The organism is Aeromonas sp. s1(2024), from assembly GCF_040908005.1.
Classification (GTDB): domain Bacteria; phylum Pseudomonadota; class Gammaproteobacteria; order Enterobacterales; family Aeromonadaceae; genus Aeromonas; species Aeromonas caviae.
In genome coordinates this window covers 1-57,671 of the sequence record NZ_JBFOCW010000005.1, presented here as the reverse complement: position 1 = coordinate 57,671, position 57,671 = coordinate 1, and the positions used below count along the sequence as shown (strand labels likewise).

Annotated in this window: 52 protein-coding genes and 1 tRNA gene (1 of these 53 running past the window's edge); 31 read left to right on the top strand and 22 right to left on the bottom strand. The window is 62.0% G+C overall.

Translation table 11 applies throughout. The annotated features are described in order from the left end of the window. A protein-coding gene (locus AB5Y70_RS01470) for an MFS transporter (protein ID WP_029314700.1) crosses the window boundary here: on the top strand, positions 1-226 show its 3' portion. 1,094 nt of this gene lie to the left of the window's left edge; the window shows 226 of its 1,320 coding nt (coding positions 1,095-1,320); its start codon lies beyond the left edge, outside the window; its stop codon occupies positions 224-226. Positions 227-294: 68 nt separating this feature from the next. Here AB5Y70_RS01470 and ahpF read toward each other — a convergent pair whose 3' ends face one another. The 3 genes from ahpF to AB5Y70_RS01455 all read right to left on the bottom strand — a co-directional run bounded on the left by ahpF (position 295) and on the right by AB5Y70_RS01455 (position 3,666). Beyond that, positions 295-1,881 (bottom strand): alkyl hydroperoxide reductase subunit F, encoded by a 1,587-nt coding sequence (ahpF, locus tag AB5Y70_RS01465; protein WP_010675075.1) that lies wholly within the window; start codon positions 1,879-1,881, stop codon positions 295-297. Between the two features lie 142 nt (positions 1,882-2,023). Continuing rightward, on the bottom strand, positions 2,024-2,590 hold the full coding sequence (ahpC, locus tag AB5Y70_RS01460; RefSeq protein ID WP_010675074.1) for an alkyl hydroperoxide reductase subunit C: 567 nt from the start codon (positions 2,588-2,590) through the stop codon (positions 2,024-2,026). Between the two features lie 629 nt (positions 2,591-3,219). Then, positions 3,220-3,666 (bottom strand): CBS domain-containing protein, encoded by a 447-nt coding sequence (locus AB5Y70_RS01455; protein ID WP_010675073.1) that lies wholly within the window; start codon positions 3,664-3,666, stop codon positions 3,220-3,222. 211 nt (positions 3,667-3,877) lie between these two features. On the opposite strand from AB5Y70_RS01455, the gene queA reads away from it, so the two are divergent. From queA to nlpI, 7 genes are all read left to right on the top strand, one after another. Continuing rightward, positions 3,878-4,945, top strand: a complete 1,068-nt coding sequence (gene queA, locus AB5Y70_RS01450) for a tRNA preQ1(34) S-adenosylmethionine ribosyltransferase-isomerase QueA (protein ID WP_010675072.1) — start codon at positions 3,878-3,880, stop codon at positions 4,943-4,945. A 118-nt stretch (positions 4,946-5,063) separates the two neighbouring features. After that, a complete protein-coding gene (gene tgt / locus AB5Y70_RS01445; RefSeq protein ID WP_010675071.1) occupies positions 5,064-6,200 on the top strand; it encodes a tRNA guanosine(34) transglycosylase Tgt in 1,137 nt (378 codons plus the stop codon). A gap of 50 nt (positions 6,201-6,250) precedes the next feature. After that, on the top strand, positions 6,251-6,586 hold the full coding sequence (yajC, locus tag AB5Y70_RS01440; protein ID WP_010675070.1) for a preprotein translocase subunit YajC: 336 nt from the start codon (positions 6,251-6,253) through the stop codon (positions 6,584-6,586). A gap of 18 nt (positions 6,587-6,604) precedes the next feature. Further along, positions 6,605-8,458, top strand: coding sequence for a protein translocase subunit SecD (secD, locus tag AB5Y70_RS01435; protein WP_029314697.1), 1,854 nt, complete (start codon positions 6,605-6,607; stop codon positions 8,456-8,458). Positions 8,459-8,467: 9 nt separating this feature from the next. Next, positions 8,468-9,415 carry a protein translocase subunit SecF gene (gene secF / locus AB5Y70_RS01430; protein WP_010675068.1) on the top strand — a complete coding sequence of 316 codons (948 nt, stop codon included), beginning with the start codon at positions 8,468-8,470 and terminating at the stop codon, positions 9,413-9,415. 100 nt (positions 9,416-9,515) lie between these two features. After that, the gene (locus AB5Y70_RS01425; RefSeq protein WP_010675067.1) at positions 9,516-9,884 is read left to right on the top strand and encodes a rhodanese-like domain-containing protein; all 369 of its coding nucleotides are present in this window, start codon (positions 9,516-9,518) and stop codon (positions 9,882-9,884) included. A gap of 90 nt (positions 9,885-9,974) precedes the next feature. After that, entirely contained in the window at positions 9,975-10,907 is a 933-nt protein-coding gene (nlpI, locus tag AB5Y70_RS01420; RefSeq protein ID WP_280520777.1) for a lipoprotein NlpI, read from the top strand. 75 nt (positions 10,908-10,982) lie between these two features. Here the strand turns inward: nlpI and AB5Y70_RS01415 are convergent, their stop codons facing one another. Next, complete coding sequence (locus AB5Y70_RS01415; RefSeq protein ID WP_010675065.1) at positions 10,983-11,855, bottom strand: U32 family peptidase; 873 nt, start codon at positions 11,853-11,855, stop codon at positions 10,983-10,985. 12 nt (positions 11,856-11,867) lie between these two features. After that, positions 11,868-12,863 carry a peptidase U32 family protein gene (locus AB5Y70_RS01410; RefSeq protein WP_010675064.1) on the bottom strand — a complete coding sequence of 332 codons (996 nt, stop codon included), beginning with the start codon at positions 12,861-12,863 and terminating at the stop codon, positions 11,868-11,870. Between the two features lie 188 nt (positions 12,864-13,051). Here AB5Y70_RS01410 and AB5Y70_RS01405 point away from each other — a divergent pair, with 188 nt between their 5' ends. The 22 genes from AB5Y70_RS01405 to AB5Y70_RS01300 all read left to right on the top strand — a co-directional run bounded on the left by AB5Y70_RS01405 (position 13,052) and on the right by AB5Y70_RS01300 (position 33,831). Further along, a complete protein-coding gene (locus AB5Y70_RS01405; protein WP_029314693.1) occupies positions 13,052-13,564 on the top strand; it encodes an SCP2 domain-containing protein in 513 nt (170 codons plus the stop codon). A gap of 190 nt (positions 13,565-13,754) precedes the next feature. Then, positions 13,755-14,489 carry a tRNA (cytosine(32)/uridine(32)-2'-O)-methyltransferase TrmJ gene (gene trmJ, locus AB5Y70_RS01400; RefSeq protein ID WP_010675062.1) on the top strand — a complete coding sequence of 245 codons (735 nt, stop codon included), beginning with the start codon at positions 13,755-13,757 and terminating at the stop codon, positions 14,487-14,489. A gap of 93 nt (positions 14,490-14,582) precedes the next feature. Beyond that, complete coding sequence (iscR, locus tag AB5Y70_RS01395) at positions 14,583-15,086, top strand: Fe-S cluster assembly transcriptional regulator IscR (protein WP_025327241.1); 504 nt, start codon at positions 14,583-14,585, stop codon at positions 15,084-15,086. 52 nt (positions 15,087-15,138) lie between these two features. Next, the gene (locus AB5Y70_RS01390; RefSeq protein ID WP_010675060.1) at positions 15,139-16,353 is read left to right on the top strand and encodes an IscS subfamily cysteine desulfurase; all 1,215 of its coding nucleotides are present in this window, start codon (positions 15,139-15,141) and stop codon (positions 16,351-16,353) included. Positions 16,354-16,407: 54 nt separating this feature from the next. Then, positions 16,408-16,791, top strand: coding sequence for a Fe-S cluster assembly scaffold IscU (iscU, locus tag AB5Y70_RS01385; protein ID WP_010675059.1), 384 nt, complete (start codon positions 16,408-16,410; stop codon positions 16,789-16,791). A gap of 15 nt (positions 16,792-16,806) precedes the next feature. Beyond that, entirely contained in the window at positions 16,807-17,130 is a 324-nt protein-coding gene (gene iscA, locus AB5Y70_RS01380) for an iron-sulfur cluster assembly protein IscA (protein ID WP_010675058.1), read from the top strand. A gap of 190 nt (positions 17,131-17,320) precedes the next feature. Next, entirely contained in the window at positions 17,321-17,839 is a 519-nt protein-coding gene (gene hscB / locus AB5Y70_RS01375) for a co-chaperone HscB (protein ID WP_010675057.1), read from the top strand. A 28-nt stretch (positions 17,840-17,867) separates the two neighbouring features. Further along, positions 17,868-19,715: a Fe-S protein assembly chaperone HscA gene (gene hscA / locus AB5Y70_RS01370; protein WP_010675056.1), complete on the top strand. Its 1,848-nt coding sequence runs from the start codon at positions 17,868-17,870 to the stop codon at positions 19,713-19,715. Position 19,716: 1 nt separating this feature from the next. After that, positions 19,717-20,055 carry an ISC system 2Fe-2S type ferredoxin gene (gene fdx / locus AB5Y70_RS01365; RefSeq protein ID WP_005299781.1) on the top strand — a complete coding sequence of 113 codons (339 nt, stop codon included), beginning with the start codon at positions 19,717-19,719 and terminating at the stop codon, positions 20,053-20,055. 157 nt (positions 20,056-20,212) lie between these two features. After that, positions 20,213-21,514: an aminopeptidase PepB gene (pepB, locus tag AB5Y70_RS01360; protein WP_010675055.1), complete on the top strand. Its 1,302-nt coding sequence runs from the start codon at positions 20,213-20,215 to the stop codon at positions 21,512-21,514. Further along, positions 21,511-22,794, top strand: coding sequence for an aminopeptidase PepB (gene pepB / locus AB5Y70_RS01355; protein WP_010675054.1), 1,284 nt, complete (start codon positions 21,511-21,513; stop codon positions 22,792-22,794). The genes pepB (AB5Y70_RS01360) and pepB (AB5Y70_RS01355) overlap by 4 nt, the downstream gene beginning before the upstream one ends. Positions 22,795-23,071: 277 nt before the next feature. After that, a complete protein-coding gene (gene ndk / locus AB5Y70_RS01350; RefSeq protein WP_010675053.1) occupies positions 23,072-23,500 on the top strand; it encodes a nucleoside-diphosphate kinase in 429 nt (142 codons plus the stop codon). Between the two features lie 167 nt (positions 23,501-23,667). Beyond that, positions 23,668-24,771, top strand: coding sequence for a bifunctional tRNA (adenosine(37)-C2)-methyltransferase TrmG/ribosomal RNA large subunit methyltransferase RlmN (locus AB5Y70_RS01345; protein ID WP_010675052.1), 1,104 nt, complete (start codon positions 23,668-23,670; stop codon positions 24,769-24,771). An 11-nt stretch (positions 24,772-24,782) separates the two neighbouring features. Further along, entirely contained in the window at positions 24,783-25,574 is a 792-nt protein-coding gene (gene tapF, locus AB5Y70_RS01340; protein WP_080560523.1) for a PilW family type IVa pilus biogenesis/stability lipoprotein TapF, read from the top strand. Then, the gene (locus AB5Y70_RS01335; protein ID WP_010675050.1) at positions 25,564-26,484 is read left to right on the top strand and encodes a RodZ domain-containing protein; all 921 of its coding nucleotides are present in this window, start codon (positions 25,564-25,566) and stop codon (positions 26,482-26,484) included. Before tapF ends, AB5Y70_RS01335 begins: the two co-directional genes overlap by 11 nt. A 10-nt stretch (positions 26,485-26,494) precedes the next feature. Further along, positions 26,495-27,625, top strand: coding sequence for a flavodoxin-dependent (E)-4-hydroxy-3-methylbut-2-enyl-diphosphate synthase (gene ispG / locus AB5Y70_RS01330; protein ID WP_010675049.1), 1,131 nt, complete (start codon positions 26,495-26,497; stop codon positions 27,623-27,625). A 138-nt stretch (positions 27,626-27,763) separates the two neighbouring features. After that, positions 27,764-29,041, top strand: a complete 1,278-nt coding sequence (hisS, locus tag AB5Y70_RS01325; RefSeq protein ID WP_010675048.1) for a histidine--tRNA ligase — start codon at positions 27,764-27,766, stop codon at positions 29,039-29,041. Positions 29,042-29,044: 3 nt separating this feature from the next. Then, complete coding sequence (locus AB5Y70_RS01320) at positions 29,045-29,695, top strand: tetratricopeptide repeat protein (RefSeq protein WP_010675047.1); 651 nt, start codon at positions 29,045-29,047, stop codon at positions 29,693-29,695. Next, the gene (bamB, locus tag AB5Y70_RS01315; protein ID WP_039038719.1) at positions 29,688-30,872 is read left to right on the top strand and encodes an outer membrane protein assembly factor BamB; all 1,185 of its coding nucleotides are present in this window, start codon (positions 29,688-29,690) and stop codon (positions 30,870-30,872) included. Before AB5Y70_RS01320 ends, bamB begins: the two co-directional genes overlap by 8 nt. Positions 30,873-30,946: 74 nt before the next feature. Beyond that, on the top strand, positions 30,947-32,443 hold the full coding sequence (gene der / locus AB5Y70_RS01310) for a ribosome biogenesis GTPase Der (protein WP_010675045.1): 1,497 nt from the start codon (positions 30,947-30,949) through the stop codon (positions 32,441-32,443). A 123-nt stretch (positions 32,444-32,566) separates the two neighbouring features. Further along, on the top strand, positions 32,567-32,797 hold the full coding sequence (locus AB5Y70_RS01305; protein ID WP_069651392.1) for a zinc ribbon domain-containing protein: 231 nt from the start codon (positions 32,567-32,569) through the stop codon (positions 32,795-32,797). 71 nt (positions 32,798-32,868) lie between these two features. Then, the gene (locus AB5Y70_RS01300) at positions 32,869-33,831 is read left to right on the top strand and encodes an IS1595 family transposase (protein ID WP_010675043.1); all 963 of its coding nucleotides are present in this window, start codon (positions 32,869-32,871) and stop codon (positions 33,829-33,831) included. Between the two features lie 328 nt (positions 33,832-34,159). Here AB5Y70_RS01300 and mltF read toward each other — a convergent pair whose 3' ends face one another. Continuing rightward, a complete protein-coding gene (gene mltF, locus AB5Y70_RS01295; RefSeq protein WP_029314683.1) occupies positions 34,160-35,653 on the bottom strand; it encodes a membrane-bound lytic murein transglycosylase MltF in 1,494 nt (497 codons plus the stop codon). A gap of 149 nt (positions 35,654-35,802) precedes the next feature. Between mltF and purL the strand changes: the two genes are divergently transcribed. Further along, complete coding sequence (purL, locus tag AB5Y70_RS01290) at positions 35,803-39,696, top strand: phosphoribosylformylglycinamidine synthase (RefSeq protein WP_010675040.1); 3,894 nt, start codon at positions 35,803-35,805, stop codon at positions 39,694-39,696. A gap of 269 nt (positions 39,697-39,965) precedes the next feature. Here the strand turns inward: purL and nuoN are convergent, their stop codons facing one another. The 16 genes from nuoN to AB5Y70_RS01210 all read right to left on the bottom strand — a co-directional run bounded on the left by nuoN (position 39,966) and on the right by AB5Y70_RS01210 (position 57,670). Then, positions 39,966-41,429 (bottom strand): NADH-quinone oxidoreductase subunit NuoN, encoded by a 1,464-nt coding sequence (gene nuoN / locus AB5Y70_RS01285; RefSeq protein ID WP_368175908.1) that lies wholly within the window; start codon positions 41,427-41,429, stop codon positions 39,966-39,968. Between the two features lie 43 nt (positions 41,430-41,472). Next, positions 41,473-42,990, bottom strand: coding sequence for an NADH-quinone oxidoreductase subunit M (gene nuoM / locus AB5Y70_RS01280; protein WP_368175907.1), 1,518 nt, complete (start codon positions 42,988-42,990; stop codon positions 41,473-41,475). 73 nt (positions 42,991-43,063) lie between these two features. After that, entirely contained in the window at positions 43,064-44,911 is a 1,848-nt protein-coding gene (gene nuoL, locus AB5Y70_RS01275) for an NADH-quinone oxidoreductase subunit L (RefSeq protein WP_368175906.1), read from the bottom strand. Beyond that, complete coding sequence (gene nuoK / locus AB5Y70_RS01270; protein WP_368175905.1) at positions 44,908-45,216, bottom strand: NADH-quinone oxidoreductase subunit NuoK; 309 nt, start codon at positions 45,214-45,216, stop codon at positions 44,908-44,910. Before nuoK ends, nuoL begins: the two co-directional genes overlap by 4 nt. A gap of 79 nt (positions 45,217-45,295) precedes the next feature. Further along, positions 45,296-45,835: an NADH-quinone oxidoreductase subunit J gene (nuoJ, locus tag AB5Y70_RS01265; protein ID WP_043154784.1), complete on the bottom strand. Its 540-nt coding sequence runs from the start codon at positions 45,833-45,835 to the stop codon at positions 45,296-45,298. 9 nt (positions 45,836-45,844) lie between these two features. Further along, entirely contained in the window at positions 45,845-46,387 is a 543-nt protein-coding gene (gene nuoI, locus AB5Y70_RS01260; RefSeq protein ID WP_042076570.1) for an NADH-quinone oxidoreductase subunit NuoI, read from the bottom strand. A gap of 10 nt (positions 46,388-46,397) precedes the next feature. Next, positions 46,398-47,363, bottom strand: coding sequence for an NADH-quinone oxidoreductase subunit NuoH (gene nuoH / locus AB5Y70_RS01255; RefSeq protein ID WP_368175904.1), 966 nt, complete (start codon positions 47,361-47,363; stop codon positions 46,398-46,400). Further along, positions 47,360-50,089, bottom strand: a complete 2,730-nt coding sequence (gene nuoG, locus AB5Y70_RS01250; RefSeq protein WP_368175903.1) for an NADH-quinone oxidoreductase subunit NuoG — start codon at positions 50,087-50,089, stop codon at positions 47,360-47,362. The genes nuoH and nuoG overlap by 4 nt, the downstream gene beginning before the upstream one ends. A gap of 57 nt (positions 50,090-50,146) precedes the next feature. Then, positions 50,147-51,532, bottom strand: coding sequence for an NADH-quinone oxidoreductase subunit NuoF (gene nuoF / locus AB5Y70_RS01245; protein ID WP_368175902.1), 1,386 nt, complete (start codon positions 51,530-51,532; stop codon positions 50,147-50,149). Continuing rightward, positions 51,529-52,068 (bottom strand): NADH-quinone oxidoreductase subunit NuoE, encoded by a 540-nt coding sequence (gene nuoE, locus AB5Y70_RS01240; protein WP_010675030.1) that lies wholly within the window; start codon positions 52,066-52,068, stop codon positions 51,529-51,531. Before nuoE ends, nuoF begins: the two co-directional genes overlap by 4 nt. Before the next feature lie 72 nt (positions 52,069-52,140). Further along, a complete protein-coding gene (gene nuoC / locus AB5Y70_RS01235) occupies positions 52,141-53,910 on the bottom strand; it encodes an NADH-quinone oxidoreductase subunit C/D (RefSeq protein WP_197713285.1) in 1,770 nt (589 codons plus the stop codon). 38 nt (positions 53,911-53,948) lie between these two features. Then, complete coding sequence (locus AB5Y70_RS01230) at positions 53,949-54,623, bottom strand: NADH-quinone oxidoreductase subunit B family protein (RefSeq protein WP_010675028.1); 675 nt, start codon at positions 54,621-54,623, stop codon at positions 53,949-53,951. Positions 54,624-54,652: 29 nt separating this feature from the next. Further along, positions 54,653-55,057, bottom strand: a complete 405-nt coding sequence (locus AB5Y70_RS01225; protein ID WP_039038710.1) for an NADH-quinone oxidoreductase subunit A — start codon at positions 55,055-55,057, stop codon at positions 54,653-54,655. Between the two features lie 256 nt (positions 55,058-55,313). Further along, positions 55,314-56,189, bottom strand: coding sequence for a flagellar motor protein MotB (locus tag AB5Y70_RS01220; RefSeq protein ID WP_214005609.1), 876 nt, complete (start codon positions 56,187-56,189; stop codon positions 55,314-55,316). Next, complete coding sequence (locus tag AB5Y70_RS01215; protein WP_029314677.1) at positions 56,167-56,925, bottom strand: flagellar motor protein; 759 nt, start codon at positions 56,923-56,925, stop codon at positions 56,167-56,169. Before AB5Y70_RS01215 ends, AB5Y70_RS01220 begins: the two co-directional genes overlap by 23 nt. Before the next feature lie 657 nt (positions 56,926-57,582). Continuing rightward, positions 57,583-57,670: transfer RNA gene (locus AB5Y70_RS01210), tRNA-Ser, on the bottom strand. Between the last annotated feature and the right edge of the window lies 1 nt (position 57,671).

Below are 57,671 nucleotides of genomic sequence, written 5' to 3'. Positions count from 1 at the left end.
GCTGTCGGCCTATCTCGGCTGGCGCAGGCGTAAGCGAGCCCCCATTCCGCTGACGGAGCATCAGGTTTTCATACCTGTGCCCCCCAACACCCCCATGACGGCGGAGCTGGAGCCAAGAACGGATCTGGAAGGGGAGGCAGTGCCGGCGAGCTATGCCGTGCCTGATGCAGAAGAGAGAGCGGTGAGTGAAGAGGGGCAGGAGAGGGACGCGCCGCAGGGGCGCTGAAGGCTGGCGACCCAACGACAGGGATAAAAAAACCGACTCCAGGGAGTCGGTTTTTTGTTGGGCGGTTATCAGGCGGTCACGGCATCGGCCTGGGTAGCTTGTGCTTCCGGCGCCGGGTTGCGAATGAGGTAATCAAACGCACCCAGGGCGGCGGTGGCACCTGCCCCCATGGAGATGATGATCTGCTTGAACGGTACCGTGGTGGCATCCCCTGCGGCATAGACGCCGGGCAGGGAGGTGGCACCCTTGGTGTCGATCTCGATTTCGCCAAAGCGGGTCAGGGCCACTTCGCTCCCCTTGAGGAACTCGGTGTTCGGCACCAGACCGATCTGGACGAAGATGCCGGCCACCGCCAGATGCTTGATCTCGCCGGTAGTGCGATCTTCGTAGTCCATGCCCACCACCTTGCTGCCGTCGCCGATCACTTCGGTGGTGCGGGCGCTCATGATGATGTCGATATTGCCCATGGAACGGGCCTTCTTCTGCAGCACATCGTCGGCACGCAGAGTATCGGCGAACTCCACCACGGTGACGTGCTCGACGATGCCGGCCAGATCGATGGCAGCCTCGATGCCGGAGTTGCCGCCACCGATCACCGCCACGCGCTTGCCCTTGAAGAAGGGGCCGTCACAGTGGGGGCAGTAGGCCACACCCTTGGTACGGTACTCGAGTTCACCCGGCACGTTCAGGTCGCGCCAGCGGGCACCGGTCGCCAGGATCACGGCGCGGCTCTTCAAGGTGGCACCGGAGGCGAGGTCCACGTTGACGTAACCATCCTTGCTGATGGCGGCGGCGCGCTGCTCGGTGATCACTTCCACGCCGTACTGCTTCACGTGCTGCTCCAGGCTGGCGGCCAGCTTGGGGCCCTCGGTGTAGGGCACGGAGATGAAGTTCTCGATGCCGACGGTGTCCATCACCTGGCCACCGAAACGTTCGGCGACAATGGCGGTGCGAATGCCTTTGCGGGCGGCATAGATGGCCGCGGCGGCGCCGGCTGGGCCACCGCCCACCACCAGCACGTCATAAGGCGCTTTTTCGCTCAGCTCTTGCGCCTTGCGCTCGGCAGCGCCGGTGTCGAGTTTGGCAACGATCTCTTCCAGCGAGATGCGGCCCTGGCTGAACGGCTGACCGTTCAGGTAGACGTTCGGGACCGCCATGATTTGACGCTCGTTCACCTCATCCTGGAACAGGGCACCGTCGATCATGGTGTGGGTGATGCCGGGGTTCAGGGTGGACATCAGGTTCAGGGCCTGTACCACGTCCGGACAGTTGTGGCAGGAGAGTGAAATATAGGTCTCGAAGTGGAACTCGCCCTTGAGGTTCTTCACCTGCTCCAGCACGGCCGGATCGGCCTTGGAGGGGTGACCGCCGCTTTGCAGCAGGGCGAGCACCAGGGAGGTGAATTCATGACCCATGGGAATGCCGGCAAAGTGCACGCGCGGGGCCTGGCCCTGGGGCGCGATGCTCATGGAAGGCTTGCGGGTATTGGTGCCATCGGTCAGGGAAATTTTGGGGGACATCTCGGCAATCTCGCTGGCCAATGCCAGGAGTTCGGCGGATTTGTCGCTGTCATTGCCGGACACGCTGATCTCGATGGGATTGACGATGTACTGCAAGTAACCGTTGAGTTGTTGTTTGAGGTTGGTATCTAACATGGTCGAATTCCTTCTTGCTGAATGCGGGTCGGCACGATGACCGGATACAGAAAACAGAGGTCCACACAGCAGACCGGCGCATTTTCTGAGGGCCGTAAACAAGACCGGCCCTTGAACGGGCCGGTCTTCAGAGCGGGGAGGCTTAGATTTTGCCTACCAGATCCAGGGACGGGGCCAGGGTGGCGTCGCCTTCTTTCCACTTGGCCGGGCACACTTCACCCGGGTGGGAAGCAACGTACTGGGCAGCCTTGACCTTGCGCAGCAGTTCCAGTGCGTCACGGCCGATGCCGCCAGCGTTGATTTCAACGATCTGGATGACCCCTTGCGGGTCGATGACGAAGGTACCGCGGTCAGCCAGGCCAGCTTCTTCGATCATCACGCCGAAGTTGCGGGTGATGGTGCCGGTGGGGTCGCCGATCATCGGGTACTGGATCTTCTGGATGGTGTCAGAAGTGTCGTGCCAGGCCTTGTGGGTGAAGTGGGTGTCGGTGGAGACGGCGTAGATCTCGACGCCCAGCTTCTGGAATTCGGCGTAGTTGTCGGCCAGGTCGCCCAGCTCGGTCGGGCAGACGAAGGTGAAATCAGCCGGGTAGAAGAACACCACGGACCACTTGCCTTTCAGGTCAGCGTCAGACACCTGAACGAATTTGCCATTGTGGTAGGCGGTGGCGTTGAACGGCTTGATTTCAGTGTTGATGTAGGTAGACATGTATTTGCTCCTTGGTGATGTACATATGCCTGTCTGGTGTTGAAGAGTCGTGCCAGACGAGGCGCTTAACTTTCGATGGAGTCATCATAGTGACTTTTTCTAATCGGTCAAAGCCACAATTTTGAATCACATAAATCTATTTATTAGATAGACCATCACAACTGTACCTAACATGAATATCTCAGGCCTTCGGAGATAACTCATTGTCGAAGTTCAATTTCTGTCCTGCATGTCACATTTTCAAGGGCTGGGCCGGATTTGTTTTCATTGCGTGAGCAGAGAAGGGGGCAGACGAGGCGGCGCAGTAGAAAAAAGAGGGATAAAAAAATCCCGGCGCAGTCGCACAGACAGGGCCGGGTCATCAAACAAGGAATGGCGATAAATATGCTTTACAGCAAAGACTAACTACGGGGTGTGCAAACTTGCAGACATATGAAGAGAAGATGGCGGGTGCACAATCCTCATCTCCTCTTCGGCAACCATTGCATAGTGGGCATCATAGTGTGATGAATGTCACAACGCAAGTTTTGTGGTGTAATTTTACAGTCAAATTGAAAGTGTTTCACTTAAATAGCCGTTAAATTAGGCTTAAAACGCTTTTATTGTAATTTTATTACAGAATTTTAAGATCAAAAGTCGGTTGGGGGCTCCTGCTCCTCCATCAGCTCCAGCAGATTGATGGCCACGGCGATGAAGTCCGACTCGGTGACGATGCCAACCAGCTTGCGCCCCTTGAGTACCGGCAGACAGCCATATTTGTGGCGCTGCAGATACAGGGCCGCCTCCTTGATGCCGGCGTGGGGATCCACGCTCGCCACCTGACGAGTCATGATCTCGTCGAGCTGGACGCTGTCGGTGAACTCCGCCTCCCGCTCGGGGTTGATCAGCAGCAGCTTGGATTCACGGGTGGCCAGGATGTCCGAGAGGGTGACCAGACCAAGCAGATGCTGGTGTTCATCGACGATGGGAACGTGACGGATCCGCTCCTGCTGCATCAGCTCCATCGCCTGCTTGACGCTGTTTTCCGGACCCAGGGTAAAGGGGTGTTCAGTCATGATCTCGGAGAGGGTCATCATGGTGGGCCTCCTTGTGTGTCTGCTTCCACCCTAGCCCAGCCCCCGTCGCCAGAACATGATCGGGGTCAATACAAAACCTTAAAGGTTTTTTAACGGGCCCAGCCTCACAAAATGGCCCGCTATCCCTTGTCTTCCTTGGGTTTTTAGTCTTTTGGGTTGCCTTGGAAGAGGGGGATAACTAGACTAGCCGCCGATTCCCCCGAGGTGAAAGATGCAAGTATCCGATTTTCATTTTGATCTGCCAGACGAGCTGATTGCCCGCTATCCCATGGCGGAGCGTACCGCTAGCCGCCTGCTGCAGCTCGATGGTCAAACCGGCGCCCTGCGCCACGGTCATTTTGTCGATGTGCTTGACCAGCTCAACCCCGGCGATCTGCTGGTGTTCAACAATACCCGTGTCATTCCGGCCCGCATGTTTGGCCAGAAGGCCAGCGGCGGCAAGCTGGAGGTGTTGGTGGAGCGCATTCTGGACGAGCACAGCGTGCTGGCGCACGTCCGCTCGTCCAAGTCCCCCAAGCCAGGTACCCGCCTCCTTCTGGATGGCGGTGCCGACGGCGTGCCCGTCGAGGCCGAGATGCGTGCCCGTCACGACGCTCTGTTCGAGATCCACTTCCTGGACCCGCGCCCTGTGCTGACCATTCTGGATGCCATCGGCCATATGCCGCTGCCTCCCTATATCGACCGTCCCGACGAGGATGCCGACAAGGAGCGCTACCAGACCGTCTACAACCAGAAGCCGGGTGCCGTGGCGGCGCCGACCGCCGGTCTGCACTTCGACGAGCCGCTGCTCGAGCAGATCCGTGCCAAGGGCGTGGAGATGGCCTTCGTGACCCTGCACGTGGGGGCGGGCACCTTCCAGCCGGTGCGCGTCGACAAGATTGAAGATCACCACATGCACTCGGAATACGCCGAAGTGCCCCAGGAGGTGGTGGATGCCATCGCGGCGACCCGCGCCCGCGGCGGTCGGGTGGTTGCGGTGGGGACCACGTCGGTGCGATCCCTCGAGAGTGCGGCCAAGGCGACCCTGGCCCAGGGCAAGCCGCTGGCGCCCTTCTTCAATGACACCGACATCTTCATCTTCCCCGGTTACGAGTTCCAGGTGGTCGATGCCATGATCACCAACTTCCACCTGCCCGAATCCACCCTGATCATGCTGGTCAGCGCCTTTGCCGGCTATGACAACGTGATGGCCGCCTATCAGGCCGCCGTGGCGGGACAGTACCGTTTCTTCAGCTACGGGGACGCCATGTTCGTCACCCGTCGCCGGGTGCAGGGTTAAGCCTTGCCCTTCAGAAGTCGTTCAGGCTCTGCTTGTCAGTATGCCGGCCGGCTTCATATTACCGGGCCCCTCGGGCCCTTTGTTGTCAGACTGTTTCTCTGACTGAATAGAGGTAGCAATGAAATTTGAATTGAAAACCACCGATGGGCGTGCCCGTCGCGGTCAACTGGTGTTCGAGCGTGGCGTGGTCCAGACCCCGGCCTTCATGCCGGTCGGCACCTACGGCACCGTCAAGGGGATGACACCGGAAGAGGTGCGTGAGACCGGTGCCCAGATCCTGCTTGGCAACACCTTCCACCTCTGGCTGCGCCCGGGTCAGGAAGTGATGCGCGCCCACGGCGATCTGCACGACTTCATGAACTGGCAGGGGCCCATCCTGACCGACTCCGGTGGTTTCCAGGTGTTCAGTCTGGGGCACATCCGCAAGATCACCGAGGAGGGGGTGCACTTCCGTCATCCCATCAACGGCGAGAAGATCTTCCTCGACCCCGAGAAGTCCATGGAGATCCAGTACGATCTGGGTTCCGACATCGTGATGATCTTCGACGAGTGCACCCCGTACCCGGCCACTTACGAGGAAGCGCGCAAGTCCATGGAGATGTCCCTGCGCTGGGCCAAGCGTTCCCGTGACAAGTTCGATGCACTCGGCAACAAGAACGCCCTGTTCGGCATCATCCAGGGTTCTGTCTACGAACCGCTGCGGGATGTGTCGCTGGACGGTCTCCTTGAGATCGGCTTCGACGGTTACGCGGTCGGCGGTCTTGCCGTGGGTGAGCCCAAAGAGGACATGCATCGCATCCTTGACCATGTCTGCCCGAAAATTCCGGCCGACAAGCCGCGCTACCTGATGGGGGTGGGCAAGCCGGAGGATCTGGTGGAAGGGGTGCGCCGCGGTATCGACATGTTCGACTGCGTGATGCCGACCCGCAACGCCCGCAACGGTCATCTCTTTACCACCGATGGCGTGGTCAAGATCCGCAACGCCAAGTACCGGGAAGACACCAGCACCCTGGATGCGGACTGCGATTGCTACACCTGCAAGAACTACACCCGTAGCTATCTGTACCATCTGGACAAGTGCAACGAGATCCTCGGTGCCCGTCTGAATACCATCCACAACCTGCGTTATTACCAGCGCGTGATGCAGGGTTTGCGGGACGCGATCGAGCAGGGTAAATTAGACGACTTTGTAACTGAGTTTTACCGTCGGCAAGGGAAGCCTGTGCCTCCACTGGCTGAAAATGACGTGAAATAACAACGACATATAAGTTAGTATTCAAATCTACATCAATAAGAGGTTGTTAAATGAGCATTATCTCCAAGGCGTATGCAGAAGGCGCGGCTCCGGCAGCACAGGGTGGTGGCATGGAAATGATCATCATGCTGGCCGTGTTCGGTCTCATCTTCTACTTCATGATCTACCGTCCCCAGGCCAAGCGTGCCAAGGAGCATCGCAATCTGATGAGCTCCCTCTCCAAGGGCGACGAAGTGCTCACTTCCGGTGGCCTGGTCGGCAAGATCGCCAAGGTTTCCGCCGACAGCGACTACATTGTGCTGGCCCTGAACGATCAGACCCAGGTCACCATCAAGCGTGACTTCGTCTCTGCCGTTCTGCCCAAGGGTTCTATCCAGTCCCTCTAATCTCCCGAGGAGCACAGCGTGTTAAATCGCTATCCGCTGTGGAAATACCTGATGGTGATCGTCGTGATCGCCATCGGTTTTCTATATGCAGCCCCCAATCTTTACGGCGAAGACCCGGCCTTGCAGGTCTCTGCCAGCCGTGGTGCCGAAGTCAAACTAGAAACCCTCGATCAGGTGAAGGAAACCCTCGACGAGGCGAAGATCCCGGTCAAGCATGCGGCGTTCGAGCACGGCTTCATCCTGATCCGTTTCAACAACACCGAAGACCAGCTCAAGGCGCGCGACATCGTGGCCAACAAGCTGGGCGACAATTTCATCACCGCCCTCAACCTGGCACCGTCGACCCCCGCCTGGCTTGAGGCCATCGGCGCGGCGCCCCTGAAGCTCGGTCTTGACCTGCGGGGCGGTGTGCACTTCCTGATGGAAGTGGACATGGCCGAAGCGCTGGCCAAGCAGCAGGAACAGATGGTGCAGGATTTCCGCGCCGAGCTGCGCACCCAGAAGATCCGCTACTCCGGTGTACGCCGGGTCGGGGATCAGGTGCAGGTGGTCTTCCGTGACGAGGCCGATCAGGCCAAGGCACTCTCCTTCCTGCGTCGCCAGAATGCGGATCTTGTCTTCACCACCGACCAGAAAGGGGATGACTTCATCCTGCTGGCCAGTCTGAGCGAAGCCAAGGTCAAAGAGGTGAAGAAGTATGCCCTCGAGCAGAACATCACCATCATCCGCAACCGGGTGAACGAACTGGGTGTGGCCGAGCCGTTGGTCCAGCAGCAGGGCGGCGAGCGTATCATCGTCGAGCTGCCGGGGATCCAGGACACCGCCCGTGCCAAGGAGATCCTGGGGGCCACCGCGACCCTGGAGTTCCACATGGTCGATGAGGCTGCCGATATCCAGGCCGCTGCCGCAGGCCGCGTGCCGCCGAGCTCCAAGGTCTACAACGATCGCAACGGTCGTCCCGTGGTACTGCAAAAGCGCGTGATCCTGACCGGTGACCACATCGTGGGTGCCCAGTCCGGTTTCGATGAATACAGCCGTCCCCAGGTCAACATCAAGCTCGATGGTCAGGGTGGCAACAAGATGGCCAACTTTACCAAGGACAACGTTGGCAAGGGCATGGCGACCGTCTTCATCGAGTACAAGCCGGTGGGGCAGCCTGGTCCGGACGGCAAGCGCAAGTTCCGCAAGCAGGAGGAGGTGATCAACGTCGCCACCATCCAGTCTCGCCTGGGTAGCCAGTTCCGCATCACCGGGATCGACAACGCCAACGAAGCCCACAACCTGGCGCTGCTGCTGCGTGCCGGTGCCCTGATTGCCCCCATCCAGATCGTCGAAGAGCGCACCATAGGCCCGAGCCTGGGTCAGCAGAACATCGACAGCGGGATGGAAGCCATCGGCTGGGCCATGCTGGTGATCGTGCTCTTCATGGGGATCTACTACCGTGCCTTCGGCTGGGTGGCCAATCTGGCGCTGACCATGAACCTGGTGCTCATCGTCGGTATCATGTCGATGATCCCGGGGGCCACCATGACCCTGCCGGGCATCGCCGGTATCGTGTTGACGCTGGGGATGGCGGTGGATGCGAACGTGCTGATCTACGAGCGTATTCGTGAAGAGATCCGCAATGGTCGCGGGGTGCAGCAAGCCATTCACCTGGGCTTTGATCGCGCCTTCTCCACCATCGCCGACTCCAACATCACCTCGCTCATCACCTGCGTGATCCTGTTCGGTATCGGTACCGGTGCCATCAAGGGCTTCGCCCTGACCCTCGGGATCGGCCTGACGGCGTCCATGTTCACTGCCATCACGGTATCCCGCGCCATCATCAACCTGGCCTGGGGTGGACGGCGCATCGACAAGCTGCCGATCTAAGGAAGAGACATGTTTCAAATTCTACATTTTGAAAAGCCCATCCCCTTCATGCGTTTCGCCAAGCTGGGTATGGTCCTCTCTGCTCTGGTAACGGTGCTCGCCCTCTACGTTCTGTACGATCGTGGCCTGAACTGGGGGCTGGACTTCACCGGCGGTACCACCATCGAGGTGGGGTTCCAGCAGTCGGTGAGCCTGGACAAGATGCACGAGGCGCTGGATCAGCAGAAGATTGACGGGGCGACCCTGCAGTTCTTCGGCTCCAGCCGTGATGTGCTGGTGCGCATGGCCCCCCAAGAGGGCGTCAAGGTCGAGCAGCAGGGCAACGAGGTCCTGGCGGCCGCCAAGCTGGTCGACGAGAGCGCCGTGCTCAAGCGTGTCGAGTTCGTCGGTCCCTCCGTGGGTGACGAGCTGGCCACCGACGGTGCCCTGGCCATGCTGGCCTCCATCATCTGTATCCTGATCTACGTGGCGGTGCGCTTCGAGTGGCGTCTGGCCACGGGGGGCATCCTCTCCCTGGCTCACGACGTGATCATCACCCTCGGCATCTTCGCCTACTTCCAGTACGAGTTCGACCTGACCGTGCTGGCGGCGCTGATGACGCTGGTGGGGTACTCCCTGAACGACACCATCGTCGTGTTCGACCGGGTGCGGGAGAATTTCCGCAAGGTACGCCGTGGGGACACCGCGGAGATCATGGATCTCTCCATGACCGAGACCCTGAGCCGGACCATCATCACCTCGGGGTTGACCTTCGTGGTGGTGGTGGCGCTGCTGCTCAAAGGCGGGCCTCTGATCCACGGTTTCTCCATCGCCATGGTGATCGGGGTGGCCTTCGGGACCTACTCCTCCATCTATGTGGCGAGCGCCTCAGCCATGTTCCTCGGGATCAAGCGGGAGCACATGCTGCCGACCCAGGTGGAAAAAGAGGGCGCGGATCAGCAAGAGATCCTGCCGTAACAGACAAGGGCGCCGCAAGGCGCTCTTTCTCTTGTGGCCGGGGTGAGTCATGATGCTCCCCACAACCCAGCATCCATTACCCAAAGCAAGGAGCAAGCCCATGCAACACAATCCCCGTTTTCTGGCCCTGGTAGAGGTCATCCGCCCGCAGGTGCAGGAAACCGATGTGCACCAGATCAAGCGCTGGCAGGATGAGGGCCGAGCATTTCATCTGATCGACGTGCGCGAAGAGAGCGAGTGGGCCAGGGGCCATCTGCCGGGGGCCACCTATCTCGGGCGCGGGGTGATAGAGCGTGACATCGAGACCCGGTATCCGGATCCCGACACCGAACTCTACCTCTATTGTGGTGGGGGATTTCGCTCCATCCTGGTGGCGGATAACCTGCAGAAGATGGGTTATTCCCGGGTCGTCAGCGTCGATGGAGGCTTTCGCGGCTGGAGCGATGCCGGATACCCTGTCGAATCCTGATTTATTTGAGGGAGAGGGGCTGCGCCACATGACAAACGGCCCCGTGATCTTTACCATATGCGGGGTCAAGCGTAAGCGTCGGAGTGTTCATTGAACGTCAGGATAGGGATTGGATACCTCACGGGTATCCTGTTGTTGCTCCCCTTGTGGGGTTGCAGCAGTAGCAGTCAGGTAAAAGCGCCTCAAGTTCCCAAGCCGCAACCCGCTTCACTGGTATTGGCGACCCCCTTGCAGGTCTCCTACCAGAGCGAGTTGGCGTTGGCGCGACTCGGGCAGATGCTCAGTGAAATGGAATTGACGACCGAACAGCGGGCAGAACTCTTCTATGAGCGTGCCGTGGTGTTTGACCGGGTGGGCTTGCGTTCCCTGGCGCGACTCGACTTCAACCGCGCCCTGCGGGAGAAGCCGGATTTTGCCGAGGCCTACAACTTCATCGGTGTCTATCTGGTTCAACAGCAGAACTACGACGAGGCCTATGAGGCGTTCGACTCCGCTCTGGAGCTCGCCCCGGATTACGACTACGCCTATCTCAACCGGGGAATCGCGCTCTATTACGGCAATCGCCCCGAGCTTGCCGCGGCGGATATGAAGCGCTTCTACGAGGCGCAACCAGAAGACCCTTATCGGGTGATCTGGCTCTATCTGGCCGAGCAGAAGCTCAACGGACCGGCGGCCATGAGCCGGATGCGCGAGCGGCTCAACAAATATGACGACGACGCCTGGAACTGGGATCTGGTGCGCCTCTATACGGGCGACATCAATGCCACCCAGTTGATGAGCAACGTGGTGAAAGGGGTCAAGGACAACAGGGAGCTCGCCGAGCGCCTGTGCGAGACCTACTTCTACCTCGGCAAGTTCGAGCTGGCCAAGGGTAACCGCAAGGAAGCCATCAGCTACTTCAAGCTGGCGCTGGCCAACAACGTCTATGACTTCATCGAGCATCGCTATGCCTTGCTGGAGCTGGAACTGATGGCGCGCAAGCCCCAGCCACCCGGAGCCCAGGGCAAGAGCGGCAAAGCGTGACTAAACGGGTTTGAACCCCATGAAAAAGGCCTCTTGACGAGGCCTTTTTGCTGTCTGGTGACACGGGTTGTACCGCTACTCCACCAGGCTCATGCCGGGGATCTGGCGCCAGTAACCGTTGCAGTCCCGCTCCTGCTGCAGGGGCAGGGGGGCCATCCCCTGTTCGTTGGCCTTGAAGCGCTCCAGCATCGTCAGGGTCTCCATGCCTTCGGGCGAGAGGCGCACCACATCCACCAGCCCCTCCATCCCCTTGAGCTCGTTGCCCAGGTTGTAGCAGTAACCGGACTGAGTCTGGATGCCGTTGAGGTTGAACACCTTCTGCCCCTCGCGGCTGCTGGCAAGTCGGCCGGTGGGGTAGTGGATGCAGGCCAGTTCGCAGTTGTCCTTGGGCCGGTCGAGGGAGCGGGCGGTGAAGCAGCGTGCCGAGTAGGCGAGCGGCAGATGACCATAGGCGAACACCTCCACCTCGAACTGCTGGCGCTCCCTGCCCAGATCCTGATTGAGCTGCATCAGCCAGTCGCGGGAGAGCTCCACCGGCATCACCCAGCGCTGCATTCCCTGTTTGAGCAGCATGCGCAGCACGTCGGCGTTGTAGGCGTTGATGGCGGGGCCGCAGACGAACGGCAGCCCGGCTTCACTGGCGAGCTGGACGGCCCCCAGATCGTTGGCCTCGATCATCAGCGCGCCGTTGTCGACCAGCCGCTTGACCTCCTTGAGCTCGGAGGGGGCAGAGATCAGCGCCAGCGTGGAGAGCACCGCCTGCCTGCCGGAGCCCGCCACCTGACGGGCGAGGGCAATCCAGTCATCCACTTTCAGTTCGCGCCGCTTGCTGCAGACGGTTTCCCCCAGATAGACGATGTCGGCCTGGCTGGCGGCGGCCGCCTGATAGAAGGCCTGGGTGTCGGCCTTGGGCCAGTAGAAGAGCAGGGGGCCGAGAGAGAATTTCATGAACAGGGCTCCTTATTGCCACTGGCGATGATAGGCACCGAGGGTGGTCTGGCTCCCCTCGGAGACGCGGGCGAGCTGGGCATCCCACTCAGCCTTGACTTGATAGGCCTCGGGGTTGGCCTGATAGGCGTCGATGGCGGCGCGCCAGACCCGGGTCACCTGCTCCACATAGGCGGGGCTGCGCTGGCGCCCCTCGATCTTGACCGACTGGATGCCGGTCTGGAACAGCTCGGGCAACAGGCCGAGGGTGTTGAGGCTGGTGGGCTCCTCCAGCGCGTGATAGGTCTGGCCATCCACCTCGAAGCGGCCCTTGCACAGGGTCGGGTAGCCGGCATTTTCCCCCGGGCCGTAACGATCGATCAGCACCTCGTTGAGGCGGGATTCGAGGCCGCTCGGGGTCTCCTCCCAGCGTACGAACTTGGCCGGTGAGCAGGCGCCGACGGTGTTGGGGCTCTCGCCGGTCATGTAGGAGGAGAGGTAGCAGCGCCCCTCCGCCATGATGCAGAGGCTGCCGAAGGCGAACACCTCAAGGCCGACGTCGGTCTCGCGGGCCAGCTGCCTGACCTGATGCATGGAGAGCACCCTCGGCAGCACCACCCGGCCGACGTTGAAGTGCTGCTGGTAGAAGCGGATGGCAGCGGCGTTGGTGGCGCTGGCCTGGACCGAGACATGCAGCTCCATGTCGGGATGGCGGCGGCTGGCATAATCGAGCACGGCGAGATCGGCGATGATCAGGGCATCGGCACCGAGCGCCACCCCTTTGTCCACGGCCTGCTTCCAACGGGCATCGGAGCCCGGGTGGGCAAAGGTATTGATGGCGATGTGCAGCTTGCGGCCATGCTGGTGGACATAGTCAACCGCTCTTTCCAGCTTGCTGTCGGTGAAGTTGAGCCCGGCGAAATGGCGGGCGTTGGTGTCATCCTTGAAGCCGATGTAGACCGCATCGGCCCCGTTATCCACGGCTGTCTTCAGTGCCGGCAGGCTGCCTGCCGGGCAGAGTAATTCCATCGGGTACGCTCCGAGAGGGCAAAAATGCAAAGTGGCCCGATTGTATTCATGCTTGCCCTCCCGCTTTTTGACCTGAGGCAGCTTTAGGTGGCTTTACCCTTCTTGAGGTAAGTGGACACAAGTTTGATTTTCAACAGGATCTTGCCGAAGGGGCTGTGCTTGAATGCGCAAAAAACTGGGAGTTTATCGTGTTTCAACATCTGCAACGTCGCCTGGTCGAACAGGCACCCCGTCTCTTGCGCCACCCCCTCAAGCTGGTGCCCTTCCCGCTGCAACAAAACCTGATGGAGGCCCTGCTGGGCAGGGTGTTCCGGGAGGCCATCGAAGAGGGGGAATTTGCGTTTCTTGCGGGCAAGTGGCTGAAAGTGGAAGTCAGCGATCTGGGGCTATGCTGGTTTATCAGCGAGCGGGAGGGAAAACTGGTGGTGGCAAGGAAGTGTGAGCACGCCGATGTCTGTTTCAGCGGCAATAGCCAGGATCTTGTTCTGATCGCCGGGCGCCGTGAAGACCCGGATTCCCTCTTCTTCCAGCGCCGGCTGAAGATAGAGGGGGATACCGAGTTGGGCCTGGAGGTGAAAAATCTGATGGACAGCCTGGATCTGGACGGGCTGGGATTGATGAAATACCCCTTGATGGATCTGGCGACCTTTATCGAGCGGGCCCGCGAGACGCACGTGCCCACTGCCGCGACAATGAGCTGAGCCGTTTTCTTGCCCGAGTGCTGCGGAACAGGTGAACTTGAGCCGCAGTACCCCACTGTCAGCGTGACCACGCAGGGTGGGGATGTATCATCTGCCTGTTTGTGCAGAAATGCCTGGTCGGAAGCGGTGCCAAAATAGCGATTGGTTATGTTACAATTGCGCGCCATTTTTGACTGAAGATTGACTGGGCATGTTGGATCAGATTCGTATCGTGTTGGTAAACACCTCTCACACCGGCAACATGGGATCCGCGGCGCGGGCCATGAAGACCATGGGGCTGACTCAACTGGTGCTGGTCGATCCCCAGGCCCAGCCTGATGAGGAGGCCGTCGCCCTGGCGGCGGGGGCCAGCGATATCCTGGCTCGCGCCCGAATCGTGCCGACCCTGGACGAGGCCATTGCCGACTGTGGTCTGGTCATCGGCACCAGTGCCCGTTCCCGGACCTTGAGCTGGCCCATGCTGGATCCCCGTGAAGCGGGCGAGAAGCTGGTTGCCGAGGGCATGGAGCACCCGGTCGCGCTGGTGTTTGGCCGTGAACGCGCCGGCCTCACCAATGACGAACTGCAAAAATGCCACTTCCATGTGGCCATTCCCGCCAATCCAGAATACAGCTCCCTCAATCTGGCCATGGCAGTGCAGACCCTTTGTTACGAGGTGCGGATGCGCTGGCTGGAAGTACAGAACCAGGAGCATTCGGCCCCGGAGGATGAGCGGGTCGAGTACCCCAGCGCCCAGCAACTGGAAGGGTTTTATCAGCATCTGGAGCAGACGCTGCAAAAGACGGGGTTCATTGCCGATGACCATCCAGGCCATGTGATGAGCAAACTGCGTCGTCTGTTCAATCGGGCCAGACCCGAAGCGGTGGAGTTGAACATCCTGCGGGGCATTCTCACCTCTGTCCAGAAGTCCAGGGCACAGGATTAATCCCGACTGATTTACTCAAGCATATACTTGACTGATTTAGTCGGGTATGTGACCATATGCCACATATTGATTGGTTCGCAAACGGTAAGGCATATGAGACTGACCTCAAAAGGACGTTACGCGGTGACAGCCATGCTCGACGTGGCGTTGCATGCAGAGCAGGGGCCTGTGCCCCTGGCTGATATTTCAGAGCGCCAGGGCATCTCCTTGTCCTATCTGGAACAACTGTTTGCCCGTCTGCGCAAGCATGGTCTGGTGAGCAGCGTACGTGGTCCCGGTGGCGGCTATCGCCTCGGTCTGGCCCCTGGCGAGATCTCGGTCGGTCAGGTGATCACCGCGGTCGATGAATCGGTCGATGCGACCAAGTGCCTCGGCAAAGGGGGCTGCCACGGTGGTACCCAGTGCCTGACCCACTCTTTGTGGCGGGATCTGAGCGAGCGCATCTCCAGCTTCTTGGGGGATATCACCCTGGCCGAGCTGGTTGGTCAGGCCGATGTGCGCCGTATCGCCGGCAAGCAAGATGAACAAATGAAGACCGTGTTGTCCCTGGTTGATCGGGCCGAACGCGGTGATGTGAGCTTGAAAGTCCAACTATAAACGTGCTTTCCACGACGAGTCGCTGTGTGACCCCGTCGTAACGGAGAAAAAGATGAAACTGCCTATTTACCTTGATTATTCGGCAACCTGTCCGGTGGACCCGCGTGTCGCAGAAAAAATGATGCAGTGCCTCACCATGGACGGCCTGTTCGGCAACCCAGCCTCCCGTTCCCACCGTTTCGGCTGGCAGGCCGAAGAGGCGGTGGATCTGGCCCGTAATCAAGTGGCAGAGCTGATCGGCGCGGACCCGCGCGAGATCGTCTTTACCTCCGGTGCGACCGAGTCCAACAACCTGGCCATCAAGGGCATCGCCCATTTCTACGCCGGCAAGGGCAAGCACATCGTCACCTCCAAGACCGAGCACAAAGCCGTGCTGGATACCTGCCGCCAACTTGAGCGGGAAGGCTATGAGGTGACCTACCTCGAGCCCATGCCCAATGGCCTGTTCACTCTAGAGCAGATCGAAGGCGCCCTGCGTGATGACACCATCCTGGTCAGCATCATGCACGCCAACAACGAGATCGGGGTGGTGCAAGACATTGCTGCCATCGGCGAGCTGTGCCGTTCCCGCAAGATCCTGCTGCACGTGGACGCCGTCCAGAGCGTGGGCAAGATCCCGGTCGACGTGGAAGCGCTCAAGGTTGATCTGCTCTCCATGTCCGCCCACAAGGTATACGGCCCGAAAGGCATTGGCGCCCTGTATGTGCGCCGCAAGCCCCGTGTTCGTCTGGAAGCCCAAATGCACGGCGGTGGCCACGAGCGCGGCATGCGCTCCGGTACCCTGGCAACCCACCAGATCGTCGGCATGGGGGAAGCCTTCCGCATCGCCAAGGAAGAGATGGCGAGCGAGAGCCAGCACATCATGGCCCTGCGCCAGCGTCTGTGGGATGGCATCAAGAACATCGAAGAAGTCTATATCAACGGGGATCTGGATCAGCGTGTACCGGGTAACCTGAACGTCAGCTTCGCCTATGTGGAAGGGGAGTCCCTCATCATGGCACTGAAGGATCTGGCGGTCTCTTCCGGTTCTGCCTGTACCTCGGCCAGCCTGGAACCTTCCTACGTGCTGCGCGCCCTGGGTCTGAACGACGAGCTGGCACACAGCTCCATCCGTTTCAGCATCGGTCGCTTCACCACCGAAGAAGAGATCGACTACGCAATCAAGCTCATCTGCGACTCCATCGGTCGTCTGCGCGAGATGTCCCCCCTGTGGGAGATGTTCAAGGATGGCGTCGATCTGAACACGGTCGAATGGGCACATCACTGATCCTTGCCAGCATGGCAAGGGTCTGGTGAACAACGGAATTAGCAGGAGTTAGATATGGCTTACAGTGAAAAAGTAATCGACCACTACGAGAATCCCCGCAACGTCGGTGGTTTTGACAAGAACGATCCCAGCGTCGCCACCGGCATGGTCGGTGCACCGGCCTGTGGTGACGTCATGAAGCTGCAACTGAAGATCAGCGACGATGGCATCATCGAAGATGCCAAGTTCAAGACCTACGGCTGTGGTTCCGCCATCGCCTCCAGCTCCCTGGTGACCGAGTGGGTCAAGGGCAAGACCCTGGACGAAGCGGCCGGTATCAAGAACACCGACATCGCCGAAGAGCTGGCGCTGCCGCCGGTGAAGATCCACTGCTCCATTCTGGCGGAGGATGCCATCAAGGCCGCCATCGCCGATTACAAGCAGAAGAAAGGTCTTTAAGGTCCGGAGAGCAGTATGGCCATAACCATGACAGATGCCGCAGCGGCGCGGGTTTCCTCCTTCATGATCAACCGGGGCAAGGGTATCGGCCTGCGCCTCGGCGTCAAGACGACCGGCTGTTCTGGCCTTGCCTATGTGCTCGAGTTCGTGGATGAGCTGGCTGCCGAGGATCAGGTGTTCGAGCAGAAAGGCGTCAAGATCATCGTGGATGCCAAGAGCCTGATCCACCTGGATGGCACCGAGCTGGACTTCGTGAAGGAAGGCCTCAACGAGGGCTTCCAGTTCAACAACCCGAATGCCAAGGGCGAATGTGGTTGTGGCGAAAGCTTCAGCGTGTAAGTGGTTCGATTGACCGATCGCCCATGTTTGCAACGCCTCGCAGCCACAAGGGTGAGCCCTGTTGCGGCGAGTCTCTTGTGATCAACACCTTGCTCATCAACACAGTGGTGTGGACGCCAGTCCATGCCACTGCTTTCAAGTTCAAGACGAGTGTGGTTGCACTCCCAGCGCTATTGTCTGAGGACGAAGGATGAATCATTTCGAGCTGTTCGGGCTGGCTGAGGGCTTCGAGCTCGATACTCGCCAACTGGCTGACACCTATCGTCAGCTGCAGACCCAGTTCCATCCCGATCGTTTTGCGACTGCCCCCGAGCGGGAGCAGCTTGCTGCCGTGCAGCGTGCTGCCCAGATCAACGATGCGTTTACTACCCTCAAGGCCCCCTTGCGCCGAGCCGAGTACCTGCTCTCCTTGCGGGGCACCGATATTCGCGGCGAGCAGCAGACACTGCAAGATCCTGCCTTTCTGATGCAACAGCTGGAGTGGCGAGAGCGGCTGGCTGATCTCAAGGGCGATGCCGACCCTGAGGGGGCCATCAAGGATTTTCGCCAGGAGATCAGGCATGATCACCAGGCGTTGATGCAACGGCTGACCGACTCTCTCACCAGGGGTGAGGATCTGCAGGCGGCGGATTGCGTTCGCAAGCTCAAATTTGTCGACAAGCTCCTCGAGGAGCTGGAACGATTCGAAGACTCGCTGTTCGAGTCTTGACCCTCTAACGCAGGAATTGTGATTACCCATGGCATTACTGCAAATTGCCGAGCCAGGCCAGAGCGCCGCACCTCACCAGCATAAACGTGCCGTCGGCATCGATCTTGGCACCACCAACTCCTTGGTCGCCGCCGTGCGCAGCGGCCAGGCCGACACCCTCTGTGACGAGCAGGGGCGTGATCTGCTGCCTTCCGTGGTCCATTACCAGGCCGATACCATCCGGGTTGGCTTCGATGCCAAGCGTGAGGCGGCCCTCGATCCCCACAACACCATCGTCTCGGTCAAGCGGATGATGGGCAAGGCGCTGGCCGACATCGATACCCGCCAGCAGCCTTACGAGTTCGTGGCTACCGAGACGGGCATGCCCCAGTTGCGGACCCGCCAGGGGCTGGTCAATCCGGTGCAGGTCTCGGCCGAGATCCTGAAAAAACTGGCCGAGCGCGGTGCCGCGTCCCTCGGGGGAGATCTCGACGGCGTGGTCATCACGGTGCCCGCCTATTTTGACGATGCCCAGCGTCAGGGTACCAAGGACGCGGCCAGACTGGCCGGTCTGCACGTACTGCGGTTGCTCAACGAACCCACGGCGGCCGCCATCGCCTATGGCCTCGACTCAGGCCAGGAAGGGGTGATCGCCGTCTATGACCTGGGTGGCGGAACCTTCGATATCTCCATCCTGCGCCTGCATCGCGGGGTGTTTGAGGTGATGGCCACCGGTGGCGACTCGGCACTCGGTGGTGACGATTTCGACCATCTGCTGGCGGACTGGCTCAAAGAGCAAGCCGGGTTGTCCGGTCAGCTCGATGCCCGTACCCAGCGCGAGTTGCTGGATGCGGCGGCCAGCATCAAGCACGGCCTCACCGATGCCGATGCCGTTGTCTGCGCCTTTGCCGGCTGGCAGGGTACCGTCACCCGCAGCCAGTTTGACGAGCTGATCCAGCCCCTGGTCAAACGCACCCTGCAGGCCTGTCGGCGCGCCCTGCGCGATGCGGGTCTCGAGCAGGAAGAGGTACTGGAAGTGGTGATGGTCGGCGGCTCGACCCGGGTGCCGCTGGTGCGCGAGCGGGTGGGCGAGTTCTTCGGCCGCACGCCATTGACCAGCATCGACCCCGACAAGGTGGTGGCCATCGGTGCCGCCATCCAGGCCGACATCCTGGTGGGCAACAAGCCTGATGCCGAGATGCTGCTGCTGGACGTCATCCCGCTTTCCTTAGGGTTAGAGACCATGGGCGGCCTTGCCGAGAAGGTGATCCCGCGCAATACCACCATTCCGGTGGCCCGCGCCCAGGAGTTCACCACCTTCAAGGATGGCCAGACCGCGATGGCGATCCACGTGGTGCAGGGGGAGCGCGAGCTGGTGGCGGATTGCCGCTCCCTGGCCCGCTTCACCCTGACCGGCATTCCGCCCATGGCGGCCGGCGCCGCCCATATTCGCGTCACCTTCCAGGTGGATGCGGACGGTCTGCTGTCGGTCAGCGCCATGGAGAAATCCTCCGGCGTGCAGGCCGAGATCCAGGTCAAGCCCTCCTACGGGCTGGGTGAGGATGACATCCTCAACATGCTGAGCGCCTCCATCGCCAATGCCCAGCAGGACATGGACGCCCGCATGCTGGCGGAGCAGCAGGTCGAGGCCGACCGGGTGGTTGAGAGCCTCAACGCCGCCCTGGCCGCCGATGGCGAGGCGTTGCTGAGCCCCACCGAGCGGGCCGAGCTGGATGCCGCCATCGCCCATCTGCTGACTATGCGCAGCACGGGCACCACCAATCAGATCAAAGAGGCCATCGAGGCGGCGGACGCTGCCAGTGGCGAATTTGCAGCCCGCCGGATGGATGCCTCCATCCGCAAGGTACTGACCGGACAAAACGTCAACAAGGTGTGATATGCCAAAACTGATTATTCTGCCCCATCCCGAGCTCTGTCCGGACGGCGCGGCCCTCGAAGGTGCGACCGGTGAAACCATTCTGGATATCGCGCTGCGCAACGGCATCGAGATCGAGCACGCTTGCGAGAAGTCCTGTGCTTGTACTACCTGCCATTGCGTGGTGCGGGAAGGGTTCGACTCCCTCGAGCCGAGCGACGAGCTGGAAGACGACATGCTGGACAAGGCGTGGGGGCTGGAGCCGGAATCCCGTCTCAGCTGCCAGGCCAGACTGGCGGATGAGGATCTGGTGGTGGAACTGCCCAAGTACACCCTGAATCTGGCGTCCGAGCGCCACTGATGACCCCTTAATTACACATGAGTGAATTGCGCGTGCAGCATCTCATGGTGCAGTAATGATATGGTGAAGGCCGTGACCCTTGAGGGAGCGGCCTTTTTTGTGCCCGTGATTTCCCTATTCGTTGATGAAAGTGCCAATAAAAAGGAAGCAAGAGAACATGGCTGACATGATGAACGTAAGGTTGTCGTCCCAGGCTGCCGCCGCCCACTGGGGCGAGGGTGCCCTGCTCAGTTTCAACGGCGACGAGGCCCATCTCCATCTGGCCGCTGGCCAGGAGAAGGAGGCGCTGCGCGCCATCCAGCGCGGGGCCAGACGCCTCGAGTCGAGCGGCATCAAGCGCGTCAAACTGGTGGGTGAGGGCTGGAATGGGGAGCGTCGCTACGCCTTTGCCCAGGGCTTCTATGCCGCCAAGGGGGATCGCGAGCTCGATTTCGGCGAGCAGAGCGATCAGGAGGCTGCCGAGCTGGCTGCTTTGCTCAAAGCGACCCGCTGGGTGCGCGAGGTGACCAACGGCTGCCCGGAAGCCATCTACCCCATGAGCCTGGCGGAGTCCGCTCTGCTGCTCATTCGCAGCCTCGGCGGTGACAAGGTGACCGCCCGCATCACCGCTGGCGAAGCCTTGCGTGAATCGGGTCATATCGGGGTCTGGTCGGTGGGCCGTGGCAGCGAGCGCGAGCCGGTGCTGCTGGAGCTCGACTACAACCCGACCGGGGATGCCAACGCCCCTGTGGTCGCGGCGCTGGTGGGCAAGGGGATCACCTTCGATTCCGGCGGCTACTCCATGAAGTCCTCCGACAACATGCTGCCGATGAAGTCCGACATGGGCGGCGCCGCCATGGTGACCGGCGCCCTGGCGCTGGCCATCAGCCGTGGCCTGAACAAGCGGGTCAAGCTCATCCTCTGCTGCGCCGAGAACCTGGTCTCCGGCCACGCCTTCAAGCTCGGCGACATCCTCACTTATCGCAACGGCATCTCGGTCGAGATCCAGAATACCGACGCGGAAGGTCGCCTGGTGCTGGCAGACGGCCTGCTGGCCGCCAGCGAAAGCGGGGCTGCCTACATCCTCGACGCTGCTACCCTGACCGGCGCCGCCAAGACCGCGCTGGGCCGCGACTACAATGCCGTGTTTGCCCTCGATGAGGCGGAGCAGGTGCGCGCGCTGGCTGCCGCCAACGCTGAAAACGAGAAGGCCTGGCCGCTGCCGCTCGAACCCTGGCACGCAGGCCAGCTCACCTCGGCCTTTGCCGAGCTGGGTAATGTGGCGTCCGCAGAAGGTACTGCCGGCGCCACCACGGCAGCGGCGTTCCTGTCGCGCTTCGTCCGTGACGAAGGCAAGGGCTGGGTGCACCTGGACCTGGCCGCTTCCTATCAGAAGTCGGGCAATGAGCTCTGGGCGACCGGGGCCAAGGGCCATGGTCTTCGCACGATTGCCCGCTGGCTGCAGGAGGTGTGCGCATGAACGTCTGGTTGAGCCGAGAGTTTGCACCGGCCGAGTGGGGGGAGGGGGCGCTGCTCTCCCACCGTGCCGACGGCATGGTGATCCATCTGGTGAGCGCCACTCCCTTGCTGGATATCCAGCAGGCGGCGCGGCGCCTGTGTAGCCAGGGGATCCAGCAGGTTGTCCTGGCTGGCCACTGGGAGCGCGAGCAGCAGTGGGCCTTTGCCCAGGGGCTGCAGACGCCCAAGGCGGAAGTGGGGTTGCAGTGGGCCACTTCGTCCGAGGAGGACAGGGAGGAGCTGGAGGCTCGCTGGCTGTGCGGGCGCTGGGTGCGGGAGATGACCAACGCCACCCCGGAGCAGCTGGGGCCGCTGGAGCTGGCGGTCGAAGCCGCCGCCTTCCTCACCGAGCTGGCACCGGACCGGATCAGCCATCGCATCCTCAAGGGAGAGGCGCTGCAACAGGCGGGCTGGGTCGGTCTCTATCAAGTGGGTCGTGGCAGTGACCGCGAGCCCGTGATGCTGGAGCTGGATTTCAATCCGGGCAAGGATCCCAAGGCGCCGGTAGCGGCCGCCCTGGTGGGCAAGGGGATCACCTTCGATTCCGGCGGCTACTCCATGAAAACCTCCCAGGGCATGCTGACCATGAAACACGACATGGGCGGTGCCGCCATCGTCACCGGCGCGCTGGCGCTGGCCATTCTGCGTGGCCTCGACAAGCGGGTGAAGCTCATCCTCTGCTGCGCCGAGAACCTGGTATCCGGCCATGCCTACAAGCTGGGTGACATCCTCACCTACAAGAACGGCACCACGGTGGAGGTGGTCAATACCGACGCCGAAGGGCGTCTGATCCTGGCCGACGGCTTGCAACTGGCCGGCGAGTCTGGTGCGCCGCTCATCATCGACGCCGCCACCCTCACCGGGGCGGCCGTGATGGCGCTGGGGGGGCGTTACAACGCCCTGTTTGGACTGGACAAGGGGCTGGTGAGCCGCGCCATGGCCTATTCGGATGCGGAGCAGGAGCCAGCATGGCCGCTGCCGCTGGAGCCCTGGCATCGCCAGCAGTGCCCGTCCCACTATGCCGACACCGCCAACAGCCGCCCCGTGCCGGGCGGCGGACCGGGGGGAGCCTCCAATGCGGCAGGCTTCCTCTCCCGCTTTGTCCCTGATGAGGGAAGAGGCTGGCTGCATGTCGATCTCGCCGCCTGCTTCAGCGAGAACGGCGACAGTCTGTGGGCGCCCGGGGCCAATACCCTGGGGATGCGCACCATCGCCCATACCCTGATGGCGGAGGCGCGCTGAGTCAGTGAACGGCATCACAAGGGCACCTCAGGGGGCCCTTTCCAGTGCTGCTTTGCTGAGCAATTGATACGGTTTTGAGGCATTAGCATGCCGATCGTGCGCAAGCGCACATTTTTTCTCTCTACCCTGGCACAAGATGAGTCACCATGTTGTTTCAAGGATTCTTTTGTTTAACAAAAAGTTGATTTTTTGTGTGTTATTTCGTTTTTTGTTTACGTATAATCGCCGCCGAACATGGATTCCTACAATAAAACTCTGTAGTTAAGGAAAGAACTCAATGGCTATCGAACGTACCTTCTCCATCGTCAAGCCGGATGCGGTCAGCAAGAACCTGATTGGTGCCATTTACAGCCGCTTCGAAAGCGCCGGACTGAAAGTGGTTGCTGCCAAGATGCTGCACCTGACCAGCGAACAGGCCGCCGGTTTCTACGCCGAGCACCAGGGCAAGCCGTTTTATGATGGTCTGGTCGGCTTCATGACCTCTGGCCCCGTCATGGTACAGGTGCTGGAAGGTGAAGACGCCATCCGTCGTCACCGTGAAATCATGGGCGCCACCAACCCGAAAGAGGCCCTGGCCGGCACCCTGCGCGCCTGCTACGCCGAGAGCATCGATCGCAACGCCGTCCACGGCTCCGATGCCCCGGCCTCTGCCGCCCGTGAAATTGCCTACTTCTTCTCCGACGACGAGATCTGCCCGCGCGGCTGATGTTGTCTGCTGGTGACCAAGGGAGCTTCGGCTCCCTTTTGTTTTTTGGTCATCCTGCCAATATCCACTTATTCTCCAGGTGGAAAGCCAGACCCATTATTTGTACAATGCCGCCCCCTGACGTAGGTCAGCCGATAATTTATGAAGTGTGTGAGCTGAGGCCCCTGATGAGCGAAACAAAAACCAACCTGCTGGATCTCGACCGGGATGCCATGCGTGCCTTCTTCGTCGAGTTGGGCGAGAAGCCGTTCCGGGCAGATCAGATAATGAAGTGGATCTATCACTTCGGTTGTGATGATTTCGATCAGATGAGCAACGTCAACAAGGCGCTGCGCGAGCGGCTCAAGGCGATTGCCGAGATCCGTGCCCCCGAGATCAGCCGTGAACAGCGCTCCGCCGATGGCACCATCAAATGGGCGCTGCAGGTGGGCGATCAGGAGGTGGAGACCGTCTACATTCCGGAAGCGGACCGCGCTACCCTGTGCGTCTCCTCCCAGGTGGGCTGCGCCCTGGCGTGCACCTTTTGCTCCACCGCCCAGCAAGGGTTCAACCGCAACCTGAAAGTCTCCGAGATCATCGGCCAGGTGTGGCGTGCCGCCAAAGTGGTGGGTGGCAAGCGCCCCATCACCAACGTGGTGATGATGGGCATGGGTGAGCCGCTGCTCAACCTCGCCAACGTGGTACCGGCCATGAAGCTGATGATGGATGACTTCGGCTTCAGCATCTCCAAGCGCCGCGTCACTCTCTCCACCTCCGGTGTGGTGCCGGCGCTGGACATGCTGGGCGACCAGATCGATGTTGCCCTGGCCATCTCCCTGCATGCGCCGAACGATGCGCTTCGCTCCGAGATCATGCCGATCAACGACAAGTACAACATCGAAGCCTTCCTTGCCGGGGTACGTCGCTATCTGGCCAAGTCCAACGCCAACGGAGGCCGGGTGACCGTGGAGTATGTGCTGCTCGACCACATCAACGACGACATGCAGCATGCCCATGAGCTGGCCAAGGTCCTCAAGGAAACCCCTTGCAAGATCAACCTGATCCCGTTCAACCCCTTCCCGGGCAACCCGTTTGGCAAGCCGAGCAACAGCCGTATCGACCGTTTCTCCAAGGTGCTGATGGAATACGGCCTGACCGTCATCGTGCGCAAAACCCGTGGTGACGACATTGACGCCGCCTGTGGGCAGTTGGTGGGGGAGGTGATCGACCGCACCAAGCGCACCATGAAAAATCGGATGCAACAGGATGGGATTTCCGTCAAAATGGTTTAACTCCTAAGCCATTGTATAGACAGGAAATGGATATCCGTACATTGATCGTAGTGGCAGCGCTCTGTGCGCTGCCAGGCTGTGTCACAGAGACCACTTACGCTGGCCAGAATTCGACCCAGCGTGAAGTGGGTCCCGACCTCAAGGCCGCCGCCCAGACTCGTCTCGATCTGGGTATCCAGTATCTGCGCCAGGGCAATGCCGAGCAGGCCAAATTCAATCTCGACCGCGCCCTTCAGTACGATCCCAACAATCCTCAGGTCTACATCGGTTTTGCCTATTTCTATCAGCAGGTGTCGGATTTCAAGGCCGCCGAGGCGAGCTACAAGAAAGCGCTGGCCATGGATCCGTCCAATGCTGACGCGATGAACAACTATGGCGCCTTCCTCTGCAACCGTGGCCGCTTCGACGAAGCGGAAAAGGCGTTCTTGCAGGCCGTCAGCCAGCCCGATTACGTGAAGATCGCCGATACCTACGAGAATGCGGCGCTCTGCTCGATGCAAAATCACAGAAATGACAAGGCTGGCGAGTATTATCGTCTGGCCTTGGGGTATAATCCCCGCAATCCTAGGTTATTGCTGGACATGGCCGAGCTTTCCATGAAAGATGGCAAGCTTCCTGATGTCCAGTCTTACCTCGTGCGCTTTGCCGACGTGGCAGAGGAGAACGAGGAGAGCCTCTGGCTCCGGCTGCGGCTGGCCCAGGCCATGGACAAACCGGCATTACTTCACCAATTCGGGACTGAGCTGGTAAGGCAATATCCCACTTCGCAACAAGCCAAGCGTTACTTAGCCAATGACTACTGAACAGCCACACGATTTCCAAGACGACTCCCAGGCAGTTGGCCCAGGCCAGCTGCTGCGCAATGCCCGTGAACAGCTCGGCTGGACCCGGGAACAGGTTGCGTCCCGCATTCACCTTCGTCTGACCCTGATCGCCGCCATCGAAGCGGATACCTATGACAAGCACACGTCCCATACCTTCATTCGTGGCTATCTGCGGGCCTATGCCAAGCTCGTGGGCATCCCCGAGGAGACCATCCTCGCCGCCTACGAAAAGCTGGGACTGACTCCCCCCGACAACATCGACATGCAGAGCTTCTCCCGTCGCTCCCGCCAGCAGGCCAATGACAGCCGGCTCAAGGTGGTGACCTGGTTGGTGATTCTGGTGCTGATCGGGCTCTCCGTCGCCTGGTGGTGGCAGAGCACGGCGCGCCGCTCTGCCGGTGACGACGCCTTGGCGGCGACCGAGATGAGCGCGACCGTCAATACGCCGGAAGCGAATGTTGCCCCCGCCGTGGAGGTCGCCGAGCCCGTGCTGCCCGCAGCGTCCGATGCCGTGTCCACCCAGGTTGTGGTGAGCGGTGCCACCGCGACCCTGCCTGTGGTCGCTACGGATGCCAGCGCAGCCGTCCCGACGGACGTTTCCGGCGCGGTCTCGACTGCCGAGAGCACGACCACCGAGCCCGCCAAGGCGCCCCAGCTCAAGATGAGCTTCACCGCCGATTGCTGGCTGGACGTCAAGGATGCCAACGGCAAGACCCTGTTCAGCGGTCTGAAGAAGGCGAACGACGAACTGGTACTGGAAGGACCCGAGCCACTCAGATTCATCATTGGCGCGCCCATGGCGGTCAATCTCGAATATCAGGGCAAGTCCTTCGACATGAGCCGTTACAACAACGGCCGGACTGCCCGCTTCTCACTGCCGCAGGAGTAATCAGTCCGCCATGTCTGTTCACGAAAAGCCCGCACACGAATCACCCATCGTTCGTCGCAAATCCAGACAGATCATGGTCGGCAACGTGCCGGTTGGGGGCGATGCCCCCATCACGGTACAGACCATGACCAACACCAAGACCACGGACGTGGCCGCTACCGTCGAGCAGATCCAGCGGATCGAGCGGGTCGGCGCCGACATCGTCCGGGTCTCCGTCCCCACCATGGAGGCGGCGGAAGCGTTCAAGCTCATCAAGCAGCAGACCCGCATCCCCATCGTGGCCGACATCCACTTCGACTACCGCATCGCCCTCAAAGTGGCCGAATACGGGGCCGATTGCCTGCGCATCAACCCGGGCAACATCGGCAACGAGGAGCGGGTGCGTGCGGTGGTGGATTGCGCCCGTCACTACAACATCCCCATCCGCATCGGCGTCAACGGCGGTTCCCTTGAGCGTGATCTCCAGGAGAAATACGGCGAGCCGACCCCAGAGGCGCTGCTGGAGTCCGCCATGCGCCACGTGGATTACCTGGATCGCCTCGACTTCCAGAACTTCAAGGTGAGCGTCAAGGCGTCCGATGTCTTCCTGGCGGTCGGTGCCTATCGCCTGCTGGCCAAGCAGATCGATCAACCCCTGCATCTGGGCATCACGGAAGCGGGCGGTTTTCGCGCCGGCGCGGTCAAGTCCGCCATTGGCCTTGGCATGTTGCTGAGCGAAGGGATTGGCGACACCCTGCGCATCTCCCTGGCCGCCGATCCGGTGGAAGAGGTGAAGGTGGGCTTCGACATCCTCAAATCCCTGCGCATCCGTTCCCGCGGCATCAACTTCATCGCCTGTCCCTCCTGCTCCCGTCAGGAGTTCGACGTCATCGGCACGGTCAATGCCCTGGAAGAGCGGCTCGAAGACATCATCACCCCGATGGATGTCTCCATCATCGGCTGTGTGGTGAACGGTCCGGGGGAGGCGCTGGTCTCAGATCTCGGCCTTGCGGGCGCCGCCAACAAGAGTGCCTTCTACGAGGGGGGCCAGCGGGTCGACCGGCTCGACAACAAGGATTTGATCCCGACTCTGGAGCGTCGCATCCGTGCCCGGGCTGCCATGCTGGATCCGGCCAACCAGATCCAGGTGGACAAAGGTTGAACGATGACGGGGCCACCTGGGGTGGCCCCGGCTTTAGGTTGTTGATTTTACATCCCGCATCCGGGCTCCCGATTTTACCTCGGGGTCGAAAATCCCTATAATGCGGCCAAATTTTACCTCTTTTTCTCGAGTATCAACGTGGCAAAACAGATCCAAGCTATTCGCGGTATGAATGATTGCCTGCCGGAGCAGAGCCCGGTATGGCAGAAAGTAGAACAGATCCTGCGCCAGGTCGTGGCCAGCTATGGCTACAGCGAAGTGCGCATGCCCATCGTCGAGCAGACCCATCTGTTCAAGCGTGCCATCGGTGAAGTGACCGACGTGGTCGAAAAAGAGATGTACACCTTTGAAGACCGCAACGGCGACAGCCTGAGCCTGCGTCCGGAAGGGACCGCCAGTTGCGTGCGTGCCGGCATCGAGCACGGTCTGCTTTACAACCAGGAACGCCGGATGTGGTACATGGGCCCCATGTTCCGCCACGAGCGTCCCCAGAAAGGTCGCTATCGCCAGTTCCATCAGTTCGGGGTCGAGCTGTTCGGCATCAACGGGCCGGACATCGATGCCGAGCTCATCATGCTGACCCACCGCCTGTGGCGCCTGTTCGGCATCAGCGATCACGTGACCCTGCAGCTCAACACCCTCGGCCAGAGCAACGAACGTGCCGCCTATCGCGATGCCCTGGTCGCCTATCTGGAACAGTACAAGAGCGAGCTGGACGAAGAGAGCCAGCGCCGCATGTACAGCAACCCTTTGCGGGTGCTCGACTCCAAGGACGAGAAAGTGCAGGCCATCCTGGCGGGTGCCCCCCGTCTGTTCGATCACCTGGGCGAAGAGAGCCTGGCTCACTTCGAAGGGCTCAAGCGCCTGCTCACGGCGGCCGGCATCCAGTTCGAGGTGAACGAGCGTCTGGTGCGCGGCCTCGACTACTACAACCTGACCGTGTTTGAGTGGGTGACCAACAGCCTGGGGGCCCAGGGCACCGTCTGTGCCGGTGGTCGCTACGACGGCCTGGTGGAGCAGCTCGGTGGCCAGCCGACCCCGGCAGTGGGCTTTGCCATGGGCATGGAGCGTCTGGTGCTGATGCTTGAAACCCTCGAACTCAATGCTGACATCCGCCCGGCGGTGGATGTCTATCTCTGCATGGTGGGTGAGGGGACCGAGCAGGCTGGCTTCGCCCTGGCAGAGCGCCTGCGCGATGCCCTGCCGGACTTGCGCCTCATGAGCCACTGCGGCGGCGGCAACTTCAAGAAACAACTCAAGCGTGCCGACAAGAGCGGCGCGGCCATTGCCCTGATCCTTGGGGAGACCGAGGTGCAAAGCGGGGAGATCACCATCAAATATCTGCGTGGCCAGGCCGAGCAACAGACCGTCTCGGTCGATGCCGCCATCGCCCTGCTGGCAGCGAAAGGAGAGTAAGCTGTGGAAGTGTATACCACTGAAGAACAACAGGTTGAGGTCATCAAGAACTGGTGGAAAGAGAACGGTACCTCGGTGATCGCCGGGACCGTGATCGGTCTGGTCGGCCTCTTTGGCTGGCGCTACTACAACGAGATGCAGCAGAACAACCAGGAAGCCGCCTCCCAGGCTTACAACGAGATGACCGCCCAGCTCGCCAAGGGGGACGACGCCGCCCTGGAGCAGGCAAAGAGCTTCATTACCGCTCACAAGGGTGACGCCTATGCCGAGCTGGCTGCCCTGCAACTAGCTGCGGCCGCCGTCAAGGCGGGCAAGCTGGATCTGGCTGCCGAGCAGCTGACCCAGGTGGCCGCCAGTGGCGATGACAGCATCAAGCCCATCGCCGCCCTGCGTCTGGCCCGGGTCCTGAGCGATCAGGGCAAGGCTGACGAGGCCCTGGCCCAGCTTGGCAAGATCAACAACGACGCCTTCAAGGCCCAGGTGGCGGAAGTGCGCGGCGACATCCTGCAAAAGCAGGGCAAGGCCGAAGAAGCGCGCGATGCCTATCAGGCGGCGGCGGATGCCGGCGGCCTGCAGAGCAGCGCCGAACTCAAGCTGAAGATGGATGATCTGGCGCTGCCAGCCGTCACTGCGGGCGAGGCTCCGGATGCGTAATCTGTACAAGCGAATGGCGCTGGGGGTGGCTGTCTCCTTCGCCTTGCAGGGCTGCTCCCTGTTCAGTTCGGAAGAAGATCTCAACCCCATGGCACCCCTGCCCAAGGTCGAGTCCGCGTTCACTGCCGATACCGCCTGGTCCTCCTCGGTCGGGGATGGCATCGGCAACTTCTACTCCCAGCTCAAGCCGGTGGTGGAAGAGGACCGCATCTATGCAGCGGCCCGTGATGGCGATGTGACCGCCTTCGAGCGCGAGAGCGGCAAGGAGCTGTGGAGCGTGGATCTGGCAGATCTGCCCATCAACGCCGACAAGCGCAGCGCCCGTCTCTCCGGCGGCCTGGTTTCCCGCTACGGCAAGCTGTTCCTCGGGTCCGAAAACGGGGTGGTCTACGCCCTGAACGAGGCCAACGGCGAAGTGCTGTGGCAGACCACGGTGCCGGGGGAAGTGGTGGCGAGCCCCGCCGTCGAGGATGGCCGCGTGGTGGTGCTGACCACCTCCGGTCGCCTGGTGGCGCTCGATACCGACGAGGGCAAGCTGCAGTGGACCCTGTCCGAAGAGCAGCCGCCCCTGACCCTGCGCAGTGCCGGCGCCCCCATCATCACCAACGGTGCCGTCATCTATGGCCGCGCCGATGGCAAGGTGGGCATCGCCCTGCTGAGCAACGGTCAGCCGGTGCGTCAATCCAAGGTGGCTGACCCGCGCGGCGCCACCGAACTGGATCGGATGGTGGACGTCGATGCCAGCCCGCTGATTGCCGGTGATGAGCTCTACGCCATCGCCTACAACGGCCAGTTGATGGCGCGCAAGCTGATGAGCGGAGACGAAGTGTGGAAGCGCAAGTATTCCGGTTATCGCGACATGGCGGTGACCGGCAATGCCATCGTGCTGACCGACAGCCGCAGCCATCTGTTTGCGGTCGATCGTCGCAACGGTCTCGAGCTGTGGTCCAACACCCAGCTGGAAAACCGCACCGTGACCGCCCCCGTCATCCTGGGTGACTATGTGGTGGTCGGCGATGTGGAAGGTTACCTGTATTGGCTGGACCGTACCGACGGGACCATCAAGGCCATGCAGCAGCTCGACAGCAGTGGTCTCTATGCCGCTCCGCTGGTGGAGGGTGACACCCTGTATGTGCAGAGCCGTGACGGCAAATTGTACGCCCTCAAGCGTCCTTGATCGTCCGATAATGTGAATATCCGGCTCCTGGTCTTCGGACCCGGAGCCTTTGTCGTCTTGAGAATGAGGCTTTTATGACTCCTGTAGTTGCCCTGGTGGGCCGCCCCAACGTGGGGAAATCCACCCTGTTTAACCGCCTGACCCGTACCCGGGATGCCCTGGTTGCCGACTTCCCCGGCTTGACCCGGGACCGCAAATATGGCCAGGCGAAGCTGGGCGAGCTGGAATTTATCGTGGTCGATACCGGCGGTATCGATGGCACCGAGGAGGGGATCGAGCTGAAGATGGCCGAGCAGTCCCTGCTGGCCATCGAAGAGGCCGATGTGGTGCTCTTCATGGTGGATGCCCGTGCCGGTCTCACCGCGGCGGATCAGGCTATCGCCGAGCACCTGCGCAAGACCCACAAGAAGGTGTTTCTGGTGGCCAACAAGACCGACGGCATCGACGGTGACTCCGCGGTGTCCGAGTTCTACGGTCTGGCCCTGGGCGAGGTCTACCAGATGGCAGCCGCCCACGGCCGTGGCGTACTGAGCCTGCTGGAGCTGGCCCTGGCCCCCCACCTCGAGACCCTGGTCGGCTCTGCCACCGAGGCACAAGAGGAAGAGGAGCTGGAGGAGTTCGACGAAGAGGCCCTGCTGCGCATGGTGGCTGCCGGTGAGCTCGACACCCGGGAAGATACCAAGGAGACGCCGTTCGCCGACCTGCCCATCAAATTTGCTATCGTCGGTCGCCCCAACGTTGGCAAATCCACCCTGACCAACCGCATGCTGGGTGAAGATCGGGTCATCGTCTACGACATGCCGGGTACCACCCGCGACTCCGTCTACATCCCCATGGAGCGCGACGATCAGAAATACGTGGTCATCGACACCGCCGGCGTGCGTCGCCGTGGCAAGGTGCACGAGACGGTGGAGAAGTTCTCCGTCATCAAGACGCTCAAGGCGATTGAAGATGCCAACGTCTGCCTGCTGGTCATTGACGCCCGGGAGACCATCACGGATCAGGACTTGAGCATCCTCGGCTTCGTGCTCAACAGCGGCCGCTCCGTGGTACTGGTGGTCAACAAGTGGGACGGCCTGGATCAGAAGGTGAAAGAGGACGTCAAGAACGAGCTGGACAGACGTCTGGGCTTCATCGACTTCGCCCGGGTGCACTTCATCTCCGCCCTGCACGGCAGTGGCGTCGGTCACCTGTTCGAATCCATCAACGAGGCTTACGAGTCCGCGACCCGCCGTACCAGCACCGCCATGCTGACCCGCATCATGCAGATGGCCCAGGAAGATCACCAGCCGCCCATGGTGAATGGTCGCCGGGTCAAGCTGAAGTATGCCCATGCTGGTGGCTACAACCCGCCGCGCATCGTGATCCACGGCAACCAGCTGAACGACCTGCCGGACTCCTACAAGCGCTACCTCATCAACTACTTCCGCAAGTCGTTGAAGATCATGGGGACGCCGATCCGGGTGGAGTTCCAGGAGTCGGTCAACCCGTTCGAGGGCAAGAAGAACACCCTGACCCTGAGCCAGGAACGCCAGCGCAAGCGCCTGCTCAAGGCCAAAGCGAAGAAATAAAGCCCTGCGGCTGCCCTTACCGGCAGCCGTTTTTCTTGATGGCCCTCCTCAGGGCAGACAAACCGGGGGAGGGGCTGCGAGTGACGCCGGTGCACAGTGACGTAAAGAGGAGTCGAGAAGAGAATGAACACGCTGACCTGCCCTGCCTGTCAGGGCGAACTGGACAGCCGCAGCCGCGAGACGACGTGTGGCCAATGTCAGGCCCGTTATCGTATCCGGGCCCTGTGTCCTGCCTGCGGGCAGGAGCTGGAGCGGCTTAAGGCTTGCGGCGCGGTGGATTATTTTTGCAACCACTGCAACACCCTGGTCTCCAAGCGCACCGTTCTGTTTGAAGCGCAGCCTGACAAGGCATAAAAAAGGCGCTGTCCCAATTATGTGTTGGAAGGCTAATCTGGAAGTAGGTCATCACCGCGAGGACCTTCATCATGGATACGCCAGCCTTCCAACACCTGTTGTCCCTCTTTCCATTACTTACTCTGCGTCAGCGCCGTGTCGCTCAGCATGAGCTCGCCGCTCCACACCCGATTACGTCCCTCCATGCCCAGTTACCCACATGCTGCGGCTGTCCCCACTGCCAGGCGGATGACACCCAGCTGGCCCCCTGGGGCTGGAGCCGTGGGCTGCGTCGTTACCGTTGTAAGCAGTGTCGGCGAACCAGCTCCCTCCTCACCAAGACGCCTTTGGCCAGATTACGTAAGGCTGAGCATTGGGAGGACTACGCCCAGGCTCTCATCGACGGGCTCACTGTCCGCCAGGCCGCCGTCCGCTGCGGTGTTTGCAAGAACACCGCCTTCTTGTGGCGTCACCGCTTCCTGAAGGCGATGGCAAACCACCAGGCAACATGGGAAGAAGGCATTGTGGAAGTGGATGAAACCTTCTTCCTCGAATCGTTCAAGGGGCAGCGAGGGTTGCCTCGTCCGGCAAGACATCGTGGCGGGAAAGGGCGTACCCGGGGGACCGGGCGGGATTACATCCCGGTGATGGTGGTGCAGGACAGGGCGGGCCATCAAGCCGACTTTCAGCTGGAAAGGCTGGATGCGCAGACGGTAAAAGCGGTGTTGCAGCCACTCATCGCGCCCGATGCAGTGCTCTGCAGTGATGGTGCAGGGGTGTATGCCAGTTTCAGCCAAGCGCGGGGCATAACACATCAGGTGGTGCACAACCGTCTAGGTGAGCGAGTCATTGGGGCATACCACATCCAGCATGTGAACGGATATCACCGGCGGTTGAAGGAGTGGATGGAACGATTCCATGGAGTCGCAACCCACTACCTGAGGAATTATCTGGGCTGGCGCAGGATGCTGGAACGTTACGGCAGGGAGGTAAATACCAAGATGTGTTTGCATGAGGCGCTAGGGCACCCGATGCAACACGTAATTGGGACATAGCCATAAAAAAACCCGGCTGATGCCGGGTTTATACTGTGTGCTCCGCTATCAGCAGCGTGAAGGAGCGGTTTCTGTGCCAGATCTTGCGTTTCATGTCGGCCAGCTTGAGCTTGCGTCTCGGGCTCCAGGCACATTTGGTTTTTCGGGCCAATATGGCTCTTCTGCGTGCTCGCATCCTGTTCTCCTCCCTGGTCTTGCGTGGGGCCGAAAGGGCCCTTGGCAGGAACTGCAACGCAATGAATACATTGCAATAAGTTCGCTCCAGCGCCCCTCGTATACCCAAGGATGGTAACAGAGAACAGGGCAGGAAAACACACCCCCGGCGAGGCTAGGGGGTGATGATCTGTTTGACCACTTCGGCGATGATGGCCGGACGCTGTGCTGGCACGTCCGGCTCGCTGCTGTCGTCCTCGTCCAGCTCCTCGCGACGATGGGCCTTCTGCTGTTCGTTGTCGAGCCAGAGCAGGCTCTGGTAGTACTGGCGCACGTTGTTGACATAGTTGCGCGCCTCGCCGCCACGGGCATAGCCATAGCGCACCTTGCGATGCCAGCGTGACTGCTGCAACAGGGGCAGCACCTCTTTCACGTCGCTCCAGGCGTCCGGGTTCTTGCCCAGCTCCTTGGTCAGGCGGCGGGCATCCATCATGTGGCCGTAGCCGATGTTGTAGGCGGTGAGGGCAAACCACACTTTCTCGTCCGCCGGGACCGAGTCGGGCACCTTCGCCATCATCTCCTGCAGGTAGCGGGCGCCCCCCTTGATGCTCTCTTCCGGGTGGGTGCGATCGTTTACCCCCATCGCCTTGGCGGTCGGGCCGGTGAGCATCATCATGCCACGCACCCCGGTGTAGGAGCGTGCCTGGGGATCCCAGTGGGATTCCTGATAGCTGATGGCGGCCAGCAGCCGCCAGTCGATATCCTTGGCGTGGGTCTGGAACAGCGCTTGGTACTTGGGCAGCAGGCTCTTGGCCCGTTGCAGGAAGGTACGGGTGTCGACGAAATCGAAGTTCTGCACGTGGCCGAAGTACTTCTCGTCGAGCTTGGCGATGGCGCCATCCATGAAGCGCTGACCGAAGAAGTCGATGATGCTGGCGTAGAGGCTGTCGTCGGGCAGCTTGGTCATGGCCCAGGCCACGGTCTGCTTGCTGGCGAGGGTCAAGCCTTCGGTGAGTTCGGGGTAGTAGCGCTGGGTACGGGCCAGTATGGTGTCCTGCACCACCGTGTAGTCCACCTTGCCGTCGGCCACCTGCTTGAGCAGCTCTTCCACGTCCGCATCCCGATTGGTGCTCCACTTCAGGTTGGGGTACTGCTTGGCCAGCTCCTTCATCAGGTCCTCGCCGGTGGAGCCCGCCGGCACCACTATGCTGCCCTTGATGTCACCGAGGTTCTTGGGCCTGGGGGAGCCGTTGCGATAGACCAGCTTGGGGGAGACCTGGTAGAAGCCTGGGCCGAAGCGGAACAGCTTGCGCCGCTCCGGGGTCACGACGATGGCGGCGGCGGCGAGATCCAGCTTGCCCTTTTGCAGTTGCTCGACCAGCTCGGCGGTGCTGTAGGCCGGTACTATGGTCAGCTTGACTCCCAGCCAGTCGGCGTAAAGCTGCGCCAGCTCGTAGTCGAACCCCAGTGCGGTGTCGTCACGCTGGTAATAGGAAGTGGGGCCATAGAGGGTGCCAACCCGGATCTCGCCTCGCTGGCGGATCTGCTCCAGTTGGCTGGAGGGGTGGTAGAAGTCGCAACCGGCCAGGGCCAGCGTCAACATCATCCCGATGAACAGTCGAAAAATGCAGCGCAAGTAGGTGAGTACCCTTGTTGAAAAAATCGGCATTTGTCAAAAAAGAGGCACCTTTATACCAGAGAGTATGAAGGGAGTCACACCGCGCGAGATGAGAAAAACGTTTGTTCAGGATGGGCCTGATCCCTATAATACGCGCGTCTCAAATCCCCCCACACTCTAAAACTTGGTGAGAAAGGTATATGGAAATCTTGCGTGGTGCCCCAGCACTGTCTGAGTTTCGTGTCCACAAGCTGCTGCAGAGCTGCGCACAGAGAGGAGTAGAGATAGCAAGCGTCTATGCGGAATACGTGCATTTTGCCGAGCTGACGAGCCCGCTGTCGCCCCCCGAGCGAGCGACCTTGGGCCAGCTTCTGCGCTACGGCCCGACCATCCCGGAACACACCCCCAGCGGTCAGCTGTTCCTCGTTACCCCCCGCCCCGGCACTATCTCCCCCTGGTCTTCCAAAGCAACCGACATCGCCCACAACTGCGGCCTGAAACAGGTCAAGCGGCTGGAGCGCGGCATTGCCTATTACGTGCAGGCCAAGGGTGAGCTGAGCGTGGCCCAGCGCAGCGAGATCGCGGCCCTGCTGCACGATCGCATGATGGAAGTGGTCTTTGCCGAGATGAACGAGGCCGCCGCCCTGTTTGCTCACCACGAGCCGCGCCCCTTTACCCAGGTAGATGTGCTGGGTGGTGGTCGCGCCGCCCTGGCAGAGGCCAACGTGACCCTGGGTCTGGCCCTGGCCGATGACGAAATAGATTACCTGGTGACCAACTTCACCCGGCTGGGTCGCAATCCCAACGACATCGAGCTCTACATGTTTGCCCAGGCGAACTCCGAGCATTGCCGTCACAAGATCTTCAACGCTGACTGGACCATCGACGGCGAGCAGCAGCCCAAGTCGCTGTTCAAGATGATCAAGAACACCTTCGAGCAGACGCCGGATCATGTCCTGTCTGCCTACAAAGACAACGCCGCGGTGATGGAAGGCAGCCAGGGTGGCCGCTTCTTCCCGAGCCCCGCCAACGGTGAGTACCAGTATCACCAGGAGCGCGTCGACATCCTGATGAAGGTGGAGACCCACAACCACCCGACCGCCATCTCTCCCTTCCCGGGTGCCGCCACCGGCTCCGGCGGCGAAATCCGCGACGAGGGTGCGACAGGCCGTGGCGCCAAACCCAAGGCGGGCCTGGTGGGCTTCTCCGTCTCCAACCTGCGCATCCCCGGTTTCGAGCAGCCCTGGGAGCAGGACTTCGGCAAGCCGAGCCGCATCGTCAGCGCCTTTGACATCATGCAGGAAGGGCCCCTTGGCGGCGCCGCCTTCAACAACGAATTCGGTCGCCCTGCCATCCTGGGTTACTTCCGTACCTTCGAAGAGCAGGTGCCGAGCCACAACGGCGTCGAGGTGCGCGGCTACCACAAGCCCATCATGCTGGCGGGTGGCATCGGCAACATCCGCAGCGAGCACGTCCAGAAAGGGGAGATCCCGGTGGGGGCGGCCCTCATCGTGCTGGGTGGTCCGGCCATGAACATCGGCCTGGGTGGCGGCGCAGCCTCCTCCATGGCGTCCGGTCAGTCTGCCGAAGATCTCGACTTCGCCTCCGTGCAGCGTGACAACCCCGAGATGGAGCGTCGCTGCCAGGAAGTGATCGACCGCTGCTGGCAACTGGGGGACGACAACCCCATCGTCTTCATCCACGACGTGGGCGCCGGTGGTCTCTCCAACGCCATGCCGGAGCTGGTGAGCGACGGGGATCGCGGTGGTCGCTTCGACTTGCGTGCCATTCCGAACGACGAACCGGGCATGAGCCCGCTGGAAGTCTGGTGCAACGAATCCCAGGAGCGCTATGTGCTGGCCGTGGCCCAGGACAAGCTGCCTCTGTTCAAGGCTTTGTGCGAGCGCGAACGCGCCCCCTATGCCGTCATCGGCACCGCCACCGAAGAGAAGCATCTCACTCTCTCTGATGATCACTTTGACAACCAGCCCATCGATCTGCCGCTGGACGTGCTGCTTGGCAAGGCGCCCAAGATGCACCGCGACGTGCAGAGCCTGCCCGCCCAGGGCAAGGCGCTGCAACTGGACGGCATCACCCTCAGCGACGCCGCCGAGCGCGTGCTGCGCCTGCCGACCGTGGCGGAGAAGTCCTTCCTCATCACCATCGGCGATCGCACCGTAACGGGCCTCGTCAACCGCGACCAGATGGTCGGCCCCTGGCAGATCCCGGTGGCTGACTGCGCCGTTACCGCCGCGACCTACGACAGCTACCACGGTGAAGCCATGTCCATGGGCGAGCGCACCCCGGTGGCGCTGCTCTCTCATGCCGCCTCCGCCCGCATGGCGGTGGCCGAGGCCTTGACCAACCTGGCACCGGCCAATATCGGCTCCCTCAAGCGGGTCAAGCTCTCCGCCAACTGGATGTCCGCAGCCGGCCACCCGGGTGAAGATGCGGGTCTCTACGAAGCCGTGAAAGCGGTGGGCGAAGAGCTCTGCCCGGCCCTTGGCATCACCATCCCGGTGGGCAAGGACTCCATGTCCATGAAGACCCGCTGGCAGCAGGACGGGGAAGAGCGCAGCGTCACCTCGCCGCTCTCCCTGCTCATCTCCGCCTTTGCCCGGGTCGAGGACGTGCGCAATACCGTGACCCCGCAACTGCGCACCGATCTCGGTGAGACCGACCTTATCCTCATCGACCTTGGCAACGGCAAGCAGCGCCTCGGCGCCTCGGCCCTGGCCCAGGTTTACCGCCAGCTTGGGCAAAGTGCCCCGGATCTGGACAACCCGGTCCAGCTCAAGGGCTTCTTCAACGCCATCCAGGCGCTGGTGGCGGATCGCAAGCTGATTGCCTACCACGACCGCTCCGACGGCGGCCTTTTCGTCACCCTGACCGAGATGGCGTTTGCCGGTCACTGCGGCCTCGATATCCAGCTCGATCGCGTGGGTGGCGACCTGCTGCCGGCCCTGTTCAACGAGGAGCTGGGGGCCGTCATCCAGGTTCGTCGCGAAGACAAGGAAGCGGTGCTGACCCTGCTGGCCGGTCACGGTCTGGCAGCCTGCTCCCATGTGCTGGGCACGGTGCGCGAAGACGACCTCATCCTGTTCCAGCGTGCCGGCAGCGAGGTGTATCGCGCCAGCCGCACCGCCCTTCGCACCATCTGGGGCGAGACCAGCTGGCAGATGCAGCGCCTGCGTGACAACCCGGAGTGCGCGGATCAGGAGCATGCCGCCCGCCAGGACGCCACCGATCCGGGTTTGCAGGCCAGGCTCACCTACAACCCGTCCGACGACGTGGCCGCGCCCTATATCGCTCGCGGGGTTTCTCCCCGTCTGGCGGTGCTGCGCGAGCAGGGGGTCAACTCCCACGTGGAGATGGCGGCCGCCTTTGACCGCGCCGGCTTTACCGCTGTCGACGTGCACATGAGCGACATCCTCGAGGGGCGCATCAAGCTGGAAGATTTCCAGACCCTGGTGGCCTGTGGCGGCTTCTCCTACGGCGACGTGCTGGGGGCGGGGGAAGGCTGGGCCAAGTCCATCCTGTTCAACGACAACGCCCGTGAGCAGTTCCAGCGCTTCTTCGAGCGCGGCGATACCCTCTCTTTGGGGGTGTGCAACGGTTGCCAGATGATGTCCAACCTGCGCGACCTCATCCCGGGGGCCGATCTCTGGCCGCGCTTCGTGCGCAACCGCTCCGAGCGCTTCGAGGCGCGCTTCAGCCTGGTGGAAGTGCAGGACTCCCCGTCTGCCTTCTTCGCCGGGATGGCTGGCTCTGTGATGCCGATTGCCGTCTCCCACGGGGAAGGGCGCGTGGAAGTGCGCGATGCCGCTCACCTGGCTGCGCTGCAACAGAGCGGTCTGGTGGGGCTGCGTTTCGTGGACAACCGCGGCAACGTCACCGTGCAATACCCGGCCAACCCCAACGGCTCCCCTGACGGTATCACCGCGGTGACCAGTGCGGACGGCCGCGCCACCATCATGATGCCGCACCCGGAGCGGGTGTTCCGCACCGTGGCCAACTCCTGGCACCCGGACAACTGGGGAGAGGATGGCGCCTGGATGCGCATGTTCCGCAATGCTCGGGTTCGCCTGGGTTAAGCGCCAGCAAGAAACCAAAAACCGGCCCCAGTGGCCGGTTTTTTTATGGGCATGGGTCTGAGAATGGGGAGGGCAGGAGGAGGCGAGCACGATGGGGGCAAGGCCATCTTCAGCTCGCTGCTCGGCGAGCTGCTTGCTGGAGGATATGGCATGGATTGAGAGGACCGATCTGGTATCGCCTGCCAGACGGGCAAGCCGGACCGGGCCTTGGCGGACATAAAAAACCGGCCACGGAGGCCGGTTTCGCTGTGTGAACTGTGAACCTGAGGCTAGCGCAGCACCACGTGCTGGAAGCCCTGTACCAGACTGATGACGGGCTGGGGGTAGATGCCGAGCAATACCACCAGAATGGCTGAGAGCAGCACCACCAGGCCCCCGGAGGAGAAGGCCCAGTCGGCCCTGGCATCGCGCAGCTGCATGCCGGGCTCGCGCAGGTAGAGGGTGACCATGACGCGCAGGTAGTAGTAGAGACCCAGGGCGCTGCCGAGCACGATGGCGCCACTGAGCCACCACAGCTTGGCATCCACGGTGACGCCGATGAGATAGAACTTGCCGATGAAGCCGAGCGTCATGGGGATGCCCGCGAGGGAGAGCATCATCACCGTCATCACGGCCGTCAGATAGGGGCGCTTCCAGAACAGGCCGCGATAGCTGTGCAGGGAGTCCGCATCCTTGCCACGGTAGGGGCTGGACATCATGCTGATGACGCCGAAGGCCCCCAGGCTGGTGAACAGATACATCAGCAGATAGACGCCGGCCGCTTCCACCGGCATCTCGCCGAGGCGGCTCGCCACCACCACCGCCAGCAGGTAGCCGAAGTGGGAGATGGAGGAGTAACCCATCATCCGCTTGATGTTGGTCTGGATCAGCGCCAGGAGGTTGCCGACCACGATGGAGATGACCGCCATGGCCGCCAGCAGCCAGTGGATCATGGGATCCGAGGTGGCCGGCACCGCCAGGTAGAAGCGCAGCAGCACGCAGAACACGGCGATCTTGCTCACGGTGGCGAGGAAGGTGGCGACAGGTGCAGGGGCCCCTTCATAGACGTCCGGGGTCCAGAGGTGGAAGGGGGCGAGGGAGAGCTTGAAGGCGAAGCCTACCAGCATCAGGCCGAAGCCCCCCATCAGCAGCGGGTGGTGGGCCGGGCTCTGGGCCAGGGTCAAGCCGAGATCGCTGAAGCTGAGGCTCCCCGCCTGGGCATAGAGCAGCGCCATGCCAAACAGCAGGAAGGCGGTGGCGCTGGCGGAGAGCACCATGTACTTGATGCTGGCCTCCAGCGAATGGCGCTCGCGATAGGCATAGCCCACCAGGCCGAACATGGGCAGTGTCAGCATCTCGATCCCGATGAAGAGCGACGCGAGATGGCGGGAGCCCGCCAGCACCAGACCACCGGCAGTGGCGATGAGCAGCAGCAGGTAGAACTCTTCCCGGTTGTCCGGGTAGCCCTTGAGCCAGGTGCGGCCGAAGGTGCAGGTGGCCAGGGCACCGATGAGCACCAGCCCCATGTAGAAGACCGCATAGCTGTCCACTTGCAGCAGGGGCGTGACCCCCTGATCCCCCTGGGCCATCACGACGGGCAGGGAGAAGAGCGCCAGGTTGAGGCCGGCGATGGTCACCGTGAAGGCGGTGTCGTCGCAGCGCTTCCAGGCGATGGCCAGCATCAGGGCCACCATGGCCCCTGTGGTCAGCAGCAGGGGCAGCAGGGCCAGCAGTTGAGAAGCAGTAAACGTCATGACAGGGCTCCCGACATGGACAAGGAAGGCGAAAGAGAAAGCATCATTGCAGCGCCCCCGTGCCCGGCAGCGCATACCAGTGCAGCACGCTCAGGAGGCTGCTGCTGGCGGTATCCAGCACCGGCTGGGGATAGAGGCCGAGCAGCACCAGGAGGCCTGCGATGGTCAGCATCATGGCCAGTTCCCGCTTGTCCAGCCCCTTGAGCACGCTCTCCTCCTTGGGGGTACCGAAGCAGGCGCGCTGCAGCATGATGAGGGAGTAGACCGATGCCAGCACCAGGCCGAAGGTGGCGATGACGGTCATGATGGGGGCCACCTGGAAGCTGCCGATGAGGATCAGGAACTCGCCAACGAAGTTGCCGGTGCCCGGCATCCCGAGGGAGGCCACAGAGAAGAACAGCATGACGCCGGGCAGGTAGCGCAGACGTCCCCAGAGGCCGCCCATCTGGCGCAGATCCCGGGTGTGCAGGCGCTCGTAGAGCTGGCCGCACAGGATGAAGAGGCCGGCGGCGGAGAGACCGTGGGCGATCATCTGCACCACGGCGCCCTGCAGGGCGAGCTCGCTGCCGGAATAGATGGCGATCATCACGAAGCCCATGTGGGAGATGCTGGTGTAGGCCACCAGCCGCTTGATGTCGGTCTGGGCGAACGCCAGCAGGGCGCCGTAGACGATGCCGATGAGGCCGAGGCCCATGGCGTAGGGAGCGAACTCGGCGGAGGCCTCGGGGAACAGCGGCAGGGTGAAGCGCAGCAGGCCGTAGGCGGCGGTCTTGAGCAGGATGCCAGCGAGATCCACGGAGCCTGCGGTGGGCGCCTGGCTGTGGGCGTCAGGCAGCCAGCCGTGCAGGGGCACCAGGGGCATCTTGACCGCGAAGGCGATGAAGAAGCCCAGCATCAGCAGCCACTGTACCGTGCTGCTCATGGGGGTGTTCAGCAGCTCCTGATAGTTGAAGGTGAAGACGCCAGTGGCGGTGTGGTGGGTCAGCACCAGGCCCAGGATGGCCACCAGCATGATGAGGCCGCTCGCCTGGGTGTAGATGAAGAACTTGGTGGCGGCGTTGATGCGCGACTTGCCGTCGGTGACCGAGTGGCCCCAGAGCGCGATCAGGAAGTACATGGGGACCAGCATCATCTCCCAGAAGAAGAAGAAGAGGAACAGGTCCACCGCCATGAAGACGCCGAGCACGCCCCCCAGGATCCACAGCAGGTTCAGGTGGAAGAAGCCGATGCGCTGCACGATCTCCTTCCAGGAACAGAGGATGGCCAGCACGCCGATGAAGCTGGTGAGCATCACCATCAGGAGCGACAGGCCGTCCACCGCCAGATGCAATGAGATGCCGAAGCGGGGGATCCAGGGCTGTTGCCACTCTGCCGCCCAGACGGGCAGGCCGGGGCTGGCCAGGGTGAAGTCGCCGCCGAGCCAGATGGCGCTGGAGAGCACCAGGCAGGCGCTCATGGAGGCGAGGGCCACCCAGCGGACGAACTGGCCGCCGAGTCGCTCCATCTGCCAGCAGAGCAAGCCGCCGATGAAGGGTATTAACAAGATCCAGAGTAAGGTCACGATATCAGCTCTCGTCTATGTTCTGGTCGTTGTGCAGGCCCGCAGGCCTGCGTGAAATTGAAATGCCATGGGATCAACCGAGCAGCAGCAGGGCCAGGATCAGGGCGGCACCCATCCCCATGGAGGCGGCATACCAGCGCAGCTTGCCGGAGACGGTCCAGGCCAGCAGCTGGTGGCCGGCTTGTGCCAGCACGGCGGGCATATTCATCAATCGGTCCAGCGGATCCTTGCCGAGCAGCCGGGTCGCCAACAGGTAGGGCTTGACCCAGAGCAGGTCATAGAGCCAGTCAAAGCCCCAGGCGTTGAACCAGAGGGTACCCAGCAGACGACCAGGCCCGCTCTCGGCGACTCCTTTCACCACGCGGCGCTCGCCCAGGAACAGGAAGGCGGCCAACGCGATGCCTGCCACGGCGACGATACCGGAGAGGATCTCCAGGGCATGGCGACCCTCCTCGATCTGATCCCCCGGGCCCGCCGGCAGCACACCGGCCAGGGGCGGCACGATGAGGGCACCCACACCGGTGGAGAGCACCAGCAGCACCAGCAGCGGCAGCTGGTGGGCCAGGCCGTGACCGGCGTGAGCCTCGGTCTGCGCCTTGCCGTGGAAGGCGATGAAGATGAGGCGGAAGGTGTAGAGGGAGGTCAGGAAGGCCCCGCCCAGACCCGCCCACAGCAGGGCGCTCTGGCCGCTGGCCTGCACCTGCCAGAGGATGGCGTCCTTGCTGTAGAAACCGGCGGTCACCAGCGGCAGCGCGGCCAGGGCCGAGCCCCCCACCAGGAAGCAGGCATAGACCAGGGGCAGGCTCTTGCGCAGGCCTCCCATCTTGAAGATGTTCTGCTCGTGGTGGGTCGCGACTATGACGGCACCGGCGGAGAGGAACAGCAGTGCCTTGAAGAAGGCGTGGGTCATCAGGTGGAAGATGGCCCCTTCCCAGGCACCGACACCCAGGGCCAGGAACATGTAGCCGATCTGGCTCATGGTGGAGTAGGCCAGGATCCGCTTGATGTCGGTCTGCACCAGGGCGGCGAAGCCTGCCAGCACCAGGGTCACGGCACCTACGACGGCCACCAGATGCAGGATCTCGGGGGCGAGCAGGAAGAGACCGTGGGTACGGGCGATGAGGTAGACCCCCGCCGTCACCATGGTGGCCGCGTGGATCAGCGCCGAGACCGGGGTCGGGCCCGCCATGGCGTCCGCCAGCCAGGTCTGCAGCGGGAGCTGGGCGGACTTGCCGACCGCACCGCCGAGCAGCATCAGGCAGGCGAACGACAGGGCAGGGGAGCCTTCGGCAAACATGGCCGGGGCCCTTACCAGCAGCTCGTGGATGTTGAGGGTGCCGAGTTCGCGATAGAGCACGAAGAGCCCGATGGCGAGGAAGACGTCACCGACCCGGGTCACCACGAACGCCTTGAGGGCGGCCGCCCCGTTGGCGGGGTTGCGGTAGTAGAAGCCGATCAGCAGGTAGCTGCACAGGCCCACCCCTTCCCACCCCAGGTAGACGAACAGCAGATCGTCTGCCAGCACCAGGAACAGCATGCTGGCGATGAAGAGGTTGGTGTAGGTGAAGAAGCGGGAGTAACCCTCTTCCCCGCGCATGTACCAGGAGGCGAACAGGTGGATGAAGAAGCCCACCCCGGTCACCACCCCCAGCATGGTCAGCGACAGCCCGTCCAGGGAGAGGCGGAAGGCGGGCTGGAACTCGCCCACCGTCATCCACTGCCACAGGGTCTGGGTATAGACGCCGCCTTCTGGCATGGTGTTGAGGAAATCGATGCCGACCCAGAGAGTAGTCAGGGCCGACAGGCCTATGCTGCCGACGCCGATGAGCGCCGAGGTGCGCTCACCGAGGCGGCCGAGGGAGAAGGCCAGTAGCAGCCATCCCAACAGAGGGAACAGAAAAGTCAGATATAGGAGGCTCATCCGCGCATCTCGCTCACAGTGTCCACGTTCAGGGTGTGGTAACGACGATAGAGCAGCAGTAACAGGGCGAGGCCGATACTGGCCTCCGCTGCCGCCAGAGAAATCACCAGTATGTACATGATCTGGCCGTCGGCCTGGGCCCAGCGGCTACCCGCCACCACGAACGCCAGGGCGGACGCGTTCATCATGATTTCGATACTCATGAGGATAAACAGCAGGTTGCGGCGTATCAGCAGGCCGCACAGGCCGATGGCGAACAGGATGGCCGCCAGCAGAAGGCCGTATTCCATGGGTATTCCACTCATCGCCATTCTCCTTGCGCTTGCTGGATGGAAAGGGGGCAGGCCGCCAGCAGCAGGTTATGCATCACCATGGGAATGCCGCTCATTGCTGACCTCCTTCTTGTGTGGTGCGGGGCACCGAGAGCACTTCACCGCTCTTGTCCTCGCGGCCAAGGTGATAGGCGGTGACCAGACCCGCGAGTAGCAGGATGGAGGCAAGCTCCACCGCCAGCACATAGGGTCCGAACAGGGCGATGCCGACCTCCTTGGCGCTGACGTCGGTCTGGCCAAGCGTGCCGCCGGTCACGCCGAGGATGCCGTGGGCCAGGAAGCCCAGCAGGACGAGGGAGAGCAGGGCGGGGCCACCCCAGGTGGTGGGGGTGAGCCACTTCTTCTCCTGATCCTGGGCGCTCCCCAGGTTCAGCATCATCACCACGAACACGAACAGCACCATGATGGCGCCCGCGTAGACGATCACCTGCAGGGCCCCCGCGAAGGCGGCGCCCAGGCAGAAGAAGATCATGGCCACGGCGATGAGGGAGATGATGAGATTGAGCAGCGCGTGCATGGGGTTGCTGGTGCTGATCACCCGCAGCGTGCTGTAAACGGCGACCAGGGCCGCGGCATAGAATGCCAGTTCCATGATTGACTCCTAGGGCAGCAGGCTCTTGACATCGATGGGCTTGGCTTCGTTCTCGGCATCCCCTTTCGGCTTGCCGTCGATGGCCATCCCGCTCATGCGGTAGAAGTTGTAGTCCGGGTACTTGCCGGGGCCGCTGATCAGCAGATCTTCCTTCTCGTACACCAGATCCTGGCGGCGATACTCCCCCATCTCGAAATCCGGCGTCAGCTGGATGGCGGTGGTGGGGCAGGCCTCCTCGCACAGGCCGCAGAAGATGCAGCGGGAGAAGTTGATGCGAAAGAACTCCGGATACCAGCGGCCGTCTTCCCGCTCCGCCTTCTGCAGGGAGATGCAGCCGACCGGGCAGGCCACGGCGCACAGGTTGCACGCCACGCAGCGCTCGTCGCCGTCCGGGTCGCGAGTCAGCACGATGCGGCCGCGAAAACGCGGGGCGGCATAGACCGGCTGTTCCGGGTAGCTCAGGGTCTCGCGAGGGCGCCAGGCATGGGAGAAGACCATCCCCAGGCTGCGTAATTGGGTGCCGACACCCTTGATAATGCTCGTAATTTTCATTGGTGCCTCATTACATGTTCAGCAGCACGACTGCGCCTGTGACCAGCATGTTGAGCAGGGTCAGGGGCAGGCACACTTTCCAGCCAAAGGACATCACCTGGTCGAAGCGCGGGCGGGGCAGGGAGGCCCGCAGCAGGATGAAGAACACCATGAAACAGGCGGTCTTCAGGGCGAACCAGATGAAGGGCGGCAGCCAGGGGCCGTGCCAGCCACCGAAGAAGAGGGTCACGATGAGGGAGGAGATCAGCACGATGCCGATGTACTCGCCCACGAAGAAGAGACCCCACTTCATGCCCGCGTACTCGATGTGATAGCCGTCGGCGAGCTCCTGCTCGGCTTCCGGCTGATCGAACGGATGGCGGTGGGTGACGGCGACCCCGGCGAACAGGAAGGTGACGAAGCCCAGGATCTGGGGGATCACGTTCCACATGCCGGCCTGGGCCTCGACGATGTCACGCAGGTTGAAGCTGCCGGTCTGGATGACGATGCCCATCAAGGAGAGGCCGAGGAACACCTCGTAGGAGAGGGTCTGGGCCGAGGCGCGCAGGCTGCCGAGCAGGGAGTACTTGTTGTTGCTCGACCAGCCGGCGAACAGCACGGCGTAGACCGCCAGCCCCGCGATGGCCAGGATGTAGAGCAGGCCCACGTTGAGATCCGCCACGCCCCAGGAGGGGGTGATGGGCACCACCGCAAACGCCAGGATGAAGGCGGTGAAGGCGATGATGGGGGCCAGCACGAAGATCCGGCGATCCGCGAACGGCGGGATCCAGTCCTCCTTGAAGAACATCTTGACCATGTCGGCCGCCAGCTGCAGCAGACCGAAGGGGCCAACCCGGTTGGGGCCGTAACGATCCTGCCAGAGTGCCAGCAGACGGCGCTCGATGAAGCTCATGAAGGCGCCGGCCCCCACTATCCCCACCAGCACGATCAGGGCCTTGCCGATCTCCAGCAACAGATCCATCAGCGAGTCGCTCATGCGATCACCTCCTGCAGGTTATCGATCAGGGCGTGGTGCAGGGCGGTCGGCAGGCCGTTCACCCCGAGCGGCAGCCCCACCAGGCCCCGGGCCAGGGCATCGCTGACGCGAAGGCGCAGGCGCCAGTGGTTGCCACCCCAGGAGAAAGCCACCTGGCTGCCGGCACTCAGGGCGAGACGAGCCGCGTCTGCGTGGTTCAGCACCAGGGTGGGTTCGCCCATGCGGGCCTGAATGACCGGACTGCGGGCGGAGAGTTCTTCGCCGCCGAACAGCTGATCGTAACTGACCACCTGCAACGCCTCTTTGGCGCCGAACGGGGTGGGGATGTGCTCGAACCAGCCGAGGCTGTCCTCGCCCGCTTCCAGCAGACGGCGGCCGGGATCCCCGGCGCGCAGGTTGCCACCTACCTCGTCCTGGAACTTGTTCCAGGCGGAGGGGGAGTTCCAGCCCGGCGCCCAGGCAAAGGGCACCTGGGAGAGCGGCTGGCGGGCACCGGCGTAGCCTTCCATGGAGAAGTTGAAGGGCGAGTCGGGATCCTGCGCCACCCGGGGCTCACTCACGTTCTGATCCGCCAGCATGGAGGTGCGGCCGCTGTAGCGGTGCGGCTCCCGGGCGAGCTTCATGCCGCGAATGCGCAGGCCGGCGTTGGGGGCGGGCTCGCGCATGGCACCGAGCTGCGGGGTGCTGGCTGCGCACTCGGCGCTCACGTCGTCGAAGGTGTTCCAGCGCAGGGGCTTGCGCGCCAGTGCCCCTTGCAGGGCGGCCAGCCAGCGCCAGCTCTCGCGCACCTGGATGTCGGCGTCGTAGAAGGCGGGGGAATAGACCTGGAAGAAGCGCTGGGCGCGACCTTCCATGTTGACCTGGGTACCGTCCGCCTCGGCGAAGCTGGCGGCGGGCAGCACCAGGCTCGCCTTCTGGGCGGTCTGGGTGGCCTGGTGATCCACCACCAGCAGGTGCTGCAGGCGATCCAGGGCTGCATCCACCCGGCTGCGCGGCGCACGGCGGTAGAGATCGTTCTCCAGCACCACCAGGGCGAGTTTCTCCTCCCCTTCGATGCGCTCGAGAGCGGCCTCCAGGGGGGCGGCATCCCGGGCCAGCATGGCTAGCCCCAGACTGTTGACCTCTTGGGCCACCAGGGCGAGCTCCACCGCCTGGCCGCGGCCCTTGAGGGCGCGGGCGATGTTGCTGGCCGCCTCGATCAGGGCCAGTGAGCGGGCACCATTGCCTGCGATGATGAGGGGCTTCCTGGCGCTGCCGAGCAGTTCGGCCCAGCGGGCTGCCAGGGCCTGCTGCTCGGGGGCGAGATCCGTCGGCGCCGGAGCAGAAGCATCCAGCAGGTGGGCGATGGCGAAGCCAAGGCGCGCCTGATCCGCGTGAGGGGCGTGCAGGGTGCCGCTCGCCACGTCGTCCAGTCGGGTGGTGTCGAGACTGGTGATCAGCAGCGGGTAGCGCTCGTTCTGGGCCAGGGTCTGCACCGCGGCGACCTGCCACAGATCCACCTTCAGCTTGCGGGCGATTTCGCGGCCCTTGCCCTTGACTGCCTGGCGCAGGGCCAGGGCGATGCGGGCGGCGGTCTGGGTGACATCTTCCCCGAGCACCAGCACGGCGTCGGCCTCTTCCATGTCGCGCAGGCTGGGGGTGCGCACACCGCCCTGCTCCAGGATCTGCAGCATCTTCTGCAGGCATTCCCATTCGCTCTGTTCGACACCAGAGTAGAAGTTGGCGGCGCCCACCAGCTCGCGCAGGGCGTAGTTGCTCTCAAGCGACGCCCGGGGCGAGCCGATGCCGATGAGGCCGGAGGCGGTGCGCAGGGCATCGGCGGCGCGGTTCAGGGCACCGTCCACCGTGATGGCCAGCCTGTCGCCGCCCTCTTGCAAGAGGGGCTGGCGGGGGCGGTCGGCCAGGTTGACGTGACCGTAGCCGAAGCGACCGCGATCGCACAGGAAGTAGTGGTTCAGGGCGCCGTGGAAGCGGTTCTCGATGCGGCGCAGCTCACCGTAGCGCTCACCCGGGCTGATGTTGCAGCCGACGGAGCACCCCTGGCAGATGCTGGGGGCGAACTGCATGTCCCACTTGCGGTTGTAGCGCTCGGAGTGGGTCTTGTCGGTGAAGACGCCGGTGGGGCAGACCTCCACCAGGTTGCCGGAGAACTCGCTCTCCAGGGTGCCATCCTCGACCCGGCCGAAGTAGACGTTGTCGTGGGCGCCATAGACCCCGAGATCCTCGCCACCGGCGTAATCCTTGTAGTAGCGCACGCAGCGATAGCAGGCGATGCAGCGGTTCATCTCGTGGTTGATGAAGGGGCCCAGATCCTGGTTCTGGTGGGTGCGCTTGGTGAAGCGGTAGCGGCGGCTGTTGTGGCCGGTCATCACCGTCATGTCCTGCAGGTGGCAGGCGCCACCCTCTTCGCACACCGGGCAGTCGTGGGGGTGGTTGGTCATCTGCCACTCCACCACCGTCTTGCGAAACTCCTTCGCCTCTTCGTCCTCGATGGAGATATAGGTGCCATCGGTGGAGGGGGTCATGCAGGACATGACCAGGCGGCCGCGCTTGTCGTCGGCATTCTGATACTGTTTGACCGCACACTGGCGGCAGGCACCGACGCTACCCAGCGCCGGGTGCCAGCAAAAATAGGGGACGTCCAGACCCAGCGACAGACAGGCTTGCAGCAGGTTGTCTGCCCCGTCTACCTCGTACTCTTTACCGTCTACATGAATGGTTGCCATACAACTTCCCTGAAACCTGTTTTGTGAAATCGGCTATTGCCCGATGCGTCCCGGCGCTTACCAGCGCTCGCCCAGCAGGTTGGGCTGGATGCCCTTGAACAGCTTGTGATTGTCCTGCGCGGCCTTGACTCCGGCCTCGAATTCGGAACGGAAATACTTCATCGCACTGCCAAGGGGCTCGACGGCACCTGGGGCGTGGGCGCAGAAGGTCTTGCCCGGGCCGAGGAAGCTGACCAGCTGCTCCAGAGTGGCGAGATCCTCGGGCTGGCCTTCACCCCGCTCCAGGGCCCGCAGGATCTTGACGCTCCAGGGCAGGCCGTCGCGGCAGGGGGTGCACCAGCCGCAGGATTCGCGGGCGAAGAACTCCTCCATGTTGCGCAGCAGAGAGACCATGTTGATGCTGTCATCCACCGCCATGGCAAGGCCCGTCCCCATCCGGGTGCCGACCTTGCCGATGCCGCCGGCATACATCTGGGCATCCAGGTGCTCGGGCAGCAGGAAGCCGGTACCGGCGCCGCCCGGTTGCCAGGCCTTGAGGCGATAGCCGGGTTTCATGCCGCCGGCATAGTGCTCGAACAGCTCGCGGGCGGTGATGCCAAAGGGCAGCTCCCACAGCCCCGGGTTGTTCACCTTGCCGGAGAAGCCCATCAGCTTGGTGCCGTGATCTTCCGAGCCGGGCAGGGCCAGCCCCTGATACCAGGCCACGCCGTTGCCGATGATGGCAGGCACGTTGCACAGGGTTTCGACGTTGTTGACGCAGGTGGGCTTGCCCCAGACACCGGAAACGGCGGGGAAGGGGGGTTTGGCCCGCGGGTTGGCGCGCCGCCCTTCCAGGGAGTTGATAAGCGCCGTCTCTTCGCCGCAGATGTAGCGGCCGGCACCGGTGTGGACGAACAGCTCGAAATCAAATCCCGAGCCCAGGATGTTCTTGCCGAGGAGCCCCGCGGCCTTGGCTTCTTCCACGGCGCGGCGCAGGTGGATGGCGGCGTCCACGTATTCGCCGCGCAGGAAGATGTAGCCGCGATAGGCCTTGAGAGCCCTGGCCGAGATGATCATCCCCTCGATGAGCAGATGGGGCAGCTGCTCCATCAGCAGGCGATCCTTGTAGGTGTTCGGCTCCATCTCGTCGGCGTTGCAGAGCAGGTAACGGATGTTCATGCTCTCGTCTTTGGGCATCAGGCCCCACTTCACGCCGGTGGAGAAACCGGCGCCGCCGCGCCCCTTGAGGCCGGCATCCTTGACGGTGCTGACGATGTCATCCGGGCTCATCTGGCCAAGCGCCTTGCGGGCGGCCTCATAGCCCTGCTTTGCCTGATACTCCTCGAGCCACACCGGCTGGCCGTCGTCCCGCAGGCGCCAGGTGAGAGGGTGAGTCTCGGCGGTGCGGGGGATGCGGTTGGCGGTGCCGAGGGAGGCAAGCGTCTTGCCTGGCTGAATGCTCATGGGTAAGCCTCCAGGGTTTTCAGCAGGCTGACGGCATCGAGTCCGCCATAGGTATCGTCATCGATCATGATGGCCGGCCCCTTGTCGCAGTTGCCGAGGCAGCAGACGGGCAACAGGGTGAAGCGGCCATCCGGGGAGGTCTGACCGGGGGCCAGATTGACGACCTCTTTCAGACCGGCAAGCAACTGCTCGTGGCCGTTGATGTAGCAGACCATGCTGTCGCAGACGCGGATGATGTGACGACCCACCGGCTGGCGGAAGATCTGGCTGTAGAAGGTGGCGACCCCTTCCACGTCGCTGGCGGGGATGCCGAGCTCGGCGCCGATGGCGTGAATGGCGCCGTCAGGCACCCAGCCACGGGCCTGTTGCACTATCTTGAGCGCTTCGATGCTGGCTGCACGGGGATCTTCGTAGTGGTGTTTCTCGTGTTCGATGGCATCGCGCTCAGCCTGGCTCAGGACGAAATCTCCCTGCTGGCTGCTGCATGCCCCTTGCCCTTGTGGGGTCTGGTTATTGTGACACTGACATTGGCTCATGACTTGACCTTTTGTGGCTTGTCCCTTTACTGCGCGTCTTGCCCTTCGCCCCGGCTGCCGGGGCGAGAGGACTCAACGATCCACATCTGACATAACGAAATCGATACTGCCCAGGTAGACGATAAGATCCGACACCATCTGGCCGCGGATCACCGAGGGGATCTGCTGCAGGTGAGCAAAGCTCGGGGTGCGGATCCGGGTCCGGTAGCTCATGGTGGAGCCATCGCTGGTCAGGTAATAGCTGTTGACCCCCTTGGTCGCCTCTATCATCTGGAAGGACTCGGCGGCCGGCATGACAGGCCCCCAGGAGACTTGCAGGAAGTGGGTGATCAGGGTTTCGATGTCCTGCAGGGTGCGCTCTTTGGGCGGTGGCGTGGTGAGCGGGTGATCCGCCTTGAAGGGGCCCTCAGGCATGTTTTTCATGCACTGCTCGATAATGGACAGGCTCTGGCGGATCTCCTCGATGCGCACGGTGGCGCGGTCGTAGGCGTCCCCGTTGCTGCCCACCGGCACCTCGAACTCGAACTGATCGTAACCGGAATAGGGGCGCCATTTGCGCACGTCAAAGTTGAGCCCCGTGGCCCGCAGACCGCCCCCCGTGGTGCCCCAGGCCAGGGCCTGGGCCGTGTTGTAGGCGGCGACGCCGATGGTGCGGCCCCGCAGTATGCTGTTGCGCATGGCCGCCTTTTCATACTCCATCAACCGCTTGGGCAGCCAGCTCAACAGGTTGTCCTGGATGAGGCGGGTCCAGCCGGCAGGCAGATCGTGGGCCACGCCGCCGATGCGGAACCAGGCCGGGTGCATGCGGGCTCCGGTGATGGCCTCGATGATGGTGTAGATCTTCTGGCGGTCCGTGAAGGTGAAGAAGACCGGGGTCATGGCCCCCACGTCCTGAATGTAGGTGCCAAGGAACAGCAGATGGCTCTGGATGCGGAACAGCTCCGCCATCATCACCCGGATCATGTCGACCCGCGCCGGCACCTTGATGCCGGCCAGCTTCTCGACCGCCAGCACATAGGGCAGGTTGTTCATCACGCCGCCCAGGTATTCGACCCGGTCGGTGTAGGGGATGTAGCTGTGCCAGGACTGGCGCTCGCCCATCTTCTCGGCGCCGCGGTGGTGATAGCCGATGTCGGGCACGCAGTCGCGGATCTCTTCCCCGTCGAGTTGCAGCACCAGGCGGAAGGCGCCGTGGGCGGAGGGGTGGTTCGGCCCGAGGTTCAGGAACATGTAGTCCTCGTTCTCGTTGCCGCGGGCCATGCCCCACTCTTCCGGCTTGAACAGCAGGTTGTCCTGCTCCTGATCCTGCTTGACCGCATCGAGCATGAAGGGATCAAACTCGGTGGCGCGCGCCGGGTAGTCCTTGCGCAGGGGGTGCCCTTGCCAGCTCTTGGGCATCATGATGCGGGTCAGATGGGGGTGGCCATCGAAGGTGATCCCCATCAGATCCCACACTTCCCGCTCGTACCAGTTGGCGTTGGGGAAGTGGCGGCTGACGGTGGGCAGATGGAGATCGCTCTCCTTGAGCGCCACCTTCAGCATCACGTCGGCGTTACGGTCGATGGAGATGAGGTGATAGAAGACGGTAAAGTCGCTCTCCGGCAGGCCGTGGCGATGGCTGCGCATCCGTTCGTCGGTGGCGCTGAGATCGAACAGCATCACGAAGGGGGAGGGGAGCTTTTGCAAGAAGCCCATCACGTCCAGCAGCAGATCCCGGGAGAGCCAGATGACCGGCACGCCGGTACGGGTGCTCTGCACGGTGAAGCGCTCGGCACCGAAGTGGGCGAACAGCTCGCCGACCACCTGGGCATCGGCGTGATCGGCGGTTTGCCACTGTGCCATGGTGTAATTGCTTGGGAATTCTCGAGTCAGTTTCATGATCAGATCTCATCCGGCGTGCGCAGGTTGGTCACGTTGATCCGCTCGCCGCGCTTGCGTTCCTTCTCGGATTGCATCTGGGGACGGTAGATCCCCTGATCCCCCACCACCCAGGAGAGGGGGCGGCGTTCCTTGCCGATGGACTCCTGCAGCAGCATCAGGGCTTGCAGGAAGGCTTCGGGGCGGGGCGGGCAGCCCGGAATGTAGACATCGACCGGCAGGAACTTGTCCACCCCCTGTACCACGGAGTAGATGTCATACATGCCGCCGGAGTTGGCGCAGGCCCCCATGGAGATGACCCACTTGGGTTCGAGCAACTGCTCATAGAGCCGCTGGATGACAGGGGCCATCTTGATGAAGGGGGTGCCGGCAATCACCATGAAGTCGGCCTGACGGGGGGAGGCTCGTATGACCTCTGCGCCGAAGCGAGCCACGTCGTGGGGAGAGGTGAAGGCAGTACACATCTCCACGTAGCAGCAGGAGATGCCGAAGTTGTAGGGCCAGAGGGAGTTCTTGCGGCCCCAGTTGACGGTGTCTTGCAGCACCTCTTCGAGGCGCCCGATCATGATGCCGCGGGTCGCTTGCTGCGCCAGTGGATCATCGACGGTCTGGCGCTGTTCCTGGGGGTAGCGCTCAACGGGCGCATCCGGGTCAATCCGGGTCAGGGTGTACTTCATGGTGCAACCTCAAAGAGATAATCGGTAGTTCAGTCTGGTTTCTTGTCAGTCAGGACACGCTTTTTCGGGGCCCAGTCGAGGGCACCAATGCGCCACAGGTAGAGGAGGCCTACCAGCAGCAGGGTGATGAAGATGGTGGCTTCGATGAAGCCGACCCAGCCGCTCTCCCGAACGGAGACGGACCAGGCAAAGAGATAGAGGGCTTCGACATCGAAGATGACGAAGAACATGGCGACCAGGTAGAACTTGGCGGAGAAGCGCAGGCGGGCGTTGCCGACGGAATCCACCCCGGATTCGAAGGGTTTGTTCTTGGCACGGCCATAGGCGCGTCCCCCCAGCAAGGCCGCCAGGCCTATCATGGTCAAGCAGATACAGATGGCGCCAATGACATAGACAGCAAAAGCCCAGTGCTGGACGGCAATATCAGCAAACATATAGGTTTTTCCCTAACCAAATTAATCATGTGACTTAACAATGATGTTACGTAGTATGCCACTTTCGTACTGATTTACATGTCATTTCAAAGGATTAATTATTAATCAACGGGATGAAAATTGTGTTTTGCTAGCGGGGTCAACTTTCTCGTTTGAGAATTGTTTTCAATCGTTTTTATGTAGCAGAAAAAAACCGGATAGTTTGAAAATCCGGGGGATGGCAGGAAACAAAAGACCCCGCATGGCGGGGTCTGTTTCAGGGTTGGAGAACGGGGAGGTTCTGCTCTGCCGCCTTGCCCTGGGAGAGCACGATCTCCACCCGGCGGTTGGCCTGGCGGTGAGCCGGGGTATCGTTTGGATAACGGGGTTGGGTATCAGCCACCCCCTGGGCGATCAGCCGTCGTGAATCCAGCTTGGGGTTGGTCAGCAGGGTGTGGGTGATGGTGGCCGCCCGCAGCACCGACAGCTCCCAGTTGTTGCGATAGAGCTCCACCGGCGCCTGGGAGTTGTCGGTGTGACCGGTGACCACCACCATGCCGGGGATGTCCGCCAGCACGTCCGAGACCTTGTTGACCAGCGGAATGAACTGGGGCTGCAAGAAGGCGGAGTCGGCCGGGAACAAGGTCTTTTCGCCGATGCGGATGACCAGTTGGCTGCCAAGCTGCTCCACCTCGATCTCTTTGGACTCGATTTGGCTCTTGAGCTGCTGATCCAGCTTCTGCTTGGTGACTGTGACCCAATCCTGCTCCTTGGTCTTGTGGGGCCAGGACTCCGTGGCCGTAGGTTTCTCCGAGGAGCCGATGGTCTCGTTGAAAGGGTCGGCCGCCGCTGCGGGCGTCTGGGTATCCAGCACCTGCTCTTTCTGGGAGGTATTGGGGGTGGTCTTGGACTCGGGTTCCAGTATGCCTGTGCCCCCTTGCATCACGGGGGAGCCGGCGGGAAGGGAGACCAGCCCTATCTTGCCAAGAGATTCGATAAAGCCCTGAATGAGCACGCGAGTCTCCGACTGCTTGGCCATGGCGAAGGAGTAGAGCACCACGAACAGGGCGAACAGCAGTGTCATGAAGTCGGCGTAGGAGACCAGCCAGCGTTCGTGGTTCTCCGGCGCCTCAGCCTTTTTCTTTTTCGCCACCGTGGCCTCCGAGGTAAGGCTCAAGGGTCACTTGCAGCCGTTGCTGTGACTCGCCGTCCACGATGCAGAGGATGCCGGTGAGGGTCATCTCCTTGTAGTGGCGGATCTGGTGGGCAAACGACTTGTAGCGGTTGCCGAAGGGCAGGAAGATGAGGTTGGCGGCCGACACCCCGTAGATGGTGGCGATAAAGGCCACCGCGATGGCGCCCCCCAGCTTGTCGGGGGCATCCAGCAGGCCCATGGCGTGAATGAGGCCAAATACGGCCCCGACGATCCCCATGGTCGGGCAGTAGCCCCCCATGGCCTCGTAGAATTTGACGGTCTGTTCGATATCTTCCTGCTCGAACTCGATCTCGTTTTCCAGTACCTCGTGGATTTTGGTCTTCTCGTAGCCATCGACCATCATCTGTACCCCTTTTTGCAGGAAGGGATCCTTGATGTCGTCGATCATGCCCTCCAGTGCCAGCATGCCACTGCGCCGTGCATTGCCCGCCAGGGTTTCAAGCAGTTGGGCCTGCTCCAGCATGTCGAGGCGCAGGGGAGTGATGAGCCACTTGAAGCGCTTGAGGGTTTTACCAACCACGGAGAAAGGAAACTGGGTCAGTGCGGCACCGACGGTACCGCCGATCACGATGAGAAAGGCGGGCAGATCGAGCAGGGCGCTGGGGTGCCCACCTTCTATCATGTTGCCACCCAGAATGGCTGCCAGGGCCAGCAGCAAGCCAATAAGACTCATTTGTCCATATCCCTATGCGATGTGTGAGGCTAGTGTAGCCATTTAACTATCAGTTTTTCAAAACGATATCCAATCGGTGAGCAATATCCGAGAGGTTGCGCAGACCCGGTAGTGTCCGGTGGCATCGGCCTGTACCGCTTGATCTGTAGAGCAGGTTGACGGTGCCGGCATGGCAGGACGAGGCGGTTATCCAGGTGATATCACAATATACTGTGCTATCTGTGAGAGGATATTGGTTATTTATATCGTCAATTTCTGTTTGCTTGGCGTAATGCGCTGTCAACGAGAAAGGGCTGTCTGCCCTCGGGGTATATCCCCTGTCGACAGAGAGCAGCGAGGCGGAAGGGATGGGATTGGCTGGGCGGCACTCGGCGAGGTATCGCGGCAAACCGTTTTTTCTGGCCCCCGCCGATGACGGGTTTCTCTTGTCAGGGGGCTGGCAGACGCCTTGAAGCAAAAAACCGACCCTGAGGTCGGTACCTCAAGCTGTACGCTGGATCGGGATTGACTCGCACCATCCCTGGCGCTCGCCCTGCGGGCGGCCTCTGGCCGTCCAGTCGGGCTATCCTGCCCGGCTGTCGACAGGGGTCGAACCGAGCCGCCCATCATCGGATAAAGTAAAAGGCCCCGTCTTGCGACGGGGCCTTTTACTTTATTTGGCGGTGAGGGAGGGATTCGAACCCTCGATACGTTGCCGTATACACACTTTCCAGGCGTGCTCCTTCAGCCACTCGGACACCTCACCA

Coding starts and splice junctions, on each gene's coding strand:
- ahpF (WP_010675075.1), bottom strand. CDS start 1,881: ATGTTAGATACCAACCTCAAACAACAACTCAACGGTTACTTGCAGTAC.
- ahpC (WP_010675074.1), bottom strand. CDS start 2,590: ATGTCTACCTACATCAACACTGAAATCAAGCCGTTCAACGCCACCGCC.
- AB5Y70_RS01455 (WP_010675073.1), bottom strand. CDS start 3,666: ATGATGACCCTCTCCGAGATCATGACTGAACACCCCTTTACCCTGGGT.
- queA (WP_010675072.1), top strand. CDS start 3,878: ATGCAAGTATCCGATTTTCATTTTGATCTGCCAGACGAGCTGATTGCC.
- tgt (WP_010675071.1), top strand. CDS start 5,064: ATGAAATTTGAATTGAAAACCACCGATGGGCGTGCCCGTCGCGGTCAA.
- yajC (WP_010675070.1), top strand. CDS start 6,251: ATGAGCATTATCTCCAAGGCGTATGCAGAAGGCGCGGCTCCGGCAGCA.
- secF (WP_010675068.1), top strand. CDS start 8,468: ATGTTTCAAATTCTACATTTTGAAAAGCCCATCCCCTTCATGCGTTTC.
- AB5Y70_RS01425 (WP_010675067.1), top strand. CDS start 9,516: ATGCAACACAATCCCCGTTTTCTGGCCCTGGTAGAGGTCATCCGCCCG.
- AB5Y70_RS01415 (WP_010675065.1), bottom strand. CDS start 11,855: ATGAAATTCTCTCTCGGCCCCCTGCTCTTCTACTGGCCCAAGGCCGAC.
- AB5Y70_RS01410 (WP_010675064.1), bottom strand. CDS start 12,863: ATGGAATTACTCTGCCCGGCAGGCAGCCTGCCGGCACTGAAGACAGCC.
- trmJ (WP_010675062.1), top strand. CDS start 13,755: ATGTTGGATCAGATTCGTATCGTGTTGGTAAACACCTCTCACACCGGC.
- iscR (WP_025327241.1), top strand. CDS start 14,583: ATGAGACTGACCTCAAAAGGACGTTACGCGGTGACAGCCATGCTCGAC.
- AB5Y70_RS01390 (WP_010675060.1), top strand. CDS start 15,139: ATGAAACTGCCTATTTACCTTGATTATTCGGCAACCTGTCCGGTGGAC.
- iscU (WP_010675059.1), top strand. CDS start 16,408: ATGGCTTACAGTGAAAAAGTAATCGACCACTACGAGAATCCCCGCAAC.
- iscA (WP_010675058.1), top strand. CDS start 16,807: ATGGCCATAACCATGACAGATGCCGCAGCGGCGCGGGTTTCCTCCTTC.
- hscB (WP_010675057.1), top strand. CDS start 17,321: ATGAATCATTTCGAGCTGTTCGGGCTGGCTGAGGGCTTCGAGCTCGAT.
- hscA (WP_010675056.1), top strand. CDS start 17,868: ATGGCATTACTGCAAATTGCCGAGCCAGGCCAGAGCGCCGCACCTCAC.
- fdx (WP_005299781.1), top strand. CDS start 19,717: ATGCCAAAACTGATTATTCTGCCCCATCCCGAGCTCTGTCCGGACGGC.
- pepB (WP_010675055.1), top strand. CDS start 20,213: ATGGCTGACATGATGAACGTAAGGTTGTCGTCCCAGGCTGCCGCCGCC.
- pepB (WP_010675054.1), top strand. CDS start 21,511: ATGAACGTCTGGTTGAGCCGAGAGTTTGCACCGGCCGAGTGGGGGGAG.
- ndk (WP_010675053.1), top strand. CDS start 23,072: ATGGCTATCGAACGTACCTTCTCCATCGTCAAGCCGGATGCGGTCAGC.
- AB5Y70_RS01345 (WP_010675052.1), top strand. CDS start 23,668: ATGAGCGAAACAAAAACCAACCTGCTGGATCTCGACCGGGATGCCATG.
- AB5Y70_RS01335 (WP_010675050.1), top strand. CDS start 25,564: ATGACTACTGAACAGCCACACGATTTCCAAGACGACTCCCAGGCAGTT.
- ispG (WP_010675049.1), top strand. CDS start 26,495: ATGTCTGTTCACGAAAAGCCCGCACACGAATCACCCATCGTTCGTCGC.
- bamB (WP_039038719.1), top strand. CDS start 29,688: ATGCGTAATCTGTACAAGCGAATGGCGCTGGGGGTGGCTGTCTCCTTC.
- der (WP_010675045.1), top strand. CDS start 30,947: ATGACTCCTGTAGTTGCCCTGGTGGGCCGCCCCAACGTGGGGAAATCC.
- AB5Y70_RS01305 (WP_069651392.1), top strand. CDS start 32,567: ATGAACACGCTGACCTGCCCTGCCTGTCAGGGCGAACTGGACAGCCGC.
- AB5Y70_RS01300 (WP_010675043.1), top strand. CDS start 32,869: ATGGATACGCCAGCCTTCCAACACCTGTTGTCCCTCTTTCCATTACTT.
- mltF (WP_029314683.1), bottom strand. CDS start 35,653: ATGCCGATTTTTTCAACAAGGGTACTCACCTACTTGCGCTGCATTTTT.
- purL (WP_010675040.1), top strand. CDS start 35,803: ATGGAAATCTTGCGTGGTGCCCCAGCACTGTCTGAGTTTCGTGTCCAC.
- nuoN (WP_368175908.1), bottom strand. CDS start 41,429: ATGACGTTTACTGCTTCTCAACTGCTGGCCCTGCTGCCCCTGCTGCTG.
- nuoL (WP_368175906.1), bottom strand. CDS start 44,911: ATGAGCCTCCTATATCTGACTTTTCTGTTCCCTCTGTTGGGATGGCTG.
- nuoK (WP_368175905.1), bottom strand. CDS start 45,216: ATGAGTGGAATACCCATGGAATACGGCCTTCTGCTGGCGGCCATCCTG.
- nuoJ (WP_043154784.1), bottom strand. CDS start 45,835: ATGGAACTGGCATTCTATGCCGCGGCCCTGGTCGCCGTTTACAGCACG.
- nuoI (WP_042076570.1), bottom strand. CDS start 46,387: ATGAAAATTACGAGCATTATCAAGGGTGTCGGCACCCAATTACGCAGC.
- nuoH (WP_368175904.1), bottom strand. CDS start 47,363: ATGAGCGACTCGCTGATGGATCTGTTGCTGGAGATCGGCAAGGCCCTG.
- nuoG (WP_368175903.1), bottom strand. CDS start 50,089: ATGGCAACCATTCATGTAGACGGTAAAGAGTACGAGGTAGACGGGGCA.
- nuoF (WP_368175902.1), bottom strand. CDS start 51,532: ATGAGCATTCAGCCAGGCAAGACGCTTGCCTCCCTCGGCACCGCCAAC.
- nuoE (WP_010675030.1), bottom strand. CDS start 52,068: ATGAGCCAATGTCAGTGTCACAATAACCAGACCCCACAAGGGCAAGGG.
- nuoC (WP_197713285.1), bottom strand. CDS start 53,910: ATGGCACAGTGGCAAACCGCCGATCACGCCGATGCCCAGGTGGTCGGC.
- AB5Y70_RS01230 (WP_010675028.1), bottom strand. CDS start 54,623: ATGAAGTACACCCTGACCCGGATTGACCCGGATGCGCCCGTTGAGCGC.
- AB5Y70_RS01225 (WP_039038710.1), bottom strand. CDS start 55,057: ATGTTTGCTGATATTGCCGTCCAGCACTGGGCTTTTGCTGTCTATGTC.
- AB5Y70_RS01215 (WP_029314677.1), bottom strand. CDS start 56,925: ATGAGTCTTATTGGCTTGCTGCTGGCCCTGGCAGCCATTCTGGGTGGC.